A 54902-nucleotide genomic window follows, 5' to 3' on the forward strand; every position below is an offset into this window, starting at 1 on the left:
CACCGGGCTCGTGATGGAGCCCGGTGCGCCCGGTGCGCTGTGCGCTGTGGTTCGGCGTGCTCGCTTAACGCAGCGGTACGGCCACCGCGTTGTACGTCGTCTCCGGCGTCGGGGTCGTCGTGAAGCGGGCGTTGACCAGGTACAGGCGGTTGCCGAGGCGCGCCGCCGTCGTGGGTACGTCGAAGCGCGGGTCGGTGATGCTGCGTCGCAGCGTCGCGGTGGTGGCGCGCGAGTCGAGGTCGAACACGGTGATGAGGTTGAGGCGGTTCTGCACCACGTACAGCGTGTTGCCCACGCGCAGCAGCCCGTCGCCGTTGATGACGTTCTCCGCGCCCTTGAGGGTGATGGTCGTGGCGTGCCCGGTCTTCGGGTCAACCCGGAACAGCTTGCCGATCGGGCTGTTGACGACGATCAGAGCGCGGCCGTCGGGGGTCGTCTCGATGCCGTTGGCACTGATGCCGGTGGGTGCCTGCTCCCACTCGCCGCCCAGCGGGACACTCCGCAGATCCTCCTTCTTCCCCCGCCGCCTGCCGCCGCGCGGGACGGTGTAGAGGACGGGGGCGTTCGAGTTGGTGAACCAGGCCCGGTCGCCGTACAGGATCACGTCGTTGACGAAGCCGGCCGTCGTCGGCTGATAGGTGGCGGTGAGCCGGTTCGTACGGGTGTCGAGGACCCGGATGGAACCGCTCACGCCGCCCGAGATGTAGAGCAGCCCGTCGCGGTCGAGCTTCAGACCGGTGGTGGCCCCGCCGGTCGCGCCCTCCAGGACGGTCCGGCCCTCGCCGGTGCGCAGGTCGGCGCGGCGGATCGAACCGTCCGCGAGGGAGCCCATGTAGGCGTACGGTCCGCTGCCGATGGCGATGCCCTCGGGGCGGAAGCCGTTGGGCAGCGGGAAGTCGGTGGGCCAGTCACGGCCGGGGCTGCCGGGGCGGGTGGTGCGGTCGGGGCGGGTATTCGCCGTGGCCGTACCGGCACCGAGCGCGAACGTGGCGGCCACGGCGCCGCCGAGCACGGCACGGCGGGAGGGGCTGAAGGGGCGGGAAGAGTCGGGGGGTGTCAGAGACATGGCGTCGAGCCTCCGGGGCTTCGGGGGTGCCTGGGGACAGGGACAACTCCGGTGCGCTATGCGCACGTAACGCGCCGCACCCGCCACCGAGTTCCCGGTGCGGATACGGCACCCGCCCGGCTGTAGCCTCGGCGGCATGTCAGCGAATGATCGGGAGACCAGGTCCGGCGGGATGGGCGAGTCGGGCGAGTCGGGCGAGGTGACGGGGTGGCTGTCGCGGAACTCCGTCCCCCTGAGCGGCGGCCTGACCGCCGGCGCGCCCACCGCCGACCTCCAGCCGCTCAAGGAGGTCCTCGACGGCGTACGGATCGTGGGGCTCGGCGAGTCCACCCACGGCACGCATGAGTTCTTCCGGCTCAAGCACCGGCTGCTGGAGTATCTGGTGACCGAGCTGGGCTTCACGACGCTGGCCATGGAGGCGAGCGCGTCGGCCGGTCCGGCCGTCGACGCGTACGTACGGAGCGGTGTCGGCGACCCCGCGCAGGTGCTGACCGGGCTGGGATTCTGGACCTGGCGGACCGAAGAGGTCCTGGACATGATCGAGTGGATGCGCGCGTACAACGACGGGCGCCCGGCGAACGAGCAGGTCCGTTTCGCCGGCATCGACCCACAGCGCTCCGGGGATTCGCTGGCGGTGCTCGAAGCGTTCCTCACCAGCGTGGCGCCGGACCGGCTGCCCGCTCTGCACTCCACGCTCGGCATCCTCGCCAACGCGTATCCGGGGTCGCGCCCGGACCCCAGGCAGGGGTTGATGCACGAGGCGGAGAAACTGCTGGAGTACGTACGCGGGTACGAGAACATCCCGGCCGGGGCCGTGGCGGTGCGGCACGCCCGGATCCTGGTCCGCGCCGCCGATCTGGTGACACGCAGCGGGCAGCACCCGGACCCGGAGCGGACGGTCTCCGCGGCGCGCGACCGGTACATGGCGGAGGCGGTCGAGGAGATCCTGGACGGCGACCCGGCGGCCAAGGTGGTGCTCTGGGGCCACAACAGCCATATCGCGAAGGGCCGTACGGCCGACGACGCGGTCCCGCCGCCTCTCGGCCGGCACCTGCGCGAGCGGTACGGGGACGCGTACTACGCCCTCGGTCTCCTCTTCGGCGAGGGCTCCTTCCGCGCCCACCGCATCTGGCCGGGCCCCTGGAGCGGTGTCGGCGGCCTGACGGGCCGTATCGCCGAGGGCAACCCCATCGGCCCGGCCCCCGCCACCACGGTGGAGGCCCAACTCGCCACCGCCACCCCGGCGGACCACCTGCTGGACCTGCGCCCCGCCGGAGCGGACGACGCGCCCCGGGCGGTACGGGAGTGGGTCGCCGCCCCGCACACGACGCGGTCGTTCGGCGCGCTGGTGCCGCGCTGGTTCTACCGCCGCGACGTCACCCCGGTCCGGCTGTCGGAGGAGTACGACGGCCTGGCGTACGTCGCGGTCTCGTCGGACTCCCGCCCGATCGCACCGTACCGGCCCGTAAGGCCGTAGAACCGTACAACCCTCCACCCCCCTTCGGGGGTCATGAGTTGCATGCCTTCTCCGCAGACCCTCCGCAGCCGTGGTGTGACCGCCACCTTCCACGGGGACACCGTCGTCATCGAGCGCGCCGAGGAACGTGCCACGATCCCGCTGAGGGTCATCCGGTCCGTACGAGCCGCGGAGGGCCGTTCCCGCACGGTCGAGATCACGCTCGCCGACAGCGCCGTGCACACGATCGCGGCCAACAACTCGACGGCCGCCACCGCTTTCGTCACGGCCGTCGGCGCCGCGCTACCGCCGACTCCCGACGAGCGCGGCAGTGCCCTTGTGCGGACGGAGCCCCTGGCCGCCACGCCCCGGCTGTTCTCCAGCCGCCTCACCCTTGCCCTGTTCACGGCGACCGTCGTGGCCTACCTCGCGTACCTCGGGTACATCGCCGTCGTCCACACCCCCTGGGCGATCTTCAGCGCGGTCGTCGGCCTGCTGCCGCTGGGGCTGGGCCTTGTGACCGCCGGTCTGACCGTCCGCCATCTGTACATCAAGGCGGTACTGCGCCGACGCGGAGTGATCGTCCAGGCGGTCGACACGGGCATGTCGGGCAAGAAGTCGGTGTACACGTTTACGGACGCCGAGGGCAACGCACACGAGTACCGCAGCGGCCTCCACGCGGACACCATCGAAGTCGCCTACGACCCGAGGAACCCGGAGCGCAAGGCGTCGGTGACCCCACTGCTCCTGGAGGTCCCCCGCGTACTCCTGATGGTCCTCCTCGCCGGGGGCTTCACCCTGCTCGGCGCGATCTCCGTCCTCAGCCCGGTGCTCCCGTAACCCGGCGTAACCCGGCGCGACCCGGCCCGAGGCTCAAGTCCCGCGCTCCAAGCCGTTCTTAGTAAGGAAGCGGGAGGAGGTCCTCCCTACCTACCCCGCCGCGGCCTCAACTGAGCCGCATACCAGGGGTGATGACTTTTCGTGACCGGCTTGCCACGCGGCGTGTCGACGGTCTAGCGTTCCGAATAGCGAACATAGGACGGCCCCCGTCAGGTGCTGGAACACCTGCGAGGGCCTAACCGACAGATCGACCACTTCTTAAGGAATCCCGATCCAATGGCTGGTCCTCAGCTTAGTGCTGCCGCGCACACAGCGCACATGACACCGCCCACGACTCACCCGTCGGCGAACCCCGGCTACGGCAAACGTTCGACCCCCGGCCAACAGCCCGCCGCCGTCGGCGACTTCGCGCATCTGCCGGACCGTGAGGCGGGGATCGCGCTCTACCTCGACCGGCTGCCGGACGGCGCGGACATCTCGGTCAAGACGCTGGCGACGATCCTCCCGTACGGCCAGTGCGCGCTCCGCACCGCGCTCCAATGCCTCCGCCGCACCGGCCATCTGCGGATCGGCCGGGAGCATGTGCGGGGCTCCGGGAGCGCGCGGTGGGTGACGCGTACGTGGTTCTCCCGTACGCCCCGCGACGACGCGTGGTGGGCGGCCTTCGTGTCGGGCGACGTACCGTCGTTATCGGCGGCGCCCACCCCGCGCCAGACGCGCTCACGCGCGTACATCCTGCTGGCGGCCCTGAGACACACCGCGCCCGCACTCGCGCTCTCCGCGATCGACTGCGCGGCGCTGGAGCCGCTGGCGGCGGAGTGGTTCGCGCGGGAGGCGACGGAACGGGACATGCTGCACGCCCTGACATCGGGCCTGCCACCCACGATCCACAGCCCGTCGGCCTTCACCCGCGCCCGCCTGACCGCCAAACTCCCGCCGGAACCGATCCGCGTCCCGAAACCGGCGCTGCGAATCATCGAATGCGCGAAGTGCGGCGCGCCGGGCCGCCCGGAGACGCTCGCCTCGGGCGAATGCGCGATCTGCCGCGGCGAACCGGCCCCCGCTCGCGCCCGGCCGGGGACCCCCCTGCCACCCCAGAGAGTCCGCGCCCGGGCCGCCGAGGCCCGCGCGGCAGCATCACGCCCACCGGAGAGGACTCACGTATGACCGTTCAGCCCACGCGTGCCAGAAGCAGGGCACGATGTAAGGGAGGAGGCGACGCCATGACCCCCAGCACCGCTCAACACGCCCAGATGTCCGTCGCGGAGTTCGAGCAGATCGCTCACCACACCCCCGAGACGGTGACGCTCGAATTCATCAATGGAAAGTTGGAGGTCAAGCACGTGCCGGACGGGGCTCACGACGAGATCATCATGTGGGTCGCCGACCAGTGCATGCAGTCCAGGCCGGAACTACGGCTGTACCGCGAACGCGGGCTCAAGGTCGAGACGTACCGCAGAGGACGAGCCCGTCCGGATGGAACGCTCGCGCCGCGCGGCCACTTCGCCGACCACGGCGAGTGGTCCGACCCGGACGGCGTGCTCATGGTCGCCGACGTGACCTCGTACGACGGTGACACCGACAGCCGCGACCGCAAGGAGAAGCGCGACGGCTACGCGGCGGCCGGCATCCCCGTCTATCTCCTCGTGGACCGCGACTCCAACGAGTTGGTCGTCTACACCGAGCCTCACAACGGCGCTTACAAGGCCCGTATGTCGCACGCCTACGGCGCCACCATCACGCTCCCCGAGCCCGTCTCCCTCACGCTGGAGACCGAAGAGCTCAAGAACTACTCCACCTGAACGCCCCGAGGGCGGCACCCCCTCTCGGGAGTGCCGCCCTCGGTTCGTACACGTGCGCAGTTACGAGCTACGCCATGAACCGCCGATCCGTCAGGATCAGAAGTCCATGTCACCGCCCGGCATGCCGCCCGGAGCGCCGCCGGCGCCGGCCTTTTCCGGCTTGTCGGCGATGACGGCCTCGGTGGTGAGGAACAGCGCCGCGATGGACGCCGCGTTCTGCAGCGCGGAACGCGTGACCTTCGCGGGGTCGATGATGCCCTCGGCGATCATGTCCACGTACTCGCCGGTCGCGGCGTTGAGGCCGTGACCGATCGGCAGGTTGCGGACCTTCTCGACGATGACGCCACCCTCGAGACCACCGTTGACGGCGATCTGCTTGAGCGGAGCCTCCAGCGCGAGCTTGACGATGTTCGCACCCGTCGCCTCGTCGCCTTCGAGCTCGAGCTTCTCGAACACCGAGCCGGCCTGGAGCAGAGCCACGCCACCACCGGCGACGATGCCCTCCTCGACGGCGGCCTTGGCGTTGCGCACCGCGTCCTCGATGCGGTGCTTGCGCTCCTTGAGCTCGACCTCGGTCGCGGCGCCGGCCTTGATGACGGCCACGCCGCCGGCCAGCTTCGCGAGGCGCTCCTGGAGCTTCTCGCGGTCGTAGTCCGAGTCCGAGTTCTCGATCTCGGCGCGGATCTGGCTCACGCGACCGGCGACCTGCTCGCTGTCACCGGCACCGTCGACGATGGTGGTCTCGTCCTTGGTGATGACGACCTTGCGGGCACGGCCCAGCAGGTCGAGACCGGCGTTCTCCAGCTTGAGGCCGACCTCCTCGGAGATGACCGTGCCGCCCGTGAGGATGGCGATGTCGTTCAGCATCGCCTTGCGGCGGTCACCGAAGCCCGGGGCCTTGACGGCGACGGACTTGAAGGTGCCCTTGATCTTGTTGACGACGAGCGTGGACAGCGCCTCGCCCTCGACGTCCTCGGCGATGATCAGCAGCGGCTTGCCCGACTGGATGACCTTCTCCAGGAGCGGCAGAACGTCCTTGACGCTGCCGATCTTGGAGTTGACGATCAGGATGTACGGGTCGTCGAGCGACGCCTCCATACGCTCCATGTCGGTGGCGAAGTACGCCGAGATGTAGCCCTTGTCGAAGCGCATGCCCTCGGTGAGCTCAAGCTCGAGACCGAAGGTCTGCGACTCCTCGACGGTGATGACGCCTTCCTTGCCGACCTTGTCCATCGCCTCGGCGATGAGCTCGCCGATCTGGGTGTCGGCGGCGGAGATGGAGGCCGTCGAAGCGATCTGCTCCTTGGTCTCCACATCCTTGGCCTGCTCAAGGAGCGCACCGGAGACGGCCTCGATGGCCTTCTCGATACCGCGCTTGAGGGCCATCGGGTTGGCGCCGGCGGCCACGTTGCGCAGGCCCTCGCGGACCAGGGCCTGGGCCAGGACGGTCGCGGTGGTCGTACCGTCACCGGCGACGTCATCCGTCTTCTTGGCGACTTCCTTGACCAGCTCGGCGCCGATCTTCTCGTACGGGTCCTCGAGCTCGATCTCCTTGGCGATGGAAACACCATCGTTGGTGATCGTGGGGGCGCCCCACTTCTTCTCGAGGACGACGTTTCGGCCCTTGGGGCCAAGGGTGACCTTGACGGCGTCGGCGAGCTGGTTCATCCCGCGCTCGAGACCGCGCCGTGCCTCCTCGTCGAACGCGATGATCTTGGCCATGTGAAGTGGTCCTCCCGGACAGGGGGTGGATTCTCCGGACCGTGTCGGCGCCCGCGACGGACGGCCTGAGAGCCTTGCGGTTCCTTGCCCCACAGGCTCCCGGGCCTCGCTGACCCGGTCCATAAGTTGTCACTCTCACTAGCAGAGTGCTAACGCCAATGATTAGCACTCGACCCCCGAGAGTGCAAGCGACTCCCGAGTGACCACAGCCCCTCCCGAGCCCCTCCCACAGCCGCGCGCGCACGCGTGAGGGGCCCGTACCCCTTGCCGGGATACGGGCCCCTCATGCGTGAGTGCGTCGTTGGCCGATCGCGCCGGAATCAGACGGCGAGCTTGACCATGTCCGCCTGCGGACCCTTCTGGCCCTGCGAGATCTCGAACTCAACTCGCTGACCTTCTTCAAGGGTGCGGTAGCCGTCCATCTGGATCGCGCTGTAGTGGACGAAAACATCCGCACCACCGTCGACCGCGATGAAGCCGTAGCCCTTCTCCGCGTTGAACCACTTGACGGTGCCCTGAGCCATGCCTAACTCCCCTATTACTGGCCCCTGCGCGGGACCGCACTTCGCGCCGGAACGCGTCGACCGCGGCTGAATGTATCTGCCCAACTGCCCTCTGCAACAGGTCAATCGGACGAGAATTCTGGGCATGGCGGAACACGCAAAGAGGTGAATTGCCGGGCTACCAGGGCAAGTCGGGCCGGGCAAAGCGCAAGGAACCGCGCAAACAGCGTCCACACTTCGACCGCATCTTGTCGCGAACTCATATGCGCGGGGCACAGTCGCGGCGGGGTCGGCGGCGGGGCTACCCCAACTGTACCGCGTTCAACCTCATGGAATTGCCCCCTCCGCTTCTCTTGCGGAGGGGGCAACACCGTTCACCGTGCGTGCTGTTCAGCCGCCGGCGACCGCCGGGATGATCGAGATGCCGGCGCCGTCCGGCGTGGCCGTCTCCAGGCCCTGCTCGAAGCGGACGTCGTCGTCGTTCACGTACACGTTGACGAAGCGCCGCAGCTTGCCGTCGTCGTCCAGGACGCGGGCGGCGATGCCCGGGTGGCTCGCCTCCAGGGACGCGATGACCTGGGAGAGGGTCGCACCCTCCGCCGGGACCTCGGCCTTCCCGCCGGTGTACGTACGGAGGATGGTGGGGATGCGGACGTTCACGCTCATCGGTTTCTGCCTTCCGGGAAGTAGCGGGTTGGTGAGAGGCTCAACGCGCCAGACCCGCCGCACGGAACGCGTCGAGGCTCGGCGGAATCGTCGCGGTCGCCTGCGACGTCGCGGCCACCGCGTCCAGCGTCTTGAGCCCGTCACCGGTGTTCAGCACGACCGTCGTGAGCGCCGGGTCGAGCAGACCCGCCTCGATGAGCTTGCGCGTCACACCCACGGTCACCCCGCCCGCCGTCTCGGCGAAGATCCCCTCGGTCCGCGCGAGCAGCTTGATCGCGTCCACGATCTGCTCGTCGTTCACGTCCTCCACGGCGCCGCCCGTGCGGCGGGCGATGTCCAGGACGTACGGGCCGTCGGCCGGGTTGCCGATCGCCAGCGACTTGGCGATCGTGTCCGGCTTCTGCGGCCGTACGACATCGTGGCCGGCCTTGAAGGCGACCGACACCGGCGAACAGCCCTCGGCCTGCGCGCCGAAGATCTTGTACGGCTTGTCCTCGACCAGGCCGAGGGCGATCAGCTCCTTGAGCCCCTTGTCGATCTTCGTCAGCTGCGAGCCCGACGCGACCGGGATGACGAGCTGGTCGGGCAGCTCCCAGCCGAGCTGCTCGCAGATCTCGTACGCGAGGGTCTTGGAGCCCTCCCCGTAGTACGGGCGGAGGTTGACGTTGACGAAGCCCCAGCCCTCGCCCAGCGGGTCGCCGATCAGCTCGGAGCAGAAGCGGTTGACGTCGTCGTAGTTGCCCTCGATACCGACGAGTTCGCCGCCGTAGATCGCGGCCATGACGACCTTGCCCTGCTCCAGGTCGTGCGGGATGAAGACACAGGAGCGGAAGCCGGCGCGCGCCGCGGCGGCGCCGACGGCGCCCGCGAGGTTGCCGGTGGAGGAGCAGGAGAGCGTGGTGAAGCCGAAGGCACGGGCCGCCTCGACGGCGATGGCGACGACGCGGTCCTTGAAGGAGTGCGTCGGGTTGCCGGAGTCGTCCTTCACGTACAGGCCGCCGGTGACGCCCAGCTCACGGGCGAGGTTGTCGGCCTTGACGAGCTTGGTGAAGCCGGGGTTGATGTTCGGCTTCGACGCCACGTCGGCGGGGACGGGCAGCAGCGGGGCGTAGCGCCAGATGTTGTCGGGACCGGCGGCGATGCGCTTCTTCAGCTCGTCCGGGCCGTCGGTCGGCAGGTCGTAGGCCACTTCGAGCGGGCCGAAACAGCTCTGACAGGCGAAGATCGGGCCGAGTTCGAAGCGTTCCCCGCATTCGCGGCACGAGAGGGCGGCGGCGGGTCCGAGATCCACGGGGGCGTCAGTGGTGCCGGAGGCGGCGTCGGAAGTGTTGTGAACAGTCTGCACAGCCATGAAGGCGAGGCCCTTTCCTCATCTTCCTCGCGACGCATCTCGCCGCAAGACGGAATTGGCACCTTCCCCACCGTGACCTCGCGGTCGGCGGGAGGGTTGCCGGGGCTTCAACGGGCCGTTCCCTCTGCCCCTCTGGATGAGCGGTATTCGATTGTCAGCGTGACGACCCCCGACATGCGACGGTCATCCGCGTTGTTCAAGACTGTAACCGAACCCCTGGACGGTTGAGGCCTTCGTCCGATCCGCGAGATGGAGATCACGTGCTGCAAGAGGTGGAGCGCTGGCTGGCCCGGCGGTCCTGGTCGGCGGCGGACCGGCCGGTCGACCGGCTGATCGCCGCCAAGCAGGGTGCGCAGGTCAGCGTGGTGCTCCCGGCCCTGAACGAGGAGGCCACGGTCGGCCGGATCGTCTCCGTGATCCGCCGCGAACTGATGGCGGGCCCGGCGCCGCTCGTCGACGAGCTGGTGGTGATCGACTCGGGCTCGACCGACCGTACGGGGGAGGTCGCGGCGGCCGCCGGGGCGCGCGTGGTGCACCGGGACGACATCCTGCCGAGGCTGCCGGCGGTGCCGGGCAAGGGCGAGGTGCTGTGGCGCTCGCTGCTGGTGACGAGCGGCGACATCGTCTGTTTCGTGGACGCGGACCTGAAGGACTTCTCGGCGGATTTCGTGTCGGGGATCGTGGGGCCGCTGCTCACCGAGCCGGACGTGCAGTTCGTGAAGGCGATGTACGACCGCCCGCTCGGCGACGAGCCGGGGCAGGGCGGCCGGGTGACGGAGCTGGTGGCGCGTCCGCTGCTGAATCTGCACTGGCCGCTGCTGGCGGGGTTCGTGCAGCCGCTGGGCGGCGAGTACGCGGTACGGCGCTCGCTGCTGGAGCGGCTGCCGTTCCCCGTGGGGTACGGGGTGGAGTTGGGCCTGCTGGTGGACGCGCTGCACACGGTGGGGCTGGACGCGCTGGGCCAGGTCGACGTCGGGGTGCGCAGACACCGCCACCAGGACGGCCAGGCGCTGGGGCGGATGGCGGCGGCGATCTACCGGACGGCGCAGCTGCGGCTGTCGCGGGGGCATCTGGTGCGGCCGGTGCTGACGCAGTTCGAGCGGGGCGAGGGGGGCTTCGAGCCGCGTACGCACGCGGTGGACACGGAGGAGCGGCCGCCGATGCGGGAGATCACGGAGTACGAGGCGCGGCGGGCGGCGTGAGGGATGTGCCGGCGCGGATTCACGGGGCCGGGCCGGTGGCCGGGCCGGTGGCGGCCGGTGCCCGCGTGGCGCGATCGACCCATTTGAACGATTTGCATATATTGCCCCTTATGGCGATGACTGCACTGGCGAGCACGGTCCTGGCGGGTCCCGGCGGCGCGGCCGAGCAGCTCTGGCTGCTGGGCGGCATGGCGCTCGCCCTCGTCGGCGCGGGGGTGGTGGCGGTGGCGGCGGCCCGTGGCCGGGGGCGTGGCTGATCCACGCCGACCGGAACCGTACGTTTGAGCGTTTCCGCGACGGGCTAGGTTTCGGCACATGGTCTCCGAGCACGCCGCCCAGGTCCTTGTCGCTTCCAATCGCGGCCCCGTCTCGTACACGCTCGGCGAGGACGGCACGCTGACCTCCGGGCGCGGCGGCGGCGGTCTCGTCTCCGGCCTCTCGGCCATCGGACCCGACACCGACGCCGTGTGGGTGTGCGCGGCCCTCGGCGACGGCGACCGCGAGGCCGTACGGCGCACCGACGGCCGGCTCGACACCGCCGACACGGGCGGGCAGCGGGTCAGGATGCTCGACATCCCGCCGAAGGTCTACGCGGACGCGTACAACGGCGTCGCGAACTCCACGCTCTGGTTCGTCCACCATCTGCTCTACCAGACCCCGCTGGAGCCGGCCTTCGGCACGGAGTTCCGGGAGCAGTGGGCGTCGTACGAGACGTACAACCGCGCTTTCGCGGAGGCCCTGGCCGACGAGGCGGGCGACGGCGCGGCCGTACTGATCCAGGACTACCACCTGGCCCTGGTGCCGGGCATGCTCCGGGCGCTCCGCCCCGATCTGCGCATCGGGCTCTTCTGGCACACGCCGTGGGCCCCGGTCGACTACTACCGGCTGCTGCCCGACGACATCGGGCGCCAGCTCCTGCGCGGCATCCTCGGCGCCGACCGCGCCGCGTTCCACACCCACCGCTGGGCGGACGCCTTCACCGCCTGCTGTACGGAACTGCTGGGCGGCACCGGCAAGACGCGGATCGGCGTGCACGGCCTCGGCGCCGACGCGGACTTCCTGCGGGAGCGGGCGAACCGGCCCGACGTGGACGAGCGGCTGGCCGAGCTGCGGGAGCAGATCGGCACGCACGACGGGGCGCCACGCAAGGCGATCGTGCGGGTGGACCGCACGGAGCTGTCGAAGAACATCGTGCGCGGGATGCTCGCGTACCGGCAGTTGCTGACCGACCGGCCGGAGTGGCGCGAGCGGGTCACGCATGTGGCGTTCGCCTACCCGTCCCGGCAGGACCTCGCGGTCTACCGCGCGTACACGGCGCGGGTGCAGGAGGTGGCCGACGAGATCAACTCCGAGTTCGGCACGCCCGGTTGGACGCCTGTGATGCTGCACGTCAAGGACGACTTCGCCCGCTCGCTCGCCTCGTACCGCCTCGCGGACGTCGCGCTGGTCAACCCGATCCGCGACGGCATGAACCTGGTCGCGAAGGAGATCCCGGTCCTCTCGGAGAACGGCTGCGCGCTGGTGCTGTCGCGCGAGGCGGGCGCGTACGAGGAGCTGGGCGAGGACGCGCTGGTGGTGAACCCGTACGACGTGACGGCCACGGCGGCGGCCCTGCACGAGGCCCTGACGATGGACACCGACGACCGTGCGGCCCGTACGAAACGCCTGGCCGCCGCCGCGACGGCGCTGCCGCCGCAGCGGTGGTTCCTGGACCAGCTGGACGCGCTGCGGAACGTCTGAGGGCCCACGGCTCACCAGTCGACGGGCCGGTAGTCCTTGAGCAGTACGCCGTGGACCGGGCTGCCCGCCTGGCCCTGCACGATCGGGTGGTAGACGCGGGCCGCGCCGTCCACGACGTCCAGCGGCGGGCGCCAGCCGGTGGCGGCGTGGCGCTCCCTGGCGGGCAGGGGTTTCTCGTCGGTGACCCAGCCGGTGTCGACGCTGCACGCGTGGATGCCCCGCGTCGCCAGGTCGGCGGCACTGGTGCGGGTGAGCATGTTGAGAGCGGCCTTGGCCATGTTGGTGTGCGGGTGGTCGCTCGTCTTCCTACGGACGGTGAACTGCCCCTCCACGGCTGACACGTTGAGCAGATACCGCCGTGGGTGCGGTGACGCCGTGAGCAGCGGCAGCAGCCGGTCGGCGAGCAGGAACGGGGCCACCGCGTTGACGAGTTGGACCTCCAGCATCTCGGCCGGGTCGATGTCACCGAGCCGGGCGGTCCAGGAGTTCTCGGCGGCGGTCTCGGTGAGCAGCCCGGCCTCGTCGGCGGTCGGCAGTACGGCGGTGGCCGAGGTACTCGTACGGGGGACGAGCCCGGCGGTCCAGGACCGGGCCGCCAACTCGCCGTTCCCCGTGCCCGGCACGGCGAAGTCGGGCGCCGTCCAGACGGCGGGCAGCGCGGCACGCGCCGGTGCGCCCTCGGCGGCGGCCAGGGCGGAGTAGGCGCGCGGCGAACGGCGCAGCGTCTGGGCCGCGTTGTTGATCAGGATGTCCAACGGCCGTGCCTCGGCCAGCAGATGGTCGGTGAAGGCCAGCACCTGCCGGGGATCGCGCAGGTCGAGCGCGGCGACCCGCAGCCGGCCCCACCAGTCGGCGGCGTCGGGGGCCGCCGCGAAGCGCCGTACCGCGTCCTGGGGGAAGCGCGTGGTCACCGTGAGGTCGGCGCCGTCGCGCAGCAGCATCAGTGCCAGCTGGTACCCGATCTTGACGCGCCCGCCGGTCAGCAGCGCGCGGTGCCCGGTCAGGTCGGTGCGGGCGCCGCGCCGGACGAGGTTGTCGCGGGCGCAGTCGGGGCAGAGCCGGTGGTAGAAGTGGTGGATCCGCCGGTAGAGGTCCTTGCAGACGTAACAGCGCTGCGGATGGTTCAGCTCGCCGGCGCTTCCGTCGCGCTGGTTGTCCGCCAGGGGAGATTCGGCAGGCAGTGGCGCGTCCATCGTCCGGTCCGGCGCGCCCATGACGGTGCCGGCCTGGATCGCGGCGTCCGCCGCCGCGCGGGCTCCGCGCGTGGCGGCCCGGCGCTTGCGCCGCCCGTCCCGGAAGAGCCCGCTCGCCGCCCGCTCCAGCCGCTCGCGCCGGGGATCCTCGATCGACAGCTCCCGCGCCTCGCACAGCAGCTCCAGCGTCGCCCGTATCCGCTCGTCCATCCGGTCGTCGTCCATCGAACCCTCGCCCCCGCTCACACCGAACGACCATGATGCGGGAGCCGAACGCCCGGTGTCGCCCGCGTTTCCGGGCGGCGACGGTTCTCAGAGGCGGTCCGCCACCGACGCGAGGAAGCCGATGAGCGCCGCCGGGCCCGGCAGCACCAGGTCGGCCTTCTCGGCGAGTTCGGGGACCTCTCCCGTGCCGCTGCACAGCAGCAGGCCCGGATGGCCCTTCGCGCGCAGGGAGTTGACCGCAGCGAAGGCCGGGAGGTCGCCCAGGTCGTCGCCGCCGTACACGACCGTCTCGGCGCCGATCTCGCGGACGTAACTCTCCAGGGCGACACCCTTGTCCATGCCCGGCGGGCGCAACTCCAGGACGAGGCGGCCCGGTTCGAGCATCAGACCGTGGCGCTCCGCCAGGTCGGTGAGGGGGGCGCGCAGGGCGTCGAAGGCGCCCTGGGGGTCCGTGGCGCGGCGGGTGTGGACGGCGACCGCCTGGCCCTTCTCCTCGATCCAGGTACCGCGCCAGGCCTCGAACCGTTCGAGGAGTCCGGGGAGTTCGGCGCGGGCGGCCGCGACGCCGGGGTGCGGGGCCGGGGTGCGTACGGTGCCGCTGACCGCATCCCAGCGTTCGGCGCCGTAGTGGCCCAGCACGACGAGGTGTTCCAGGCCGGGTACGCCGGCGAAGCCGCCGTACCGCACCGCGACACCCGCCGGGCGGCCGGTGATCACCGCGACGGACGCGACGTGCGGGGCGAGGGCGACGAGTGCGGGGACCGCGCCGGGGTGCGCGCGGGCCTGTTCGGGGTCGGGGACGATCTCGGCGAGCGTGCCGTCGAAGTCGAGCGCGACAACGGCTTTCCCGGGCCGGGCGAGAAGCGCGGCCAGGCCGTCGGCGCCGGCGGAGGTGACGGGGGTCGGCAGGGGGTTCGGGTGGCTGCCCATGCTCCGACCCTATCCGCGTGAGCCCCCTGAGGGGCGTGAACTCCCCGCTCAGCGGCGGGCGCGGCGGGAGTCCCTGATCCGGCGCAGACGGTTGACCGTCACCGGGTCGTGGGCCAGGGCCAGGGAGTCGTCGATGAGCGCGCCCAGCAGTTGGTAGTAGCGGGTCGGCGAGATGCCGAGCTGCTCGCGTATGACGCGCTCCTTGGCGCCGGGGCCCGGCCATGAACGCCGTTCCACGGCGAGGACGGCGCGGTCCCGCTCGGTCAGTTCCGACCGTCCGGCGGGACCGCGCTCCTCGTGCGCCTCGTGCGCACCCTGCTCCTCGTGCGACGTGCCTTCGGGTGCGGTCATAGGACTGACACGCTACTCGGCGTTCTCCGCCGTCGTCGCGTCCCGGCCGATCCGCGCCAGGATCTCCGACGGCACCGCGCCGGGCTGCACCGTCTTGCCGATGTTCTTCTTGATGTCGTCGCTGACACCCGCCCACGACGTCTTGCCGAAGGGATACAGCTCGGCGGTCGGCAGCGCCTCCAGGAACTGGCGCAGCTCCTTGTGCTCGTCGTCCGCCACCATCGTCTCGGAGGCGCTGTAGGTGACCGGCAGGAGGTCGTACTGCCCGACGAAGTCCATGACGTTCTTGTCCTCGAAGGTGAAGTCGAGGAACTTGCCCGCCTGTTCGCGGTGGCCGGGCTGCTTGAAGGCCATGATCCAGTCGGCGACGCCCATCGTCGCCTTGGACTTGCCGTTGATGCCGGGCAGCGGCACCATCCCCAGCTCGATGCCGGCCTTCTCGGCCTCCTGCATCATCGTCGGGTGCCCGTTGAGCATGCCGACGTCGCCGCTCGTGAACGCCTTGAAGGCGTCGGCGCGGTCCAGTTCACCGGGCGGTACGGGGCCGGTGAGGCCCTTGCCGACCAGCTCCTTCTGGAGCCATTGGAAGGTCTGGATGTTCGTGTCCGAGTCGACCGCGTACGAGCCGTCGACCGCGTCCGTGTAGCCGCCGCCACCGCTGAGCATCCACATCATGGTCTCGGCCTGCGCCTCCTCGGCGCCGAGCGGGAGGGCGAACGGGGTCGGTACGTCCTGCTCCTTGAGCGCCTCGGCGTCCGACTTGATGTCGTCCCAGTCCTTCGGCGCGTCGAGACCGGCCGCCGCGAAGAGGCCCTTGTTGTAGAACAGCAGCCGCGTGCTGGCGACGAACGGCATTCCGTACTGGGTCTGGTCGACCTTTCCGGCGTCGGCGAAGCGGGAGAGGAAGTTCGCCTGCGTGGGGATGGAGAGCAGCTCGTCCGCGCTGTACAGCTCTTCCTTCTTCACGTAGTCGGCGTAGGCGCCGATCTGCGCGATGTCGGGCGCCTTGCCGTCCCTGACCATCTTCGCCACGTCGGCGTCGACGGTCTTCCAGGAACGGACGTCGACGTCGACCTTGATGCCCGGATTCTTGGACTCGAACTCCTTGGCCAGGCTGTTCCAGTACTTCTCCGAGCTGTTGGCGGCACTGTTGCCGTAGTCCGCCGCGACGACTTTCAGGGTGACGTCACCTGATCCGCTGGAGCTGCCGCAGCCGCTCAGCGCCATCGTCATGCCCAATGCGGCTATCGCCGCGGTATGCCCCAGGAAGCGCTGCTGCACAGCTCTTTTCCCACCCTTGTGTTCGCTCGGCCGTCTCTACGGCGTTTTCCGTCCCAGTCGGTTCCCGGTCGGCACCCGTCGGTCCCCCCACGACGTCCTGCGTGGACGATCTGCGATTTTCCACCATGAGCTGTCGGCGGTCTACAGCGGCCCCGTATCGCTTCGGCAACTTCCCGTTACCCAGAGGTTTGACGAAGGCTTTGTATGGTCTGGCAACAATCCCGCACAGTGGACTAGACCTTTCTTGGGTTTTCACGCGAGAATGCGCCTGTGAGACACGTCATCGCCCTGGATGTGGGCGGCACCGGAATGAAGGCCGCCCTGGTCGGGACGGACGGCGCGCTGCTGTACGAAGCGCGGCGCGCCACCGGCAGGGAGCGTGGCCCCGACGCGATCGTCGAGACCGTCCTCGACTTCGCGGCGGATCTGCGCGCGTACGGCGTCGAGCACCTCGGCGAGAGCGCGGTCGCCGCCGGAGTGGCGGTGCCGGGCATCATCGACGCCGAGCGCGGAATCGTGCTGTACGCGACGAACCTCGGCTGGCACGACCTGCCGCTGCGGGATCTGCTGGCCGCCCGGCTGGGCGGCGTACCGGTCGCGCTCGGGCACGACGTACGCAGCGGCGGGCTCGCCGAGGGGCGGATCGGCGCGGGCAAGGGCTCGGACCGGTTCTTCTTCGTACCGCTGGGCACCGGCATCGCGGGCGCCATCGGCATCAACGGCGCCATAGAGGCGGGCGCGCACGGCTGGGCGGGCGAGATCGGCCATGTGGTCGTCCGGCCCGACGGACCCGTGTGCAACTGCGGGCAGAACGGCTGTATGGAGACGCTCGGGTCGGCGGCGGCCGTGACCCGGGCGTGGGCGGCGGCGAGCGGCGATCCCGAGGCGGACGCGGCCGACTGCGCGAAGGCCGTCGCGTCGGGCGACCCGAGGGCCGAGGCGGTCTGGGCGGACGCGGTCGACGCGATCGCCGCCGGGCTCGTCACCGCGCTCACGCTGCTCGACCCCCGAAGGCTGATCATCGGTGGCGGTCTCGCCGAGGCCGGGGAAACGTTGTTCACACCCCTGAGGGCCGCGGTCGAGGAGCGGATCACGTTCCAGAAGCTGCCCGAGATCGTCCCGGCGGCCCTCGGGGACACCGCCGGATGCCTGGGCGCGGGGCTGCTCGCCTGGGATCTTCTCTCCACGGAGGTATCCGCCTGATGGCCGCACGCGCCGAAAGTACGGTTCTCACCGGTGCCCGGGTGGTGCTGCCGACCGGGGTGGTGGAGAACGGCCGGGTGAGGGTCGAGACAGGCCGGATCGCCTCCGTAGGTGCCGCCGTGAGTACCTCCGTAGGAGGAGAGGCGGCCGAGCCCGGCTCCGACACCGGCTCCCACACCGACACTCTCGACCTGACCGGCCACTGGCTGGTGCCCGGCTTCGTGGACATGCACAACCACGGCGGCGGCGGCGCGTCCTTCACCTCGGGCAGCGCGGACGAGGTCCTCAAGGGCGTCCGTACGCACCAGGAGCACGGCACCACCACGCTCGTCGCCTCCACGGTCACCGGCGAGATGGACTTCCTCGCCCAGCGCGCCGGATTCCTCTCCGAGTTGGTCGAGCAGGGCGACCTGGCCGGCATCCACTTCGAGGGCCCGTTCATCTCGCCGTGCCGCAAGGGCGCCCACAGCGAGGTGCTGCTGCGCGACCCGGACCCGGCCGAGGTGCGCAAGCTCCTCGACGCGGCCCGTGGCACGGCGCGGATGGTGACCCTCGCCACCGAACTGCCGGGCGGCATCGACTCCGTACGACTGCTGGTCGAGCACGGCGTGATCGCCGCGATCGGGCACACCGACGCGACGTACGAGCAGACCGTCGAGGCCATCGACGCGGGCGCGACCGTCGCGACGCACCTGTTCAACGCGATGCCGCCGCTCGGCCACCGCGCACCGGGGCCGATCGCCGCGCTGCTGGAGGACGAGCGGGTCACCGTCGAGCTGATCAACGACGGCACGCATCTGCATCCGGCGGCGCTGGAACTGGCGTTCCACCGCGCGGGCGCGGACCGGGTCGCCTTCATCACGGACGCGATGGACGCGGCCGGTTTCGGCGACGGCGTCTACCAACTCGGCCCGCTGGAGGTCGAGGTCAAGGACGGCGTCGCACGGCTCGCGGTGGGCGGCTCGATCGCCGGCTCCACGCTCACCCTGGACACCGCCTTCCAACGCGCGGCGACGATCGACCGCCTCCCGGTGACCGACATCGTGCGCGCGATCTCCGCGAATCCGGCGAAGCTGCTGGGCGTGTACGACCGGGTGGGCTCCCTGGAGCCGGGCAAGGACGCGGACCTGGTGATCCTGGACGCGGACTTCGCGGTGACCGGCGTCCTGCGCCGGGGCGAATGGGTGATCAGGCCCCAACTGGGCTGAGGGGTCGGCGGGTTGCGCGGGCGGTGACGCGGCCGACGCCGAACGACCGCGGGGCGCGACCGCGGGGCGGCTGCGGGGCGGCCAGGTGGGCAGCCACGTGGCTGCCGGTGGGCGGCCGGGGCCACGCCCTAGGCCGCCCGCTTCCCGTTTGGCATGATCAGGGCCGGTACGGAGCGGGCGGCGTGGGCCCGCTCCCCGGCGGACGGCCCCGAGGGAGGCGGCACGGCGCATGATTCTCACCGTCACTCTCAACACCGCCCTCGACATCACCTATCGCACCGCCGCCCTGACCCCGCACGCCACCAACCGCGTCGCCGAGGTCTCCGAGCGGCCCGGGGGCAAGGGCGTCAACGTCGCCCGGGTGCTGGCCGCGCTCGGGCACGAGACCGTGGTGACCGGGTTCGCCGGCGGGCGCACCGGGGACGCGTTGCGCGAGCTGCTCGCCGCCGAGCGGCCGGCCGACGCGCTCGTGTCCGTCGCCGGTACCACCCGCCGCACCATCGCCGTCGTGGACGAGGCGACCGGCGACACGACGCAGCTGAACGAGCCCGGCCCGACCGTCACGGCCGCCGAATGGGCCGCGTTCCTTGCCTCCTACGAAGGACTCGTCGCACGCGCGGACGCCGTGGCGCTGTGCGGCAGCCTGCCGCCCGGCATCCATGTGGGCGCGTACGCCGAACTCGTACGCCTCGCGCGGGCCGCAGGCCTGCCCGTCCTGCTCGACACCAGCGGCGAACCGCTGCGCCGGGGCATCGCCGCCCGGCCCGACCTCGTGAAGCCCAACGCCGACGAACTCGCGCAGCTCACCGGCTCACGCGAGCCGCTGCGCGCGACCCGGGACGCGCGCAGGCGCGGCGGGCGCGCCGTGATCGCCTCGCTCGGCGCCGCCGGGATGCTCGCCGCGACCCCGGACGGGTCGTGGCGGGCGGCCCCGCCGAAGGCCGTACGGGGCAATCCGACGGGCGCGGGCGACTCGGCGGTGGCCGGGCTGCTGTCGGGGCTCGTGGAGCGGCTGCCGTGGCCCGAGAGGCTCGCGAGGGCGGTCGCGCTGGCCACGGCGACGGTCCTGGCGCCCGCGGCGGGCGAGTTCGACCACGAGGCGTACGCGGAGCTGCTGCCGCAGGTCGCCGTGACGGAACAGTCCAGCAGTTGAAGCAGTCGGAACAGTTCGAGCAGTTCGAGCAGTTCAAGCCGTTGGAACAGTCGGAACAGGGGTCACATGCCACTCGTCACCACCGGTGAACTCGTCTCGGCGGCAAGGGCCGGAGGACACGGCATCGCCGCCTTCAACGTCATCACCCTGGAGCACGCCGAAGCGATCGCCACCGGCGCCGAACAGGCGGGCCGCCCCGCGATCCTCCAGATCTCCGAGAACGCCGTGAAGTTCCACGGCGGCCGGCTCACGGCCATCGCCGCCGCCACCGCCGCCGTCGCACGCGCGTCCGACGCCCCGCTCTCGCTCCACCTCGACCACGTCGAATCGGCCGACCTGCTGCGCGCCGCCGACGGCGAGGGCTTCAGCTCGGTGATGTTCGACGCGTCGAAACTGACCTACGACGCGAACGTCGCCGCCACCGCAGACGCCGTCGCCTGGGGCCACGCGCGCGGCATCTGGATCGAGGCCGAGCTCGGCAAGGTCGGCGGCAAGGACGGCGAACCGCCCCTCGGCGCCCACGCCCCCGGCGTCCGTACGGACCCGGCCGAGGCCGTCGCGTACGTACGCGACACCGGCGTCGACGCGCTGGCCGTCGCCGTCGGCTCCTCACACGCGATGACCGACCGCACCGCCGCACTGGACCACGAACTGATCGGCGCGCTGCGCCGGGCCGTCCCCGTCCCGCTGGTGCTGCACGGCTCCTCCGGCGTCCCCGACGCGGAGATCCGGCAGGCCGTCGCGGCGGGCATGGTCAAGATCAACGTCGGTACGGCCCTGAACACGGCCTTCACCGGCGCCGCCCGCGCCTACCTGGCGGCGGACCCGAAGACGGTCGACCCCCGGAAATACCTCGTCCCGGCTCGCGAGGCGATGGCCGGGACGGTGGCGGCGTTCCTGAAGGTGATCAGCGGCTGAGGGAACGCCCAGGTACGCGAGGGGAGGGGGCGGGGAAGGGACAGGAAGGGGCGGGAAAGGGCGGTCAGCCCTTCGCCTTGCCCTTCTCCAGCGACACCTGGTCGAGAATGGCCTCGCACTGGTCGCCCGTCTCGCACGACAGCTTCAGCGTATTGCTGCCCTTGCTGAGGTTGACGTAGGCGAAGGTGGTGGTCCAGCCCTTCTCCCAGTCGCCCTCTTTCGCCTGGGCGAAGTTCGCCATGTTCACCGATCGCGGCGTCTCACCGTTGATCGTGAGCGACGTCTTGGCGTCCTTGCCCGGTACGCCGTAGGTGATGAACAGCGTGTACTCGCCGGCCTCCGGCAGGTCGACCGACCAACTCGCGGACCCACCGGGCCCGTTGAACATCACGTACGCGCCGTCCGCGCCCTTCGCGCCCTTGATGTCCTTCGCCAGCACCGCCGGCGCCCCGAGCTGGAGCGTCGCCGCGTCCTGCTTCGGGAGTTCGGCCGGCTTGTCGGCGCCGGGGTCCTTCTCGGTGTCCTCGCTCGGGGCCACCGACTCGCCCGTGGTGGGGCCGTCCGTCGGGCCGCCGTCCGCGTTCTTGGTGTCGTCGCCGTTGGTGAGCAGCGCGGCAGTGATTCCGATCACGACGACCGCCACGACGGCGACAGCGCCGATCAGCAGGCCCTTCGTGTTGGGTCCGCCGCCGTTGCCACGACCGCCGCCGCCCCGCTGGGCGGGAACCGTACGGGTGGTGGCACCGCCGGCCTCGGGGGCCGCGTAGTGCGCGTCGGGGGACTGACCGTAGGGGGCCTGGCCGTGCGGCGCCTGCTGGCCGTACTGCTGCTGGCCTCCGTACTGAGGCTGCTGCCCGTAGGGCTGCTGCTGCGGGACCTGGCCGTACTGACGCTCGCCGACGGTCCTGACCTGGTTGTACGACGTTCTCGGCACACCGGGCTGGGAAGCTGGACCTGGGTAGCCGTAGCCGCCGCGCCGGGCCTGCGCACCGTTCGCGGCCGTCTGTCCGTCCTCGTACAGATAGCCGAACGGATCGTCGTCCTCGGGCGTACTCGCGCCGTTGTTCCCGGCCGTCATCCCTGGGTCACTCCTTACCATCTCGCCAGCGTCGCCGACCGGCCGAGCCTACCTCGATTGGGCAAGCATACGGACGGGCCTTGACTGGAGTGGGCGGTTGCCCCATCCCCCGATGAACATCGGAGGACGTCGGTGGACATCGGTGAGCCGCCGTACAGAGAGATAGGACACGGCGGGCCCGGCTGCCCCGGCACAGCGACGTTATCCCGCCCGGCGCTGGACCGTTTTCCGCGAACGCTTCTCGATGTACATCCGCTGGTCCGCGGACTTGAGCACTTCCTCGACCGTCATGCCGCAACTCGCCCAGCCGATACCGAAGCTGGCGCCCACGCGGACCGCCCTGCCGTCCACCCTGATCGGCGGGATGATCGCGTTCCGCAGCCGAACCGCCAGGTCAGCGGCGTCCGTCGCGCCGAGGCCGTCGGCCAGGACGACGAATTCGTCACCACCGAGGCGCGCGACGGTGTCGCCGTCCCGCACACCGGTGTTGAGCCTGCGGGCGACTTCGATGAGGACGGCGTCGCCGGTGTTATGGCCGAAACGGTCATTGATCGACTTGAAACCGTCGAGGTCGCAGAAGAGGACCGCGAGGCCCTTGCTCCCGTCGTCGGGGTCGGCGCCCGGCGCGACGGTGTGCACGTGGTGGTCGAGGGGCGCGACGGCGGAGGACGGGTCGAAGCCGTCTCCGTGGAAGGCGCGCTCGCCGGTGGGGTCGCCGTACGCGTCGTAGGACTCGTACGACTCATAAGGAGACTCGTACGGCTCATAGGGCTCGTACGGCCCGTAGCCGGAGCCGGGGGAACTGGGCACGGGCGCGTACGCGGCGCCGCTGGTCCCGTTGTAGCCGGGCCCCTGGCCGTACGGGACGACGCCGCCGTAACCGCCTTCGTCGTAGGTGCCGTTGCCGACACCGCCGTTGCCCGTGCCGCCGTTGCCCACGCCGGAGCCGTACTCGCCCTCGTATCCGCCGAAGGCCTTGTCCACGGCCTGTACCGCCGTCTCGCGCACCGATATCGCGCCCGGGCGCTCGCAGAGGCGGGCGCTGAGGCGGGCGCGCAGCTCGGCGCTGTTGGGCAGGCCGGTCAGGGAGTCGTGCGAGGCGCGGTGCGCGAGCTGGAGCTCGTTGCGCTTGCGCTCCTCGATGTCCTCGACGTGGGTGAGGAGGAAGCGGGGGCCGTCGGTGGTGTCCGCGACGACGGAGTTGCGCAGCGACACCCACACATAGGTGTTGTCCCGCCGCGCCAGCCGCAGTTCGGCGCGGCCGCCCTCGGCCGAGGTGCGCAGCAGTGTGCCGATGTCCTCGGGGTGGACGAGGTCGGAGAAGGAGTAGCGGCGGATCGCGGAGGCGGACCGGCCGAGCAGCCGACACAGCGCGTCGTTGGTACGCAGCAGCCTGCCGTGCTGGTCCCCGCCCATCTCGGCGATGGCCATCCCGCTGGGCGCGTACTCGAACGCCTGCCGGAAGGACTCCTCACTGGCCCGCAGTGCCTGCTGTTCACGCTCCAGCCGGACCAGCGCGCGCTGCATGTTTGCTCTGAGGCGGGCGTTGCTTATCGCAATGGCGGCCTGGGAGGCGTACATCTGGAGCGCCTCACGCCCCCAGGGGCCCGGACGGCGCCCGCCGCGCGGTCGGTCGACGGATATGACCCCGAGAAGCTCCCGGCCGCCCCCAGGGGCGTACATGGGGGCGTAGAGGCGGTCCTGGGGGTGCCACTCGTCCTCGAAGCGCGGATCGGGGCCCTCGGTGTACCACTGCGGGACGTCGTCCTCCAGCAGGATCCAGCCCTCGGTGTGGGGTATGTACCGCAGCTCACCCCAGGTCTCGCCCATGCTGAGCCGGCGTTCCCAGGAGGCACGCGCGCCGACGCGTCCGGTGATCAGCGCTTCGGCGGCGGCGTTGCCCGAAAAGGCGGCGACGACCAGGTCACCGTCGGGCTGTACGAGATTCACGCAGGCCAGCTCGTAGCTGAGCCCTTTGACTATGCCGTCGGCAACTGTCTGCAGGGTGTCGGCCAGGCTGCGCGCGGTGTTGAGCTCGCCGACAACGTCATGCAGCTGCCGCAGGGTCGCAAGGCGGACGTACGGCTCCGACTCGGTCTCCATCGTTCGCTCTCCCCGAGACCTCGACAGCAACTCCAGAATTCTTATCGGCTCGCTTGATGCGGTATCCCGGCCACTGAATCACAGCGAGCTGTGCACTCGGTACACAGGGTCAACAATTCCTGGGCCCTGTGAGCCAAGTCACATGAGGGGAGGGCGGGTTGGGTGGGGGCGTGGGAGCGCTCCAGGGCTTTCATGAACGCAAATATCGAGGTCGGAGTCGTACGGCCGGGGGCGCGTGACGGGGCGCACTGACAGCGCACGCTACGGCGCACGGGGTGCCGCGAGGCCACTCGGACTCGGCCGGACAGCACTGGACCTAGGTCCCGGCTGGTCCTGTGGCCCGATGCGGGCGCGCCACCGCCGCGGCTAGCGTGGACGCCGTGCTGCAGAAGACAACCGCCCCGCAGACCGAGGCCGTCCCTCCCGAGGCCGTCCCCCATCCTGAGGGAGTGAGTAACGACGAATTCCGTGCCGCGCTCTCCCGGCTGGCCGCCGGGGTGGTGCTGGTCACCGCGTACGACCCGGACGACGGCCCGAAGGGCGCGGACGCGGGGATGACGGCCACCTCCTTCATGTCGGTGTCCCTGGACCCACCTCTGGTGGTGGTGAGCCTGCGCACCGGATCCCGGATGGACGACCTGCTGGACGAGCAGCCGATGTGGGCGGCGTCGATGCTCTCCGAGAACCAGGTGCAGATCGCCGGGCGCTTCTCCATGAAGGGCCGGATCAGCGACCGGCTGCTCTTCGAGGACGTGTCGTACCGGCGCGGCGAGGTGAGCGGGGCGCCGCTGATCGACGGCGCGCTGACGGTGCTGGAGTGCCGTACGGAGCAGCGGATCGTGACCGGCGACCACACGCTGGTCGTGGGGCGGGTGCTGACGGCGGCGGTACCGGGGGGATCGGGGGACGTGGGGCCGCTGGCGTACTTCCGGGGGAAGTACCGGCAGTTGGGGCAGAGCTGAGGGGCTGGAGCTGGGCTGAGGGGCTGGAGCTGGGCGGCCGGTCCGAGCCGGCAGCGCCGTGTCGGACTACGACCAGTCCCGGCCGTTGCGCCCGCGCTTGGTCTCCGCGCGCTGCTTCTTCTGCCGCAGCCTGCGCTCGTTGATGCCCCGCGGGATCTTCGTGGCCCGGCGCGGCCGCGGCGGCGGAGCCGTCGCCTCGGCGAGGAGCGAGGCCATCCGGACCAGGGCCGTCTCGCGGTTGCGCCACTGCGAACGGTGTTCGGACGACCGTACGGTCACGACACCGCCCACCAGCCGGCTCCCGAGCCGCTCCAGCGCCCGCTCCTTCCACACCTCGGGCAGCGCCTCCGTCTTACCGAGGTCGAAGAGCAGCTCCACCTGCGAGTCACTGGTGTTGACGTGCTGCCCGCCCGGTCCCGACGAGCGCGAGAAACGCCACATGAGCTCGGCCTCCGGAAGGAAGACGGAGCCGCGGATGACGTGCGGGGACCCGGACATGTGTTCATCGTCCCGTGTCCGCACAGACAAATCAAAGGCGTTAAGGAACCTCTGGGTCCTCTCGCTGCGTTATGCCGGGTGACGGTAGCTTCGGAAGCCGATAGAAGCCCGCACAGAGTCGTAGCAACGAAAGGGACCATCCCCATGGCTGTAAGCCTGTCCAAGGGCGGCAACGTCTCGCTCACCAAGGAGGCGCCGGGCCTGACAGCTGTCACGGTCGGCCTCGGCTGGGACGTCCGCTCCACCACCGGCACGGACTTCGACCTCGACGCCTCGGCGATCGCGGTCAACGCGGGTGGAAAGGTTGTCTCCGACAGCCACTTCATCTTCTTCAACAACAAGTCGACGCCGGACCAGACCATCGTCCACACCGGTGACAACCGCACCGGCGAGGGCGCCGGCGACGACGAGGCGATCAACGTCAACCTGGCGGGCCTGCCCGCCGACGTCGACAAGATCGTCTTCCCCGTCTCGATCTACGACGCCGAGACCCGCAGCCAGAACTTCGGCCAGGTCCGCAACGCGTACATCCGCATCGTGAACCAGGCCGGTGGCACCGAGATCGCGCGCTACGACCTGAGCGAGGACGCCGCCACCGAGACCGCGATGGTCTTCGGCGAGCTGTACCGCAACGGCGCCGAGTGGAAGTTCCGCGCGGTCGGCCAGGGTTACGCCTCGGGCCTCGTGGGCATCGCCACGGACTTCGGCGTCAACCTCTGAGTCACTGACTCTCCGGGTCACTGACCGAGCGAGTGCGAGGGGCCTCCGGCTGCGGCCGGGGGCCTTTGGCGTGTGCGGGGGCCTTGAGGTCTCCTACGCGTCGGGCGGCGGCGGCTTCTCGGAGCCGTACAGCCAGGCATCCCAGAGCGCCGTCAAATCGCGGTCCGTCCGCCGCTGCGCGAAGGCGGTGAAGTCGGCCGTGGACGCGTTGCCGTGCCGGTGCGCCCGCGTCCAGCCGCGTACGAGCGCGAAGAACGCGTCGTCGCCGACCGCCAGCCGGAGCTGATGGAGCACCATGGCACCGCGCCCGTACACCGGCCGCGCGGAGATGTCGGCGGCGGTGGGCGGTTCGGCCGGCGGAAAGGCCCAGTTCTCGTCGTCCGCGTACGCCCGGTCGAAGGCGCGCGACGCCGGGACGCCGTCCATGGCCTCGGCCCAGAGCCACTCCGCGTACTCGGCGAAGCCCTCGCTCAGCCATATGTCCCGCCAGGACTTGGGGGTCACGGAGTTGCCGAACCACTGGTGGGCCAGCTCGTGGACGAGGATCCCGATGCCGCTGGGGCCGGGCAGGAAGGGCCTGTTCTGGGTCTCCAGGTTGTAGTCCGCGTCGCCGGGCCGCCCGATGATCACGCCGGTGGAGGAGAAGGGATACGGGCCGAAGGTCTTCTCGCCCCACTTCATGATCGCGGGGATCCGCGCGATCAGCCCGGCACTGCCGGCGGCCACGGTCGGATCGACGGCGGTGTGGACGGGGATGCCGCCCGTGGAGCGCGTGGGGCCCGTGGAGCGCGTGGGGCTCGTCGAGTCCGTGGCGTCCTGAGAGATCTTGGTCCGGTACGGGCCGACAGCGACCGTCGCGAGATAGCTGGCCATCGGTTCGGCGCAGTGCCAGCCGAAGGCGGTCCGGCCGCCGACCGTCCGCTCGCTCGTCAACTCACCGTTGGAGATCGCCTGTTGGCCCTTCGGGACGGTGATCCGGATGTCGTACGCCGCCTTGTCGCTCGGATGGTGATTGCCGGGGAACCAGGCCATCGAACCCCTCGGCTGGCCCAGCGCGACGGACCGCTTCCCCGATCTGAGCCAGCCCTCCCTCGTCCTGTCGGCGTCGGTCAGGGTCCGGGGGACGCCCGAGTAACGGACGACCGTACGGAAGGTGGCCCCGCGCCCGATGTCCGCGCGCGGGCGCACCGTCAGCTCCGTATCGGCGCGCCGTACACCGGCCCGCGCGCCGTCGACAGTGACCCGGCCGACGGTCAGACCGGCGAGGTCCAGGTTGAACGCGCTGAGCCGCTGTGTGGCGCGGGCGGTGATCGCGGCGGTGGCGTCGAGACGGCCGGTGGCGGGGTCGTAGTCGAGAGTCAGGCCGTAGTGCGTGACGTCGTAGCCGCCGTTGCCGAGGTGCGGGAAGTACGGGTCACCGACACCGGCGGCGCCCGGGGTACCGGGGGCACCGTCCGGCTGGTCCTGGTCGGCGCAGCCCGCGAGGCCGCCGAGGCCACCGAGACCGCCGAGGATCAGGATCAGGAGGACGGCGGTGAAGGACGCAGCCGTGCTACGAGGCGGGCTCTGGTGCGGGTTCCGGTGCTGGTGCACGCGGTGATCGTAGGCCGCGTCCGGCCCACTCCCCGGCGGGCGGAAACTCGTCCGCGCGGCGCCGTGACACCATCAGGCGCGTGCTTGACATCGGCTACTCCCTCTCCCGTCGCTTTCCCGATCCCCCGCAGACCGACTACCGCCTCGCCGACGTCCGGACCCTGCGGCACGATCTGTTCTGCGGCGACGTGTACCTCGCCGACACCAAGGCCGACCGCGAGGTGTCCACAGGCTGGGGATGGGTGCCGGTGCTGGACTTCGCCTGGGCGCTGTGCGACATCGTGGAGCAGGTCGACCGCGACCCGCGCGGCAACCGGTCGGCCAACAGGCAGTACGCCGAGCTGGACTTCACCGAGTCGACGGACCGCATGCTCTTCGAGCGGCGCTTCGGCTGGGTGGACGTGACCGCCGACTGGATGCCGGCCGACGAGGCCCCGCTCACCTTCGGCCACCGGCTGCTGCGCCGCGAGTCACGCGACTTCCTGCACGACCTGCTGGCCGATCTCGGGGACATGCACGAGGGCCTGATGGACAACCCGATGATCTGGGATCTCCAGTCCCGCTTCCCCCGTGTCTGAACACTCGTCCCCGTACAGCCGCAACCCGTCCGACCTGCTACGACGTGAGCCGACATCGCCTCACGTGAGATGAGATGAGCGAATCCTCACGCCCCTGTCGGAAGTTTTCGGATTGGCAGGAGTACATCCGTGGGAGCCGGGCAGACGCACTTCTGCCGGGACGCCACCAGGAACCAGACGCCAGGTTCACCCCCCACATGGCTGAGCCCCCGGAGCACATTGAAGGCCCCGACCCACCCCCCACGGTCGGGGTCTTCCGCTTGTCCGGCTCCCCCGTTCCCCCCGGACAAGACTTACGCCGTGTCCTCCACCCGTACGCCGATCTGCGCCGCGAACGCGGGCGCCAGATCGAGCAGTTGCGCCGTACTGATCACCGCCCCCGCCAGCCGGTCGATCCCGCGCGCGATGCCCAGCTCGGCGACGGTCCGCAGGTCGACGTCCTTCATCCGTACGCCACTGAGATCCGCGTCCTTCAGGACACAGTCCCGGAACTCGACGCGCTCCAACTCCGCTCCCCCGAAGTCCGGTTCGGCGAGGACGCAGCCCTCGAACACCACGTCCTTCAGCTTCGCCCCCCGCAGATTCAGATAGTCGATCTTGCCGCCCCGGATCAGCACCCGCTCGAACACCGCGCCATGCAGCTGCACCCCGCCCAGCCGCGCGTCCACCACCTCGACATCGCGCAGCGACGCGCCCCCGAGATCCGTCCCCACCCCCCGGATGCCCTCAAGAACGCAGTCGATGAAGCGGGCCCGGCCCAGATCCGTCCGGTCGAGCCCGCACTCGCGCAGCGCACAGTCGATGAACCGGGCCCCCGGGCCCTCCTGGTCCGCCAGATCCAGTCCGGCGAACTCCTGCCCGTCGTACTCCCCGTCGGGCTCCAACTCCCCCTCGTACGGCACCAGCGGCGGCAGCCGCACCTCCGGCCGCCGTGCCGCCACACTCCTGCGGGCCGTCCCCGACTTGCCCGAACTGCCCGACTTGCCTGTCGTTGTCCTGCGAACCATTCCCCCATCGTGACGCACACCACTGACAACGCCCCCGAATCCCGGCGCCCCGATGTCACAAACCGCTCCCCCGATCAGTCAATTACTTGAACACCTCTGCACATGGAGACCGTGAACGAGCCACGTGAACGAGCCAGACGAGCGAAACGAGTGAAGGGGTAACAGCCATGGACCACATCACCGTCGTCGGCGGCGGCTTCGCCGGACTCACCGCGGCCATCTCGGCGGCCGAGTCGGGCGCCAGGGTGACCGTCTTCGAGGCCCACCACACCTTCGGCGGGCGGGCCCGTACCTCCGAAGGGCCGTACCGCGCCAACGAAGGTCCGCACGTCTTCTACCATCGCGGCCCGCACTGGGCCTGGCTCCGGCAGCGCGATCTCCTCGGCGCGATGGCGCGCGTCCCCGCCGTCGAAGCCGCCCGACTGCGCTTCCACCGTGACGGCGCCCTCCGTAAGGCCCCGCCCTTCGGGCTGCTCAAGGCGAGCCGCAGCAGGGCCGAACGGGCGCCCGTGGACGTCGACTTCCACACCTGGGCCACCGAGCGGCACGGGCACGACGCGGCCGTCGCCGCCGCCCGTTACTCCGCCGTCGCCCTCTTCCACCACGACCCCGGCTCGCTCTCCGCCGCGTTCGTCCAGGAACGGCTCCGGCGCGCCGCCACCGTCCCGCCGGAGGCCCACATCGCGATCGGCGGCTGGAACCAGGTCATCGAGCGGATGCTCGCGCGGGCCTGGAATCTGGGCGTACGAGTGGAGACCGTCGCCCGCGTCGACACCCTCCCCGAGGACGGGCCGGTGATCGTCGCGACGTCGCTCGACGCGGCCCGGCCGCTGCTCGGCGACGACAGCCTGAGGTGGGAGAGCGGGCGCACCGCGCTGCTGGACCTCGGGCTGACCACGCGCAGGGGCGACCCCTTCGTCATCTGCGATCTCGACGCGCCGGGCTGGCTGGAGCGGTTCACCGCCGTGGACCCCTCACTCGCGCCGGCCGGGGAGCAGCTGCTCCAGGGCCAGTTCCCGGTCGGTCCCGGCGAGTCCGGGACCGTGGGCATCGCGCGCGCGGAAGCCCTGCTCGACCTGGGCTTCCCCGACTGGCGCGAACGGGCGGTGTGGCGGCGCCAGTCGCTCGCCGCCGGCCGTACGGGAGCGGTCGACCGGCCGGGCACCACGTGGCGCGACCGGCCGCGCATCGACCGGGGCGACGGCGTCTATCTCGTGGGCGACCAGGTCGCCGCGCCGGGCGTGCTGTCCGAGGTGTCGTTCAACAGCGCCATGGAGGCCGCCTCGCTCGCCGTGCGGCGGATCGACGCCGTACGGCTCCGAAAGTCCGCTTGACCTCAAGTCCGCTTGAGGTCGGAGGCTGGCTTCCGTACGCCACACCGGGACGCGGCGCACCGGCCGCAACGGGACGCGACGCACCCGGACACCACGAGGGAGCCAGCCATGCACGCCATCCGCCTCCACGCCTTCGGGCCCGCCGAGAACCTGGTCCACGAGCGGACCGACGACCCCGTCCCCGGCCCCGGCCAGGTCCGGATCGCCGTCGCCGCGGCCGGGGTCCACCTCCTCGACACCGCCCTGCGCGAGGGCATGACGGGGCCGTACCCCGCGCCCGCCGAACTGCCCACCATCCCCGGCCGTGAGGTGGCGGGCACGGTCGACGCGCTCGGCGATGCCACCGACCCGAGCTGGCTCGGCAAGCGGGTCGTCACCCATCTGGGCATGGTCCCCGGCGGTTACGCGGAACTCGCCGTCGCCGACGCCGCCCGGCTCCACGAGATCCCCGACAACCTCGACGCCGCCGAAGCCGTCGCCATGATCGGCACCGGCCGCACCACCATGGGCATCCTCCAGTTCACCACCCTCGGTCCCGAGGACGTCGCGATCGTCCCCGCCGCCGCGGGCGGCATCGGCACCCTCCTCGTCCAGTACGCGAAGAACGTCGGCGCCACCGTCATCGGTCTCGCGGGCGGCCCCGCCAAGGTCGCGCGCGTCACCGAGAACGGCGCCGACCTCGCCGTCGACTACACGCTGCCCGACTGGCCCGCGACGGTGCGCGCCCACCTCGCGGGGCGCCCCGCCACCGTCGTCTTCGACTCCGTCGGCGGCGACACCGGCCGCGCCGCCGTGGACCTCCTCGGCAAGGGCGGGAAGCACATCGTCTTCGGCTGGTCCGGCGAGGGAATCCACGACGGGGAGCCGCTGAGCTACACGGAGGAGGAGCAGGCGGCGCGCGGTATCACCTCCGAGGGTGTCCTCGGCCCCGTGATGCTCCAGAAGGCGGGCGGCGACGTGCGCGCGCTGGAGGACCGCGCCCTGTCCGAGGCCGCGGCGGGCCGCCTCCGCCCCGCCGTACAGCGCTTCCCGCTCGCCGACGCGGCCGGCGCGCACCGCGCGATGGAGACGCGCGGCACGATGGGCAAGGTGGTGCTGGAGCCGCCGCGGGTCTGACGTCCGACCGGATCAGGCCGGTCCGGGATCAGGCCGGTGACGGGCCGGGAGCCGCCAGCCGCCCCGCCAACCGGTCGAGTCCACCCCTGATCAACTGCCCGTACCCGTCGTCGCCCAGCGTCCCCACCGCGTCGAGCCCGCGTGCCAGATGCTCACGAGCGAGGTCCAACTCGCCGAGCCGCCGGTACACATCGCCCAGGTTGAGGTGCAGGGACGGGTAGAACGCGGCCACCGGGCTCGCCACCCCCGCGCGCCGGGCCCGCTCGCCGAGACCAGGTCCGCCGCCTCCAACGCCCGCAGGTCCCAGACCAGTTCCTCCCGTGGCTCGTCCTGGACATCGGCCATGGAGTGGGCCAGCGCGCATATGTGGAACGGGTCGCCGTCCGCGCCCAGCCGGTCCCAGACACCGGCGAACACCTGCCGGGCGGCGTCCCGTTCGCCGCGCTGCCCCAGCTCCATGCCACGGCCTATCTCGGCCATCACCGGATCAGGGACCGGATCGGGCACGGGATCGGGGACCGGATCGGGCTGTCGGCTCGTCTCGGACGCGGTCTCGGACATGCGGGTCCCCCAGGAAAGTCGGCGTCAGCTGCACTCGTCACCGAGCGTAGGGGCACCCACTGACAATCCCGCCGACGATCCCCACCCCGGGCCTCAGGCGCCCCAGGTCTCAGACGCCCCCGCCCCGACCCCCACCGCCCAGCTTCGCCAACTCCCCGTCCGTCAGCCGGAAGACCGTCCACTCGTCCTGCGGCCGTGCCCCGAGCGCCCGGTAGAACTCGATCGACGGCTCGTTCCAGTTGAGCACCGACCACTCCAGCCGCTCGTACCCGCGCTCCACGCAGATCCGCGCCAGTTCCGTCAGCAGTGCCTTCCCGTGCCCGCCGCCGCGCAGCTCCGGACGGACGTACAGGTCCTCCAGGTAGATGCCGTGCACCCCGCGCCACGTCGAGAAGTTCAGGAACCACAGCGCGAACCCCGCCACCGCGCCCTCGTCCGTCTCCGCGATGTGCGCGTACGCGGCGGGCCGCTCCCCGAACAGCGCCTCACGCAACTGCTCCTCGGTCGCCCGCGCCTCGTCCGGGGCCTTCTCGTATGCCGCCAGTTCCCGGACCATCGTGTGGATCACCGGAACGTCAGCGGCCGTCGCCTTACGAATCATGACCGCAGCCTGCCTTTTCTCCGGCTACCGCGCCAGCAGCGCCCGTCCCACAGCCGCAGACACGGGCGCCGCCACCCGCTCCCCCTCGCTAATGCCCCAGAGGCAGTTCTGCAGCACCCGCCCCAGCGTCCACGCCCGCGCGCGCCCCCGGTCCAGCCCCATGACCTCCGTCATCAGGTCGAACCTCCAAAGGATGTCGCCCTCGTCGAACCGGTTGACGAGAGCGGGCAGCAGCTCGAACCCCGGATCCCCCGCCAGCGGCTTCGGATCGATCGCCAGCCACGGCTCACGGACCTCGCCCCCGGGGCCGGGCAGGGGCGCCAGCACGTTCTCGAAGTGCAGATCCCAATGCAGCAGCCGGTGACCAGGCTCGCCGACCACCTCACGTACGGCAGCCGCGCAGTCCAGGAGCAGCCGCCGCTCCCCGCCGTCGGCGAGCGACCGCGCCGCCACCGGCGTCTCGTCGAGCATCGCCCCCGCGATCTCCCCCAGTCCGCGCAGACCGGCCGGCGCGGGCCGCGCCGTCAACCGGGCCAGCAGCCCCGCGATGACCGCCACCCCGTCCCGTACGGCGACACCGCTCAGGTCCCGCGCCGCGTCCAGGCGCTCCAGCAGCAGCGTGCCCGACTCCTCCTCGTACTCCAGCAGCCGCACCGCGCCGTCGCCGTCCCACAGCCGCAGCGCCACCGGCTCACCGGCCGTCTCCGCGTCGAGATTCTGCAGCTTCAGCACCGCGGGCGTACCGTCCGCCCGCTCCACCGGCAGGACCAGCGCGCACATGCCGTGCATCGCCGGGCCCGTACGCCGCAGCTCCCACCTCTTAAGGAAGTCGGCCGCACGCGCCGGGAGGGCGGCGACGAACGCGCACCCCTGTGTCCTCGCCAACTCCGCCGGGATCTCCATGCCGCCAAGCCTACGAGCGCTCCCCGGCCCCTCCCCGTGCCGCCGGGAATGTCGATCCCGCCGAACGGCCCGCCCCCGTGGGTGAATCACCCCATGCGCCGCCATCTCCGCAAGGCCGCCCACACGACGTGGGTCTGGATCAGGACCGCCCCCGGCACCTACCTCTGGCTCGCGGCCCTCCTCGTCACCGGCGCCTCCTGGACCGACGGCGGCGGGCCGCTCCCGTACGCCGTCCTCTACACCGTCTTCCACGCCCCCGCCGAACACTGGCTCGGCACCCGGCGCTGGCTCGCCACGGCGGCCGCCGCACTTGTCGGCGCCACGCTCAGCAGCGAAGGCGCCCTCAGCTGGGCCGTCCACCAGGGCCACGCGCACGAAGCCGCCGGCGACTCCCTCGCCATCGGCGTCAGCTACGCGCTCGCGGGCGTCGTCGCCGTCCTCACCTACCGGATCGCGCCGCCCTGGCGCCTTCCGTACGGAGGAGCCGTCGTCATCCTTTACGGCGTCCCGCTCATCGCGGGCCCCGACTTCACCGACATCGGCCACTTCACCGCCGTCCTCATCGGTCTCGCCTGCTATCCCCTCACCCGGGGCCGCACCCGTACTCCGGACCTGGACACAAGTGCGAAGCGAGGTGTACGAACACCCTCATGAGCAGCAGCACCGTCAACGGCGGCATCTCGTTCTGGTACGCCCAGGACGGCATACCGGCGCCCCGCGAACCCCTCCCCGGCGACGCCGCGGCCGACGTCTGCATCGTCGGCGGCGGCTTCACCGGCCTGTGGACGGCCTACTACCTGAAGAAGGCCGCGCCCTTCCTCAACATCACCGTCCTGGAAGGCAAGTTCTGCGGGTACGGCGCCTCCGGACGCAACGGCGGCTGGCTGTACAACGGCATCGCCGGCCGCGACACGTACGCCCTCAAGCACGGCCACGACGCCGCCGTCCGCCTCCAGAAGGCCATGAACGACACCGTGGCCGAAGTCGTACGCGTCGCCGCCGACGAGACGATCGACGCCGACATCCACCAGGGCGGCGTCCTCGAAGTCGCCTACACGCCCGCGCAGCTCGCCCGGCTCAAGGACTTCCACACCACCGAGATCGCCTTCGGCGAGAGGGACCGCGTCCTGCGCGGCGCACGCGAGACCGCGGAGCGCGTACGGGTCACGGGAGCCGTCGGCTCCACCTGGACCCCGCACGGCGCCCGGCTGCACCCCGTCAAACTCCTCAAGGGCCTCGCCGCGGCCGTCGAGGCACTCGGCGTCACCATCCACGAATCGACGCCCGTCACCGAGATCAAGCCCAAACACGCGATCACCCCGTACGGCACGGTCCGCGCGCCCTACGTCCTGCGCTGCACCGAGGGCTTCACCGCCGCCCTCAAGGGCCAGCGCCGCACCTGGCTCCCCATGAACTCCTCGATGATTGCCACCGAACCGCTGTCCGCCAGGATCTGGGACACCATCGGCTGGGAAGGCCGCGAAGCCCTCGGCGACATGGCGCACGCCTACATGTACGCCCAGCGCACCGCAGACGACCGCATCGCCATCGGCGGCCGGGGCGTCCCGTACCGCTACGGCTCCCGCACCGACAACGACGGCCGCACCCAGCCCGCCACCATCGCCGCGCTGCGCGACATTCTGGTCCGCTTCTTCCCCACCACGGCGGGCGTCCGCATCGACCACGCCTGGTCGGGCGTCCTCGGCGTCCCGCGCGACTGGTGCGCCACGGTCACCCTCGACCGCGCCACCGGCCTCGGCTGGGCGGGCGGCTACGTCGGCTCGGGCGTCGCCACGACGAACCTGGCGGCCCGCACCCTGCGCGACCTGATCCAACAGGACTCCGGCCAGGCCGGCCCCACGGATCTCACCACGCTGCCCTGGGTCAACCACAAGGTCCGCAAGTGGGAACCGGAACCCCTGCGCTGGCTGGGAGTCCACACCCTCTACGCGGCCTACCGCACGGCGGACCGCCAGGAAGCCACGTCCCCCACCCTCACGACCCCCCGCCTGGCCCGCACGGCCAACCGCGTCTCCGGCCGCAATTCACCCCACCCCCCCCCCCCCGCCCCTTTTGGGTGCTTCCGCGTCGGGGTACCCCTATCATACCGAAGGCGCCGGGCGCCATCGCGGACCTGGCCCTTCCCGGAGCCCCCTGTCGGATTCGAACCGACGACCTACGCACTACAAGGGCCTGCAAGATCATCCCGGTTGATGCCGCATGGTGCCGCCAAATCTCGTTTCCGCTGATCAGAGAGGTGCAGCCGCGATCGGGCTGACACCTGGTCCACCTCGTGCCATCCCGTCCGCTCACGCATGCAGCGCCGTCTGATCAGGACTCACCGCAACCGAAGGCCGAAGTGCGGCCGACTCCGGTAGCCCCTGGTAACGACGGACTAGGGCGTGTCCTGTAGGTCGGCACGCAGCCATAACACGATGGCGGCGATGATGATTTCTGAGCGGTAGTAGGTGACGCGTTTGGCGTAGCGGGTGGCGATCGCGCGGAACCCTCCGCTGGGCCCAGTGGGTTCTGGCGGACGAGCCCTTCCTCCTCGGGGAACTCCCCGTCGCCTGGCAGGTCTCCGCCCGTGCGGACACCGGCAGCCCGCTCGCCGCGTGGTCGGCCTGCTTCACCCTCGACATCCCCGGCGAGGTCTTGGGCGACTTCTTCCTCGCCTTCAACAACCGCGACCGGCCCACGGTCGAGTCCGCCGGCTCCAAGCTGGTCCTCGACGCGGTCACGGCGCACGGCTGGCAGCGTGACGTCGGCCGGCCTGGCGCTGCGGCGATGGATCCGATGTTCACCACCCGCCTCACTCTCGGCGAGGTGCCGCCACTCATCCAGGACGGCGATCCGCGTGCCCTGACCGTCGCTCCCAACGAGGCGGGCCCGGCCGGGTGGCAGGCGCGGGCCGAACCCGCCCTTTCCGCTGCCCTGAAGGCTGGGTGCCGCTTCCGCAACGGCCTTTGAGAGCTACGGCCCCTCGGTGAGGGCCTGCTCCCAGCGTCGTGGCAGGGCAGTGGCGTTACGCCGGGAGGCGTCGGTGATGACGGTGCAGCGGACCGTGTCGGGGGTGCGGGTGAAAGAGAGGTAGACCGGCCGGTGAGGGTTGGTGGTCAGGAACATCGAGGCGGCATCAAGGCGTGCGCCGAAGCAGGTGAAGGAATCCGGGATGCTGACACTGCTGACCGCCAGGGGGTACGGGCGCGACCCCACGAGCGTACGCAGAAGGCGGGAGCTGGGGCGGATGGGGCGAGGGAGGCTGAGCACGAGGCGGTTGGCATCGCGTACGCGGTCGCGGCGTATGGCGGCTGTCTGGTCGTGCACTGCGGCCAGTGCGGCGGGGAGTGTGGTGGCGGTTGTGGGGAGGACGAGGCGGACGGCGCCCACACGGTTGCCGGGCGTGTGGCGTTCGTGCGGTTGGCGTGTGGAGAGGGCCATCAGCAAGGACGGGGGCGACGGGGCCGCCGGGGGGAGGAGGGAACGCAGGGCAAGGGCGAGGGCGGCGAGGCAGACGTCGTTGACGGTGCAGTGGTGGGCGTCGGCGAGGGCGCGCAGGCGGGTGAGAGGGATGTCCCGGTAGTCCCAGTGGGGGCCGGCGGTGCCCCGGAGTGCGGTGCGCAGTGCCGGTTGAGCGGGGCCGGCACGCAGGAGGGGAGCGGCCAGGCGCAGTAAGGCGGCGAGAACTCTGGTGGCACGCGGGCGTTGGGCAGGGTGGGCCGGCGGCCCGTCGCCGGGGATGTCGGAGAGCAGGGCGAGGGCGGTGTGTGCGGTGCCGACACCGTCCTGGTGGCCGTGGTGGATACGCAGGGCGACGCGGAATCGGTCGGGGGTGCTCGGCTGCGTAAGCAGGTGGAGGTCCCACGGGGGATGGGGGGCTGGGGGCAGCGGCCGGGCAAGGAGCGCTTCGCAGGTGTCCGCGAGGGTGTCTGGGGCGGTCGGCAGGGAGTGGTGGAGATGGGTATCGCGGCAGGGAGAGGTGCCGGCAGGAGTCCACGCACGATCTCGCGGGGCGGGGGGTGCACAGTTGAGGGCCGGGATTCCGCCGACTCGCTCAAGGACGCGCTGTTCCAAGCCTTCCCGAGTGGGAGGCGAGCCAATGAAATCCAGGAAGAATCCGGTGACCGGGGGCGGGTCAGACATCTGCATGAAGGACCGGTCCAGGGTCGTAATGGTGCCCATGCAGAGTCTAACGATGCGGGGAAGGACCGGTCACGTCACTGAGGAACAGAGATCTTCTGCGGGATTTGCGCATCAGGAGTTTGCGTCGGCGGGGTAGCTGCCACCATGAGTTCTTGCCTGCCTACAGTCTTGAATTCGTAAGCCGCGCCGACAATACCTCTCACGTTCTCTTGATCGAGCGTGCGATCAACCCTTGCAAAGTAGCGGGCAAAACCCCGGCTCATGCGAACGAATAGCCTTTCGTGGCGGCTGAGGTCGCTTTCCCTTTTATTCGGATCAAGGTGAATTGGGATATCGCGAAATTCGTTGAGAACGGAGAACATTTCACCGAAGGTCAGCTGCTGCCCCGAGGTGAGGTGGTAGGCCGTCAGCCCATCCTGCTGTTGTCTGATGATTCGCTCGATGATGTCCGCGCATTCGTCGATGAAAATGGGGTGAATGAAGGCTTCGGGATTGCCGGTCAGGACGAGTTCTCGGGGCACCGCCGCATGATTCAACTTCCGAGTGAGTGCGCCTTCGAAGTGTTGGCTGAATTCGCAGAACCCCCTGATCGAGTGGGTCGGTGATCCGTCCGAGGGCAGCTTTCCATCACAGACCGTTCCGCACCGCAGAATGTCAACGGGCTTGTGCGTGCGCGCATGCCACCAGCGGACGTACTGCTCCGCGAGGAACTTGGAACGTTCGTACGTGTTGGTGAATCCCCCATCAATCAACTCGTCTTCAAAGATGTCCCCTGTGCGCTGTCCGGATACATAGGAGCTGGAGCAGTAGGTCAGACGGCTGTCAGCATCCTGTGCGAATTTGCACATCTGAACGGCTGACTGCACATTGTCTCTGTCGAGCTCGGAAGTGGATCCGACGAAATCCAGATTGGCTGCGAAGTGCAGTACGTGATCCGTGGCATCGGCGATCCGGTCGTAATCGCGAAGGGAGAGGTCGAGGTGCGGCTTGTAGTACGAAGCCTTGACGAACTCCAGACGATTCACATCTTCTGCTGTCACGGAATGACCTGCCGCCGCAAGGCCCCTGCTAACTCGACCGGCAGTGTCTTCCGAAGCGCTTCGGCCGATGATGATTACCGGTACGCAGGTATTTTCAAGGATTCGCTTAAGGACGCTGGCCCCTACGTACCCGGTGGCACCGGTAATGGCATAGGTCATCGAAGTTGAACCTTTCAAGGAGAGTGTCCATCCGGGTGGCTTCACGAGATGGATGACAGCGAAGGCAGGGCTGGATATCTGCGGCAGGATGCAGCCCCAGCGGGAATGATGGACTACGCGTGAGGGTTCCACAAATGCGCAGGCCCGCCCCTGTTGCTCACCACCAAACTTACAGGGGACGGCGACGATTTCCAATCGACGAAACAATTCGCCGTTCGATTTTGTCGGGCCAAATGATAATACTCAGAAATTGGCTTCCTGGAAGCAGGTGAAGTGCTCTCATGCGGCCGACCCGCGACCGTAACCACCGCGCCCCAGGCGCTCCGCCCGCCCCCGCCGCCGAGCCTGTGCCGACGAGGTTCATCGGCGAGTCCTACGCCGCCAACTGTCGAAGATGACGGCCGCTGCCTGAGAGTCTGGGACGCCGCAACCGCCCAAGCGGGCGCCCCTGCCCGCCAACTGAAACGCTCAGCCACACCGAGTTGGCCCTTTGGCGGCTGAGCTGGTCCTACTGAGTGCCATTGTTGGCCCCGCCCCGGCTCCACCTCCATGAACGGTGCTGTCTCGGATGGCAGGGAGTAGTGGTCCACCTGCTGGGGCGTACCGGTGGTGAGGTACTGGGCGGAAGCGCGTCGACCGCCCTCTTCGCGGGTGGTTTGCCACTCGGAAGATCATCTGGCCGTGTTGGCGCCCCTAGCTTGTGACGTGCCGCGGCCCGGGGAGGTGGCGGTATCGCACAGGAGGGGCATCTGTATGTTCAAGAGCAAGAGGACCCGCGTCATCGTCTGGACCAGTGCCGCGCTCGGTGTCGCGGCGACGGCGGTGGGGGGTGTCGCGCTGGCCGCTGCGGGAGGCGTGACCGCTCCCTACGCCCAGGCGTCCGGGGTGATCAACGCGGACGGAAGCATCGTGCGGTCCAAGGGCATCAGCTCGGTGTCCCTCGGGGCCGCCGCAGGCCGGTTCTGCGTGAAGTTCAGCGACCCACGCCTGGACGTCAACGAGATCACTCCGGTCGCCACACTGACCACCGGCGGGTACCCCGGCTTCATCTACGTCCACCCCGGAGCGACCAGCGAGTGCGGCAGCGCCACGGACACTCTCCTGATCGTCACCGCCAACGACCAGCAGGGCGGGGCGTACAAGCAGTTCTCCCTCCTCGTCCCCTAACTCCCTGACCCGCCTTGGTAGCACGACGGTGCGGCCAAGGCGGGTGCCACCCGCTGCCCGGTCGAACAAGAGAAGCTCACCGCGCTGAGCGAATAGCGCGCCCGCCGTCACGCACAGGGGCCGGAGCCACTGCCCGTGGCCTCGGCCCCTAGGTGGCATGCAAGGTCAGTCGATACAACTCCGCGGCGTGAGAAGGACGAAGAAGCCTCGCGGGCGCTGCGAGGGGATTCGACCGCCGGCCAACAACGACGCTCAGCCGGGCCAACTCGAGTGTCCAAGGGCCAACTCAGCCGCTCAGCCACAGGTCGCGATACGGCTGCTCGACCACAGCGGCCCGTTGAGGCCGGGTTGTCATCGCGCTCCTGTGGCCCGGGCCGCGGATCGGGAGCCTGGAGCTGCGGAGCGGGTGGCGGTGCGGGTGGCGGTGCGGCCGACCGTACGCAGCGTCCCGTCGGCGGTGTGCCTTCCCAGGACCAGGAGCTGCGGCCTTGCCAGGCTTCCGGTGACCGCTCCGATCACGGCTTCGGTCGTATCGCGTCGTCTCAGCTTGGTCCAGCCGGGCTTTCCTTGTGAGTAGCGCGAGTTGAGGGGCTTGATCACCACGCCTTGTGCACAGGCGGTCAGTGACCGTAAACCTTCCCACCATGATCGTGAGTAGGTGGCAGGTCCGGTCGACCGCTGGTGCCGACACGATCAGGAGTCCCCCGCCGACACCAGTTGGCGGGGGACTCCGTGTGATGCGGCATGAGTCGGGGGCGCTGGGATCGCCGAGTCCCACGGGGCCGGCGCGCTACTCGTGGTTCTTGGACGGCGAGATGGGTATCGCCACCAGATCTGGCGCCGCCGTCGTAGGGCGACTGTCAGAGCTGTGAGTAGTGCCGACTGCCTTCCGCGTCACCCGGATGAGTGCCCTGGCAGGTCATGCCGGCGGCTTCATGAAGCCGACCGTGAACTCCAGGCAGAAGGCTTCCTCGTCGGCCCCGGTGTAGCCGTCGAGCCGGATCTTGAACTTGGCCGGCGGGGTCTCCTTCGCGAGCTTCCGGGACAGCTCCAGGGTGAACGGGCCGGTCTTCGTGGGCACCGTGGCGCCCCACTCCGCCAGCAGTTCCGACAGCAGCTGCCGCTTCTGAACGAGCTTGATCAGTCCGAGCTTCACGGTGACGTCGACATAGGTTTCGGCATCAGGAACCGCACTGAGCTGCCCGGTGACCTTGATCAGCAGGTCCTTCGCCAGCTCCGGCGGGTCCGGGTTCACCGCGATGCTGTCGATACGGAAGACATCGTCCGGAGTTCCCCGGTCCTCGTAGTCCCAGCGAGCCATGTGCACATCCTTGGAATGAGGCCACCGCATACCGGTGGCGGATCTGCCCGCGATCGCCGATCACTTCCCAGAGGTACCGACGGACCTCGGAGGGTTCATCCGATCAGGCATTGTCCGCCCCTCGATGTTTGAACCAGCGATCCGAACCTGGGACAGACCCTGACGACATACGCCGATGGCCGGGCGACGGCCTGCCCCAACCACCGCGACACCAGGGCGATCGCACCAACCGGCCCAGTCCCAAGGTCCACGGAGCCCACGGAGCCCACGGATGAGCTGTGGGCCATGTTCGGCCGAGAAGTCGCCATAGGCCCAGCCCTGCCAGGAGAGCGTACGCAGGACCTTCGCAATCCCAACGTCGAGCGGACAACGGACAGATCAGAACCCTGTCCACAAGATGCCTTGTGTACATTCGGCCACTGACTTCATGCATAGCGCCATGACCGTGAACGCGTGGAGGGTGCTGGCCACGGTAGAGGAGTTCGACCTACCGCCGGACGGAGTTGCCTTCGATGTACGGCTGCTGACCGAGGGGTCGGACAGAGTGGCTGCGCGAGGTGGGCCTGGACGCAGGGACGCCGTTCCTCATCTCGCCGATGTTCGAGTACGACGTCGTCCTGAACCGGTTCTTCCAGTCGCCAGGGATGCGGATGCGCGCGGCGAACACCTCCTCGCCCTGACCACCGACCACCAGCACGGCCTGCGCGGGCCCGCCGCGCACGAGGCCGTCGCCCGCCTCACCGGCTTCCACCACCGCACCGGCTTCGCCGGGTCCGTCGTCACCGACCCGGCCCGCCTGCGCCGCGTCCTGGCCCGCCACGACCCCGAGGTCTACCCCGGCACCTACGTCATCTGCGTGTTCAACCCCGCCAAGGCGTTGTGCCGCCGCACCGGACGGATCGCGCGCACTCCCGCGCCACTCGGCTGCAAGCCGCTGGAGTGCAGGAACGTGGCGCTGACCGCCGACAACACCCGCGCCCTCGCCGGCGAGGCCGAGCGCCTCGACGCCCGGCTCCACACTCGCCCTGTCCTGCCGCCCCTCCTCCAAGCCGACCTGGAACGGCGCCGGAGGCGATCGACACCTTCCTCGCCGGGACCGCCGCGGCCTGCGAGTGAGCGCCCACCGCCGGCCACTGCCCGGACGCGCCGCCGCCGACGCCATCACCGCAGATACCGGCCGCCACCCAGCGACTCAGCCTGGACAACGACCGGCTGCGAACGGCGCTGCACGAAGCACGCTTCGTCACATCACTGCCCCGGCGGCCACGCTGACCGGCGCCGGACCAACAGGGTCGTTCGACCGGCTGCGCGTCAGCCACCTCAGCGAGATGTTCACCGCCATCACCGACGCCAACGCCGACATCCTGAAGCAGAACGCCCAACGGCGGGCGGCGGTCGAGGAACTGGCGACCGTGCCGTGGAAGGGCGTGGTGAACCGGGCGCGCCGCAAGGGAATGAAGACGGCGATCGACGCGATGCCGGGCTTCCGCCGCATCACCGGGCCGTCCACGCGCCAGCACATCAAGGCCACGCTCCGCGCCGCCCTGAACGACGCGATCGGCCAGCAGATCATCACGTTCAACCCGGCCGCGCATGTGGAGATCGACCCCGCCCGCAAGCCGAAGGCCCTGGTGTGGACGGACGAACGGGTCGCCCGGTGGCAGCAAACCGGCGAGAAGCCCTCCCCCGTCATGGTCCGGACACCCGAACAGACCGGCGCCTTCCCCGACTTCGTCGCCGCAGACCGGCTCTACGCCGTGTGGCACCTCATCGCCTTCCGCGGCCTCCGCCGCGGCGAAGCATGCGGCCAGCCCTGGTCGGAGACCAACCTCGACCGGCACACCCTCACCGTCTCGGGCCAGCTCGTCCAAGACGCCACCGCAAGCAACAGAAGGCCGACCGCGCGGAATGGGGATCAGCCTGGATCGAGACCGGCCTCCTCTTCACCCAGGAGGACGGCTCCTGGCTTCACCCCGGCAAGGTGACCGACCTCTTCGAACGACTCATCGCGGCCTCCGGCCTCCCCCCGATCCGGCTGCACGACCTCCGCCACGGCGCCGCCACCCTCATGCTCGCCGCCGAAGCCACCGCCAAGCTGGTCCCCCTCCAACGCAAGTCCGACGCCGAGGAAGCCTCCCGCAAGGAGGGGAGAGCCCGGAAGAAGCCCGGGAAGTAGGCCCCGACGGCCCTCCGCTCACGCATCGCTCACGCAAGCCCTCGCCCGGCACCGCAACCGCCGGTTGCGTCACACCCCGTACACCAGAAAACCCCAGGTCACGACCTACATGACCTGGGGTTCTTCGGAGCCCCCTGTCGGATTCGAACCGACGACCTACGCATTACAAGGTCTATCAGGGGACTAGCTAGACCAGCGGAAACACCCTCACAGGCCGTGTGACCAGCGGAAACGTAGCTCACTGCTACCCACTGTTACTCGGCCTTTCCCGTTGCCGTGTGTACGCGATGCGTACTGGAACGGGGCGGCTCCGGGGGTGTTGACGCACCGCCCGGAGCCTGCGGCCGGACCCTTCTCTACAAGGAGTCCGCACCATGAGCGCCACCGTACCGCCACGTCCCGACCCCCTGGAGTCCGCTCTCCGCTCCGCGTTCAACCAGGGCGAGCCGGACATGCCCGAGTGCATCCTGTGCGGCAGTCAGGCCGGACCCTTCCGACCGACTGAGGACCGCTGGCCGTCCGGCGCGCAGAAGTTCGTCTGCTCCGCCGACTGCCAGCACGCCGAGACCGCCCCTGATACGCCCGTTGATACGCCCGTTGATACGCCCGTTGATACGCCTGATGCGCCGCAGGTCAGGACCGTAACGGTCCGCCTGCTCGACACCCCCGGAGCCTCGCTCACGGTCCCCTGCCCGGAGTGGTGCACCACCGACCACACCGATGATGCGGACCGAGGAACGTTCGCCGAAGACTTCGCGCACCGTGGCGAAGAGACCTCGCTCGACATCGACGGCGCCGGCCTGGTTGTCACCGAGCTGACGCAGTACCCGTTCAGCCGGGACATGCGCCTGCCGACGATGACGATGTGGCCGGTCCTGGACTTCGCTTCGAACGGTGAGACGTACCTCGACGGGGCGGGGCTCCGCTCCGTGGCCGCCCGGCTTCGGGAGCACGCGGCGACCCTGGGCGTTCAGGCCGCCGCGCTCGACCGCCTGCGGGGTGAAGGGGCATGAGCACTCCCCCGCTGCCCGGCAAGGGCCTGTCCGTCCGTGTGGATGACCCGTTGCATGACGACCTGGCCACGCTGATGCGCACCGGTATGACGGCCTCGGACGCCGTGAAATACGCGGTCGCCCTGACCGCCGGTCTGTACCGCGACATCTGGTCGGTCGGCCTCTGTCCGGACGGAACGAACCCGCAGATCATTGCCGTGAAGGTCCGACTCGCTGACCAGCGTGTGACACCCGCAGGTGACCGTATGACGAGCAGGGAGACCCGGCGATGACGCACCTTCACCTCGTCCACGGATGCCCGTCCTGGTGCACGGTCGATGACCACTCAACCGCCCCGGCCGATGACCGCGTACACCTCGGTAAGACGCACGAACTGCGCCTCCCGGACGGCCGCCTGGTGCTCGACGCCACGCTGTCTCAGGAGCCGGACCGAACGCGCCCGTCCCTCGTCGTCAGTGGGTCGCTCGACATGTTCGGGCTGGACGTGATGGAGCTGGACGTGGCCGAGGCGCACGCCCTCGTCGGTCAGCTCCAGTCGTTCCTCCACAAGGTGCAGCACACCCTCAATCCGCTGAAGGGCAAGCAGCCCCCGGCGAAGAAGCTCAACCCCGGCAAGGCGGCCCGCGCGGCGTGGCGTGAGACCCGCATGTACCTCGCCGAGCGCGACGGCTGGCAGTGCTTCTACTGCCGCTCGGAGTTCGACACCCTGCGGGGGGTGAGCGTTGACCACTACGTCCCCAAGAGCCTGTGGCCGTGCAACCTGCCCGCGAATCTGGTGCTCGCGTGCGCCCCCTGCAACTCGCTGAAGGACGACGCGTTGCCGCGGATCTTCGCGGCCCTCTTCATCCGGGCCATGACCGGTGTGGAGGTCGAGCGGGCGGCGTGACGTAGACGAACCGAGCCCCCGCCGATGCTGTCCGGCGGGGGCTCGATCATGGGGCCCCTCTACCTCGGTAGAGGGGATTGGTAGAGGCTCCGACCTCGGCGGTAGAGGGGGTAGAGGGGGTGAGCGGCCACCTGCACCCCGGCCGGCCCGTCGGGGGGACTGATGCCGGCCGGGGTGCGGTCCCCTTGTCCGTGGCGCGCCGTCGCGCTCACGGGCAAGGGAGTCTTCTACTTACTTGCGGTCCTTCGGGGTGCGCGGCCACGTCGCGCCGTGGGCGCCGACGTACGGGTTGGAATGGTCGCCCTGGTGAAGCGGGTCAAGGTGGGTGCACCGTACCGCCGTCTTGGGCATGAGCGACCAGCACAGGAGCTTGAGACCGAACGTCGTGCTGCCGGGGGCCAGCATCGTCACCGCCGTGCCTCCCGCGCTTCACGCACCAAATCCGCGGCCGTCGGGCAGTACGCCCCGTCCTCGCGGACCTGGCACGCCGTACATGTGGTCTCGTGCTCGATCACGGCCATCAGCCCCGGATCGGGGGAGGGCTCCGCGGCGCCGCTGATGCGCTGCCGGTACGGGGCGGCGCCGCTTCCGCGCTCCCGCCACTCCCACGTGGTGCCGTCGCTAGAATCCGTCATTGGCGTCGCTCCTCAGCCTTCGCGTCGTCCACACCCCGGACCGGTCGCACGGTCGCGGGGGTCTTCTCTGTCGACGGTACCGACAACTGCGTCCCTCTGCACCCCACCGCGTCCCAGCGCGGTGGGGCGCGCCCCCAAGGTGCTGGACGCAGGGGGCCGCGCAACCGTGACTCGTATGAGCGGACTCCCGCAGTACGAGTACGTGAAGCTGGCCGATCTCATCGCCGCCGACATCACGTCGGGCAAGCTCCCCGCCGGCGCGGCCCTGCCTGGCGAACGCGCCATGACGGAGATCTACGGCGTGAGCATCGGCACGGTCCGGCGCGCGGTGCAGGAGCTGCGGGACCGCGGGCTGGTCGCCACACTGCCCGCCAAAGGCACCTACGTGCTGGACTCCCCTCCCCCGCCCGTGTAGACACCCCACTCTCCGGGTGGAGAACGCAGGTCAGAGCGCCCACTCTCCGGGTGGAGAGTGGGGTGGAGAGCGCACGCAGAACCCCTCTCGGCTTCGGCCGAGAGGGGTTGGGTGTCTGGGGCACTCATCGCGAGGGAGGCGCGACAAGACGCCTGGAAAGGCGTTCTGAGGCCGTTTCAGGGCTCTGGCCTGTCTGCCTCCCTGCCTCCCTGTGATCGTTGTTTCCGCTGATCAAGGGCGGTTTGGGGGGTGAGGGAGGGAGGCAGGGAGTTCTCCCTGCCTCCCTCGCGCCTCCCTACTCGGACGCCTTCCTGTTCAGCGACGTTTCAACAGAAGCTCTCGCTGCCGCAGAACGTGCTGAGCGCCGCCGGCCGCGCCGCGCCGCATACCCTGCGCCCGGCTGCGGGACGACTGCAACGACCGGCGCTCAACCACCCGAGAGCGCACCCACGCGGCGCGCTCCTCGGAGTACTGCGTTCCCGCAGGCAGCCCCCACTCCGCAGGGAACACCCCCATGCCGCGCGCCGAGTTGGCCGCTTCCTCTGCGCCGGACATCAGGCCACCTCCTTCGCACGGCTTTCTGCCGCAGCGGGGCCACGAATCGCACCTACCGCCGCGGCCACCCTTGACCCTTCCTCCGAAGCGTCGATGTACTGCAAATTCACGTAGCGGCCGGGCCTCTTGTGGGTGCGCTCGAACTGGGCGGCCGCGTGCACGCGCGCCTCCCGCCGTTCGGAGAGCGCCTCTCCCGGCGACTTCTTCCGCCACGACTTCGCATGCCTCGCGTCCACCTCGGCTCCCGCAGCTTCCGCGGCAGCCGCCCGGGCCGCCTCCCACTCCCGACAGGCCGCCTTCACACCGGCTTCCCACACGGCGTGCTCCCAAGCCCTACGCGCGGAACCGTTGACGAGAGCGCGGGCATCGTTCACCGAGACCGCCGGCCTGCCCGCCCAGTCCTCCCTCACCATGAGATCCAGCTCGACGCACTCGTCGCGCACCTTGTCCGCCTTGCGCCCCGTGGCCGCGGCGATCTCCTGCAACGTCACAAGTACTTCACTCACGTCTGCTCCTCCTTGATGGCCGTTCGCTGTTCCACCAACGCGCCGAGTAGTAGCCGCCGCGCCATCCGCTCCCGCTCCGCAGCACTGCTGCACCGACGCCCGCAGTACCGCCGGGGGCGCCCGCGCCCGGCTTGAGGCGGGAGCGTCCGCCCACACTGCGCACATGCGGAAGAATTCATCACACGATGAATTTACACCCTTCCGTGGCTGAAGTCAGGCATGCATCAAGAACGCGAGGGGCCCCCACGAAGCGGCGCGTTCTCGCAGGTCACAGGGCATACCAAGATCATCCGCTCAGATTTTGCCCGGGGACAGAAAAATAAAAGCTGGGCGAGGGGCTGAGAAGACGATCACCCCAAAAACGGAGGCGGGTCCGAGCGCGCCGTTACGGTCGGGCGGTGCCGCATGCGACGTGCGACGTCTTGGGTCAAAGCTGTGCCGACAAAGGGACTTTGCCCGGCTCACCCGGCTCACCCCGGCTCACAGTGTTCTGACCTGCGGTTTCACTGAGCCGGGCAATCGGGCGTGCCCGGCTCATGCCCGGCTCACCGTCGAACAGTGAGCCGGGGTGAGCCGGGTAGCCCGGCTCACTCACAGCGTTGTGACCTGCGGTGTTGCCGGGTGAGCCGGGTGAGCCGGGCGAATCGCTATTGTCGGTGGAGCTTTTGACTCCGATGCCCTCGTACACGGGCACCTGCTTGCCGCCGATCCGCGGCTTGGTCCGGCGGATGCGGGGCTCGACGGACAGCAGATCGCGGCCGAACAGTGCCTTGGTCCCGGACCGCACGCCCTGTCCCTCGGCCCAGTCCTTCCACGCGTCCCACAGGACGTCGACCGGTGCCGAGCAGGCCGCGCCGGTCTCGCACTGGTCCCGTACGAACGCGGACATGGGTGACGCGGTGTCCTGCATCGTGGTGATGGAGTCGGCCCCGCTCGTCGGCTGGATGATCCGGCCGTTGCGATCGAGCCGGGCAAGTCCCACGAGTGCCCAGTTCAGGATGCCGGGAAGTTCAGCGGCCAGCTTGTCCGTGAGTCCGGTGTCCTCCTTGCCGAGCCAGCTCACGGCCATGTTGAGGACGATGAACCGGCGGGCGATCACCCCGGAGGAGTCACCGAAGTTGGGCAGTTGGTTGGACAGGACCATCAGCCGTGCGGGGATCTTGCCGGTCCACGGCTCCCGGTACTTCCGATCCACGTCGATGGTGTCTTCACCGGAGATGGTCAGCAGGCGCTCAACGACCTGGTGACCGTCCCGGCCGCCAAGACGCGCGTCGGAGATGACCGCCAGGGGCTTGCCGAGCAGCGGTGAGAGACCGAAGTTCGTCGCAAGGCCGGCCAGCGTGGGCCCGGCGACGTTGCCCTTGCCCACCAGCATCCCGAGGACCCGCGCGATGGTGCCCTTGCCGGACCGGGTCGGCCCGACGACGAGGAGGATCTTCTGCTGATCGGTGCGCCCGGACAGGACGTATCCGAACCACTCCTGTACGGCGGTGACGGCCTCGGGGTCGTTGGGCCACGCCTTGCGCAGGAACGCCAGCCAGTTCGGGCACTCGGCGCCGGGCACGTAGTCGAACGGCACGGAGACGAGGTTGAAGTAGTCCGGGGTGAGCGGGCGCAGCTCCTTCGTGATGACGTCCAACAGGCCGTTCGTACAGGCGACGATCGGCGTGCGCTGATGGGTGCCGTCCGTCCACGCCGGGGCGTCCACGGTCGGCGACAGGATGCGGATTGCCGACATGGCTTCCATCAGGTCCGCGATCTTCTTCTTGGTGGGCGCCCAGTCCTTCACCTCGATGCCGCCCCTGGGCGTCTCGAACTCGAACGTGGCGTGCTCCAGCTCCTTGTACGCCACCGAGCGCACCTCGGACGCGTCCAGCTCGCGCCAGTGGGTGCCCTGCCACTCCATCCACTGTCCGCGCCAGTGCAGGAGCGTGGGGCGGCCCTCGTCGGTCCAGGACGGCAGCAGGACGCGGGCCACGGCCATGGGGTTGCTGGGCGGTGGTGTCGTCATGCAGGCGCTCCCGTGCTGTTGTACGCGGATCGGATGGTGTCGGCTGCCTCGCGCTCACCGAGGCCCGCCTGGACGGCCGCTGACAGGAGTTCGTCCCGCGCGTCCTGTCCTCTCTCGGCGGCCCGGCACGCGGCCCAGAACAACCGGTTGTTCCTCGCGCCCTGCGGGCTGTTGAGAACGAACGCGACCAGGCCGCGCGTGTCGGACGGGCCAGCGGGCGCCGCGTTGCGCCAGCGCTCCCGACCGGGCGCGAACGTCGGCTTGGTGACCAGCGCGTCAAGGAGCCAGGCCGGCGCCATCACGGGCGGCTGCTCGGGGTCGTCCACGACGTACCGGACACCCGAGGCGTGCAGCGCGCCAGGGCCGATGACGTAGGCGTTGCCCGCCCGTACGTCTCCGTCGAACTTGCCCTGTAGCTCACCGAGTCCGTTGCCGAGGCGCAGCGCGGCGGGCACCCACAGATAGTCGTGGTACCCCTTGGCGGTCATGACGCGCATGGTGCGCGGCCAGCGACGGCCGTAGGCGCCTGCTACATCCTCGATAGCCCCGCGCCGGTCGCTGTCGACCACCACGAGCCGTGTCCCTTCGGGACCCGAGCAGGCGCCTACGGCCACGGCGGGGTTCCGCAGGCCGCGACTGAACGTCTCGTGCACCCTCCGTTCGTCCAGGGTGTACGCCCTGGTGAACGCTGCGGCGGGGTGCTTCCCGCGGGACCCGTCGCACGTCTTGTGCAGACCGGTGCAGCGGCGCGTGAGCGGGTGGTCGGCGGGGAAGACGGGGAACCCGCGCCGGATAAGCCACAGCGCCCCGTCCAAAGGCGTGCGGATGTGCACCTCTCTGCCGTCAGCGGCCTGCGCTACGGTGTGCGGAGACCCGGCGTCCTGCTGGTCTCCTACGTTCGCCCCCGTTGCTGCGGGGGCGTTCGTGCTTTCCGGGGCGTTCATGCCGCCGCTCCGCTCTGGCGGGAGAGCCAGGCTTCGACGTCTGCGGGCCGGTAGCGCACATGGCGCCCGACGCGGTGCGCCTTCGGGCCAGTGCCCGTGTGGTTCCAGCGGTACACGGTCTTGACCGGCACGTCGAGGTACTCGGCCAGGGCGGTCGGGGAGTACAAGCGTTCCTTCATAACTCACTCGCGTTCCGTGAGAGCACTTCAGCAGGCAACAGTTACCCGCCGGACCTCATCCTGCCCCACCGTTGCGCGTTCCACAAGCGACCGCTAGTGTGCTCTCATGGAACAAGGCGAAGCGTGGAACCCCACAGCATCGGTGGCGCACCGCGTAAGGGAAGTCCGCAAACGACGCGGCATGACCGCTCAAGATCTTGCCGACAAGCTCGCTGAGCATGGCGTCCCGTGGGAACGGAGCACCGTAGCGAAACTGGAGAACGGCAACCGCCAGAACCTCACGCTCACGGAGTGGCTGGCCCTGTCGGTCGTGCTCAACGTCGCGCCGGTCCACCTGCTCGTACCCCCGTACCCGTCCCCGCAGTGGGATAGGCCGGCGGGGGAACGTAACGACCCGAACGACGAGGCCCCATTTCAGGTGACGCCTGAGTTGGCCACTCCGCTCTATCGCGTCCGGCGGTTCGTCCGGGGCAGCACCCCCCTGCCCGGCGGTGACCGGCGGGGCTTCTACTCGGAGATTCCGCCCCAGGAGTTCGACCCGCTCGTACAAGAGGAGGTGCCCGATGGCCCGAGTCTGGATTGAGGACCGCGCCAACCACGCCGCGTACCAGCGGGCGTTGGAGACCTGGCAGGCCGCGAAAAAGGCCGGCAGCAAGCGCCAGCCCCCAGGCCGGTGGCGGGTCCGCTGGTACGGGCCAGACGGCAAGGGGAAGGCGCTCACGTTCCGGAAACTGCCGCAGGCCGAGGCCGAGGTGACCGCCCTCACCGGGAAGCTGGACAAGGGCTCGTACCGGGACCCGCAGTCGGCGAAGGCCCTGTTCTCCGTCGTGGGCGCCGAGTGGCTGGGCTCGCTGCGGAAGCAGGGGCGGACCACGAAGCACGACTACGAAGAGATCTTCAACCTGTACGTCCTCGTGAAGTGGGGGGACTGGCAGGTCGGTTCGATTCAGTGGCAGGACGTTTCGGACTGGGTGGACGAGCTGTGCAAGAAGCCCGGGAAGCGCGGAAAGATCCTCGGCCCGGCCCGAATCACCAAGATCTACCGGGTGTTCGGCATGGTCATGAAGCGCGCCGTACAGTCCGGGCGGATCGCGGCCAGCCCGGCGCACGAACACGAGCTGCCGCGCGCGGCCGAGGACGACGAACACGTCTACCTCACCCATGAGCAGATGGAGCGACTGGCCGACGCCGCGGGCGAGTACCGGCGCCTGGTACTCGTCCTCGGGTACTGCGGCATCCGGTGGGCCGAGGCGTCCGCGATCAAGGTGGGCCGGATCAACATCGACACCCGTCGCATCCGGATCGTCCAGAACTACACGGACGTGAAGGGCGTGTTGGCGCTCGGGCCGGTGAAGAATCACGAGAAGCGGTCCGTGCCGCTCCCCCGCTCGTTCGCCGAGGAGCTGCGCGACCTGAGCAAGGGCCGGAAGAAGGACGCGCTCGTCTTCACCGCGCCCGCTGGTGGTCCCCTGCGGTACGCGAACTTCCGGGGCCGGTGCTTCGACAAGGCCGTCCAGGCGGCCGGTCTTGGGGACCTGGGCATCACCCCGCACAAGCTGCGCCACACTGCGGCCTCACTCGCCATCGCGGCCGGCGCGGACGTGAAGGTCGTCCAGCTCATGCTCGGCCACAAGTCGGCGGCGATGACCCTCGACATCTACGGGCACCTCTGGCCGGATCGGCTGGACGAGGTGGCGGACGCGCTCGACATGAAGCGCGAGCGGCTGCTGCTCCGGTCCCGGGTCGCGGCCGCGGTCCTGCGCCTCGCCCTCACCCGGGGCGGCGTGCCCAGCGCACGGCGCGCGCCGGATGCGGAACTGGCCGGGGCGGGGCACCCGTAGCCATGCGTACAGAATGCGTACTGCCCGCCCGGGGGCCTCCCGGAACGGGCAGTGATGAAAGGGCCTGTGACCAGGCTTTCCGCTCTTGAGCCCCCTGTCGGATTCGAACCGACGACCTACGCATTACAAGTGCGTTGCTCTGGCCAACTGAGCTAAGGAGGCGTGCGGGAAAACTATAACCGGCACGGATCACAGGTCAGCCGGGAATTTCATCGTGGTTCACCTACTGACAGATCTTGAAACGCGGGGTAGCGTCACCTCAAGTTCATCCAGGTGGACTAGACCCATCCTCCGCCCTCCGCGGAGGAGCCACTCCTTTACTCGGATCGTCCGGCACGTTCCTGCCGGTGAGGGGACCACATCACCATGGCCACTGTCTCGTTCGACAAGGCGACCCGTGTTTACCCGGGTTCCACCAAGCCCGCCGTCGACCAGCTCGAGCTCGACGTCGCGGACGGCGAGTTCCTCGTACTGGTCGGGCCTTCCGGCTGCGGCAAGTCGACCTCCCTGCGCATGCTCGCGGGTCTTGAGGACGTCAACGGCGGGTCCATCCGCATCGGTGACCGCGACGTCACGCACCTGCCGCCCAAGGACCGGGACATCGCGATGGTGTTCCAGAACTACGCGCTCTACCCGCACATGTCGGTCGCCGACAACATGGGCTTCGCGCTGAAGATCGCGGGCATCAACAAGGCCGACATCCGTAAGAAGGTCGAAGAGGCCGCGAAGATCCTCGACCTCAGCGAGTACCTGGACCGCAAGCCGAAGGCGCTCTCCGGTGGTCAGCGCCAGCGTGTGGCCATGGGTCGCGCCATCGTGCGTGAGCCGCAGGTGTTCCTCATGGACGAGCCGCTGTCGAACCTCGACGCCAAGCTCCGTGTGTCGACGCGTACGCAGATCGCCTCGCTCCAGCGCCGTCTCGGCATCACGACGGTGTACGTCACGCACGACCAGGTCGAGGCCATGACCATGGGCGACCGCGTCGCCGTCCTCAAGGACGGCCTGCTGCAGCAGGTGGACTCGCCGCGCAACATGTACGACCGGCCCGCCAACCTCTTCGTCGCCGGCTTCATCGGCTCCCCGGCCATGAACCTGGTCGAGGTCCCGATCACCGACGGTGGCGTGAAGTTCGGCAACAGCGTCGTCCCGATCTCCCGTGAGGCGCTCTCCGCCGCGGCCGACCGTGGCGACAGCACCGTCGTCGTCGGTGTCCGCCCGGAGCACTTCGACATCGTCGAGCAGGGCGGCGAGGCCGCGAAGTCGCTGTCGAAGGACTCCGACGACGCGCCGGCCGGTCTGGCCGTCACCGTCAACGTCGTCGAGGAGCTGGGCGCCGACGGTTACGTCTACGGCGACGCGCAGGTCGGCGGCGAGCACAAGGACCTGGTGGTCCGCGTCAACGGCCGCGCCGTTCCCGACAAGGGCGCCAAGCTGCACGTCGTACCGCGTCCGGGCGAGACGCACGTCTTCGCCTCGTCGACGGGCGAGCGCCTCAGCGACTGATCCGAAGCTGACCTGAAGAACGTACTAACGGCCCCGCACTTCGGTGCGGGGCCGTTTGCTTGCGTCGCTCAACCGGCCAAATACCCCGGCATACCGGCCATTTCGAATCGTGTACGTCAACACCCGATTCGAAAAGACCTGTCGAACCATCCCTCGCCCGAGTGACTAAATGTCGCCAAATCATCACTGACCGCTACGCTCGCCTGCGTGACCCACACAGCCCGCCGAATCGGCCGAAGTCTCGCATTCGTACTGCCCGTCGTCCTCGTACTCTCCGGAACCCTGGCGGTCGCGACCGTCCCGTGGGCGGCGAAGAACTCCGACGCGCAGATCCTCACCGCCTCCTCGGACAAGGCGTCCGTACGCGCCAAGTCCCGCGCCCCGCAGGACGTTCTCCGCGACAAGCTGCTCGTGGAACTCCAGGAGAAGGACCCGGGCATCGCCCTGACCCACCTCCAGCGCCAGATCGAGGAACGCCCCTCGCTCGCCAAGCACTGCATGTCCCTGGCCCGCGCGCTCGGCCGCGCCGCTGTCGCGCAGTACG

At 69.9% G+C, this 54902-nt stretch carries 53 protein-coding genes, 1 tRNA gene, 3 pseudogenes and 1 riboswitch (1 of these 58 running past the window's edge); of the genes and pseudogenes, 29 read left to right on the forward strand and 28 right to left on the reverse strand.

The features are described from left to right. Positions 1 to 64: 64 nt before the first annotated feature. Positions 65 to 1066, reverse strand: coding sequence for a superoxide dismutase (locus ACFT9I_RS05990; RefSeq protein ID WP_382561260.1), 1002 nt, complete (start codon positions 1064 to 1066; stop codon positions 65 to 67). A 136-nt stretch (positions 1067 to 1202) separates the two neighbouring features. Here ACFT9I_RS05990 and ACFT9I_RS05995 point away from each other — a divergent pair, with 136 nt between their 5' ends. The 4 genes from ACFT9I_RS05995 to ACFT9I_RS06010 all read left to right on the forward strand — a co-directional run bounded on the left by ACFT9I_RS05995 (position 1203) and on the right by ACFT9I_RS06010 (position 5164). Then, positions 1203 to 2543, forward strand: a complete 1341-nt coding sequence (locus ACFT9I_RS05995) for an erythromycin esterase family protein (RefSeq protein ID WP_382561261.1) — start codon at positions 1203 to 1205, stop codon at positions 2541 to 2543. Between the two features lie 42 nt (positions 2544 to 2585). Beyond that, on the forward strand, positions 2586 to 3362 hold the full coding sequence (locus ACFT9I_RS06000) for a hypothetical protein (RefSeq protein WP_382561263.1): 777 nt from the start codon (positions 2586 to 2588) through the stop codon (positions 3360 to 3362). Positions 3363 to 3680: 318 nt separating this feature from the next. After that, a complete protein-coding gene (locus tag ACFT9I_RS06005; protein WP_382561265.1) occupies positions 3681 to 4529 on the forward strand; it encodes a hypothetical protein in 849 nt (282 codons plus the stop codon). Between the two features lie 56 nt (positions 4530 to 4585). Continuing rightward, complete coding sequence (locus ACFT9I_RS06010; RefSeq protein WP_382561267.1) at positions 4586 to 5164, forward strand: Uma2 family endonuclease; 579 nt, start codon at positions 4586 to 4588, stop codon at positions 5162 to 5164. A 96-nt stretch (positions 5165 to 5260) separates the two neighbouring features. Here ACFT9I_RS06010 and groL read toward each other — a convergent pair whose 3' ends face one another. The 4 genes from groL to thrC form a co-directional block, all read right to left on the reverse strand. Beyond that, positions 5261 to 6886 (reverse strand): chaperonin GroEL, encoded by a 1626-nt coding sequence (groL, locus tag ACFT9I_RS06015; protein WP_354606887.1) that lies wholly within the window; start codon positions 6884 to 6886, stop codon positions 5261 to 5263. 320 nt (positions 6887 to 7206) lie between these two features. Continuing rightward, entirely contained in the window at positions 7207 to 7410 is a 204-nt protein-coding gene (locus ACFT9I_RS06020) for a cold-shock protein (RefSeq protein WP_005315736.1), read from the reverse strand. Between the two features lie 369 nt (positions 7411 to 7779). Next, the gene (locus ACFT9I_RS06025) at positions 7780 to 8055 is read right to left on the reverse strand and encodes a ubiquitin-like small modifier protein 1 (RefSeq protein WP_382561269.1); all 276 of its coding nucleotides are present in this window, start codon (positions 8053 to 8055) and stop codon (positions 7780 to 7782) included. Positions 8056 to 8095: 40 nt separating this feature from the next. Further along, positions 8096 to 9406, reverse strand: a complete 1311-nt coding sequence (gene thrC / locus ACFT9I_RS06030; RefSeq protein ID WP_382561271.1) for a threonine synthase — start codon at positions 9404 to 9406, stop codon at positions 8096 to 8098. A gap of 15 nt (positions 9407 to 9421) precedes the next feature. Further along, positions 9422 to 9549, reverse strand: a riboswitch (SAM riboswitch). Between the two features lie 117 nt (positions 9550 to 9666). Between thrC and ACFT9I_RS06035 the strand changes: the two genes are divergently transcribed. From ACFT9I_RS06035 to ACFT9I_RS06045, 3 genes are all read left to right on the forward strand, one after another. After that, entirely contained in the window at positions 9667 to 10608 is a 942-nt protein-coding gene (locus ACFT9I_RS06035; RefSeq protein ID WP_382561272.1) for a glucosyl-3-phosphoglycerate synthase, read from the forward strand. A gap of 110 nt (positions 10609 to 10718) precedes the next feature. Further along, a complete protein-coding gene (locus ACFT9I_RS06040) occupies positions 10719 to 10865 on the forward strand; it encodes a hypothetical protein (RefSeq protein ID WP_382561274.1) in 147 nt (48 codons plus the stop codon). 58 nt (positions 10866 to 10923) lie between these two features. Next, positions 10924 to 12348, forward strand: a complete 1425-nt coding sequence (locus ACFT9I_RS06045; protein ID WP_382561276.1) for a trehalose-6-phosphate synthase — start codon at positions 10924 to 10926, stop codon at positions 12346 to 12348. Between the two features lie 11 nt (positions 12349 to 12359). On the opposite strand, the gene ACFT9I_RS06050 is transcribed toward ACFT9I_RS06045, so the two are convergent. The 4 genes from ACFT9I_RS06050 to ACFT9I_RS06065 form a co-directional block, all read right to left on the reverse strand. Beyond that, positions 12360 to 13766, reverse strand: a complete 1407-nt coding sequence (locus ACFT9I_RS06050) for an SDR family oxidoreductase (protein WP_382561628.1) — start codon at positions 13764 to 13766, stop codon at positions 12360 to 12362. Positions 13767 to 13853: 87 nt separating this feature from the next. Then, positions 13854 to 14696 (reverse strand): trehalose-phosphatase, encoded by an 843-nt coding sequence (gene otsB, locus ACFT9I_RS06055; RefSeq protein WP_382561277.1) that lies wholly within the window; start codon positions 14694 to 14696, stop codon positions 13854 to 13856. Positions 14697 to 14744: 48 nt separating this feature from the next. Then, complete coding sequence (locus tag ACFT9I_RS06060; RefSeq protein ID WP_382561279.1) at positions 14745 to 15047, reverse strand: DUF3263 domain-containing protein; 303 nt, start codon at positions 15045 to 15047, stop codon at positions 14745 to 14747. Between the two features lie 12 nt (positions 15048 to 15059). Continuing rightward, positions 15060 to 16280 (reverse strand): extracellular solute-binding protein, encoded by a 1221-nt coding sequence (locus tag ACFT9I_RS06065; RefSeq protein WP_382561630.1) that lies wholly within the window; start codon positions 16278 to 16280, stop codon positions 15060 to 15062. Between the two features lie 318 nt (positions 16281 to 16598). On the opposite strand from ACFT9I_RS06065, the gene ACFT9I_RS06070 reads away from it, so the two are divergent. The 4 genes from ACFT9I_RS06070 (at position 16599) to ACFT9I_RS06085 (ending at position 20810) form a co-directional block, all read left to right on the forward strand. Beyond that, positions 16599 to 17531 (forward strand): ROK family protein, encoded by a 933-nt coding sequence (locus ACFT9I_RS06070; RefSeq protein ID WP_382561281.1) that lies wholly within the window; start codon positions 16599 to 16601, stop codon positions 17529 to 17531. Further along, positions 17531 to 18739: an N-acetylglucosamine-6-phosphate deacetylase gene (nagA, locus tag ACFT9I_RS06075; RefSeq protein ID WP_382561283.1), complete on the forward strand. Its 1209-nt coding sequence runs from the start codon at positions 17531 to 17533 to the stop codon at positions 18737 to 18739. The genes ACFT9I_RS06070 and nagA overlap by 1 nt, the downstream gene beginning before the upstream one ends. 229 nt (positions 18740 to 18968) lie before the next feature. Further along, positions 18969 to 19892, forward strand: coding sequence for a 1-phosphofructokinase family hexose kinase (locus ACFT9I_RS06080; protein WP_382561284.1), 924 nt, complete (start codon positions 18969 to 18971; stop codon positions 19890 to 19892). 66 nt (positions 19893 to 19958) lie between these two features. Continuing rightward, entirely contained in the window at positions 19959 to 20810 is an 852-nt protein-coding gene (locus tag ACFT9I_RS06085; protein ID WP_382561286.1) for a ketose-bisphosphate aldolase, read from the forward strand. Positions 20811 to 20874: 64 nt separating this feature from the next. Here the strand turns inward: ACFT9I_RS06085 and ACFT9I_RS06090 are convergent, their stop codons facing one another. Then, positions 20875 to 21888 carry a carbohydrate-binding protein gene (locus ACFT9I_RS06090; RefSeq protein ID WP_382561288.1) on the reverse strand — a complete coding sequence of 338 codons (1014 nt, stop codon included), beginning with the start codon at positions 21886 to 21888 and terminating at the stop codon, positions 20875 to 20877. A gap of 201 nt (positions 21889 to 22089) precedes the next feature. Next, a complete protein-coding gene (cdgB, locus tag ACFT9I_RS06095) occupies positions 22090 to 23991 on the reverse strand; it encodes a diguanylate cyclase CdgB (protein WP_382561290.1) in 1902 nt (633 codons plus the stop codon). 383 nt (positions 23992 to 24374) lie between these two features. Here cdgB and ACFT9I_RS06100 point away from each other — a divergent pair, with 383 nt between their 5' ends. Further along, the gene (locus ACFT9I_RS06100; RefSeq protein ID WP_382561632.1) at positions 24375 to 24953 is read left to right on the forward strand and encodes a flavin reductase family protein; all 579 of its coding nucleotides are present in this window, start codon (positions 24375 to 24377) and stop codon (positions 24951 to 24953) included. Positions 24954 to 25019: 66 nt separating this feature from the next. On the opposite strand, the gene arfB is transcribed toward ACFT9I_RS06100, so the two are convergent. Then, on the reverse strand, positions 25020 to 25451 hold the full coding sequence (gene arfB / locus ACFT9I_RS06105; RefSeq protein WP_382561292.1) for an alternative ribosome rescue aminoacyl-tRNA hydrolase ArfB: 432 nt from the start codon (positions 25449 to 25451) through the stop codon (positions 25020 to 25022). A 144-nt stretch (positions 25452 to 25595) separates the two neighbouring features. On the opposite strand from arfB, the gene ACFT9I_RS06110 reads away from it, so the two are divergent. Continuing rightward, on the forward strand, positions 25596 to 26171 hold the full coding sequence (locus ACFT9I_RS06110) for a TerD family protein (RefSeq protein WP_354606872.1): 576 nt from the start codon (positions 25596 to 25598) through the stop codon (positions 26169 to 26171). Between the two features lie 93 nt (positions 26172 to 26264). On the opposite strand, the gene ACFT9I_RS06115 is transcribed toward ACFT9I_RS06110, so the two are convergent. Continuing rightward, positions 26265 to 27764, reverse strand: coding sequence for a M1 family metallopeptidase (locus tag ACFT9I_RS06115; RefSeq protein WP_382561294.1), 1500 nt, complete (start codon positions 27762 to 27764; stop codon positions 26265 to 26267). Positions 27765 to 27844: 80 nt separating this feature from the next. On the opposite strand from ACFT9I_RS06115, the gene ACFT9I_RS06120 reads away from it, so the two are divergent. Then, positions 27845 to 28342 (forward strand): hypothetical protein, encoded by a 498-nt coding sequence (locus tag ACFT9I_RS06120; RefSeq protein WP_382561296.1) that lies wholly within the window; start codon positions 27845 to 27847, stop codon positions 28340 to 28342. A gap of 293 nt (positions 28343 to 28635) precedes the next feature. On the opposite strand, the gene ACFT9I_RS06125 is transcribed toward ACFT9I_RS06120, so the two are convergent. Further along, entirely contained in the window at positions 28636 to 29349 is a 714-nt protein-coding gene (locus ACFT9I_RS06125; RefSeq protein ID WP_382561298.1) for a pentapeptide repeat-containing protein, read from the reverse strand. Between the two features lie 167 nt (positions 29350 to 29516). Here ACFT9I_RS06125 and ACFT9I_RS06130 point away from each other — a divergent pair, with 167 nt between their 5' ends. Continuing rightward, positions 29517 to 30683 carry an NAD(P)-binding protein gene (locus ACFT9I_RS06130; protein ID WP_382561300.1) on the forward strand — a complete coding sequence of 389 codons (1167 nt, stop codon included), beginning with the start codon at positions 29517 to 29519 and terminating at the stop codon, positions 30681 to 30683. 108 nt (positions 30684 to 30791) lie between these two features. Beyond that, positions 30792 to 31799 (forward strand): zinc-binding dehydrogenase, encoded by a 1008-nt coding sequence (locus ACFT9I_RS06135; protein ID WP_382561302.1) that lies wholly within the window; start codon positions 30792 to 30794, stop codon positions 31797 to 31799. Positions 31800 to 31889: 90 nt separating this feature from the next. Here the strand turns inward: ACFT9I_RS06135 and ACFT9I_RS06140 are convergent, their stop codons facing one another. The 3 genes from ACFT9I_RS06140 to ACFT9I_RS06150 all read right to left on the reverse strand — a co-directional run bounded on the left by ACFT9I_RS06140 (position 31890) and on the right by ACFT9I_RS06150 (position 33864). Continuing rightward, positions 31890 to 32360 carry a hypothetical protein gene (locus ACFT9I_RS06140; protein WP_382561304.1) on the reverse strand — a complete coding sequence of 157 codons (471 nt, stop codon included), beginning with the start codon at positions 32358 to 32360 and terminating at the stop codon, positions 31890 to 31892. Positions 32361 to 32469: 109 nt separating this feature from the next. Beyond that, a complete protein-coding gene (locus tag ACFT9I_RS06145; protein WP_382561306.1) occupies positions 32470 to 32961 on the reverse strand; it encodes a GNAT family N-acetyltransferase in 492 nt (163 codons plus the stop codon). 24 nt (positions 32962 to 32985) lie between these two features. Next, entirely contained in the window at positions 32986 to 33864 is an 879-nt protein-coding gene (locus ACFT9I_RS06150; RefSeq protein WP_382561308.1) for an aminoglycoside phosphotransferase family protein, read from the reverse strand. 93 nt (positions 33865 to 33957) lie between these two features. On the opposite strand from ACFT9I_RS06150, the gene ACFT9I_RS06155 reads away from it, so the two are divergent. From ACFT9I_RS06155 to ACFT9I_RS06165, 3 genes and pseudogenes are all read left to right on the forward strand, one after another. Next, a complete protein-coding gene (locus ACFT9I_RS06155) occupies positions 33958 to 34518 on the forward strand; it encodes a rhomboid-like protein (protein WP_382561310.1) in 561 nt (186 codons plus the stop codon). Beyond that, positions 34515 to 35909 (forward strand): annotated as a pseudogene (locus ACFT9I_RS06160) (NAD(P)/FAD-dependent oxidoreductase); the annotation flags it as partial. The gene ACFT9I_RS06155 and the pseudogene ACFT9I_RS06160, both read left to right, overlap by 4 nt. A gap of 451 nt (positions 35910 to 36360) precedes the next feature. After that, positions 36361 to 36795 (forward strand): annotated as a pseudogene (locus ACFT9I_RS06165) (DUF317 domain-containing protein); the annotation flags it as partial. Between the two features lie 42 nt (positions 36796 to 36837). Here ACFT9I_RS06165 and ACFT9I_RS06170 read toward each other — a convergent pair. After that, positions 36838 to 37938: a wax ester/triacylglycerol synthase domain-containing protein gene (locus tag ACFT9I_RS06170; RefSeq protein WP_382561312.1), complete on the reverse strand. Its 1101-nt coding sequence runs from the start codon at positions 37936 to 37938 to the stop codon at positions 36838 to 36840. Between the two features lie 143 nt (positions 37939 to 38081). After that, the gene (locus tag ACFT9I_RS06175) at positions 38082 to 39206 is read right to left on the reverse strand and encodes an SDR family oxidoreductase (protein WP_382561314.1); all 1125 of its coding nucleotides are present in this window, start codon (positions 39204 to 39206) and stop codon (positions 38082 to 38084) included. A 753-nt stretch (positions 39207 to 39959) separates the two neighbouring features. On the opposite strand from ACFT9I_RS06175, the gene ACFT9I_RS06180 reads away from it, so the two are divergent. Beyond that, on the forward strand, positions 39960 to 40373 hold the full coding sequence (locus ACFT9I_RS06180) for a hypothetical protein (RefSeq protein WP_382561316.1): 414 nt from the start codon (positions 39960 to 39962) through the stop codon (positions 40371 to 40373). A gap of 919 nt (positions 40374 to 41292) precedes the next feature. On the opposite strand, the gene ACFT9I_RS06185 is transcribed toward ACFT9I_RS06180, so the two are convergent. Together ACFT9I_RS06185 and ACFT9I_RS06190 are read right to left on the reverse strand one after the other, a co-directional pair. Further along, the gene (locus tag ACFT9I_RS06185) at positions 41293 to 41694 is read right to left on the reverse strand and encodes an ML domain-containing protein (protein WP_382561318.1); all 402 of its coding nucleotides are present in this window, start codon (positions 41692 to 41694) and stop codon (positions 41293 to 41295) included. A 487-nt stretch (positions 41695 to 42181) separates the two neighbouring features. Then, complete coding sequence (locus ACFT9I_RS06190; protein WP_382561320.1) at positions 42182 to 42712, reverse strand: hypothetical protein; 531 nt, start codon at positions 42710 to 42712, stop codon at positions 42182 to 42184. A gap of 280 nt (positions 42713 to 42992) precedes the next feature. Here ACFT9I_RS06190 and xerC point away from each other — a divergent pair. From xerC to ACFT9I_RS06210, 4 genes and pseudogenes are all read left to right on the forward strand, one after another. Then, positions 42993 to 43870 (forward strand): annotated as a pseudogene (gene xerC, locus ACFT9I_RS06195) (tyrosine recombinase XerC); the annotation flags it as partial. Positions 43871 to 44244: 374 nt separating this feature from the next. Further along, entirely contained in the window at positions 44245 to 44883 is a 639-nt protein-coding gene (locus ACFT9I_RS06200) for a DUF6907 domain-containing protein (RefSeq protein ID WP_382561322.1), read from the forward strand. After that, on the forward strand, positions 44880 to 45155 hold the full coding sequence (locus ACFT9I_RS06205; RefSeq protein ID WP_382561324.1) for a hypothetical protein: 276 nt from the start codon (positions 44880 to 44882) through the stop codon (positions 45153 to 45155). The genes ACFT9I_RS06200 and ACFT9I_RS06205 overlap by 4 nt, the downstream gene beginning before the upstream one ends. Next, positions 45152 to 45769, forward strand: a complete 618-nt coding sequence (locus tag ACFT9I_RS06210; RefSeq protein WP_382561326.1) for an HNH endonuclease — start codon at positions 45152 to 45154, stop codon at positions 45767 to 45769. The genes ACFT9I_RS06205 and ACFT9I_RS06210 overlap by 4 nt, the downstream gene beginning before the upstream one ends. A 231-nt stretch (positions 45770 to 46000) precedes the next feature. Here ACFT9I_RS06210 and ACFT9I_RS06215 read toward each other — a convergent pair whose 3' ends face one another. Further along, positions 46001 to 46180 (reverse strand): hypothetical protein, encoded by a 180-nt coding sequence (locus ACFT9I_RS06215; RefSeq protein ID WP_382561328.1) that lies wholly within the window; start codon positions 46178 to 46180, stop codon positions 46001 to 46003. Further along, entirely contained in the window at positions 46177 to 46404 is a 228-nt protein-coding gene (locus ACFT9I_RS06220; RefSeq protein ID WP_382561329.1) for a hypothetical protein, read from the reverse strand. Before ACFT9I_RS06220 ends, ACFT9I_RS06215 begins: the two co-directional genes overlap by 4 nt. A gap of 175 nt (positions 46405 to 46579) precedes the next feature. On the opposite strand from ACFT9I_RS06220, the gene ACFT9I_RS06225 reads away from it, so the two are divergent. Then, positions 46580 to 46819: a GntR family transcriptional regulator gene (locus tag ACFT9I_RS06225; protein ID WP_382561331.1), complete on the forward strand. Its 240-nt coding sequence runs from the start codon at positions 46580 to 46582 to the stop codon at positions 46817 to 46819. 554 nt (positions 46820 to 47373) lie between these two features. On the opposite strand, the gene ACFT9I_RS06230 is transcribed toward ACFT9I_RS06225, so the two are convergent. The 4 genes from ACFT9I_RS06230 to ACFT9I_RS06245 form a co-directional block, all read right to left on the reverse strand. After that, the gene (locus tag ACFT9I_RS06230; RefSeq protein ID WP_382561333.1) at positions 47374 to 47865 is read right to left on the reverse strand and encodes a hypothetical protein; all 492 of its coding nucleotides are present in this window, start codon (positions 47863 to 47865) and stop codon (positions 47374 to 47376) included. A gap of 442 nt (positions 47866 to 48307) precedes the next feature. Then, positions 48308 to 49891, reverse strand: coding sequence for a phage/plasmid primase, P4 family (locus ACFT9I_RS06235; RefSeq protein ID WP_382561335.1), 1584 nt, complete (start codon positions 49889 to 49891; stop codon positions 48308 to 48310). After that, the gene (locus tag ACFT9I_RS06240; protein ID WP_382561336.1) at positions 49888 to 50835 is read right to left on the reverse strand and encodes a bifunctional DNA primase/polymerase; all 948 of its coding nucleotides are present in this window, start codon (positions 50833 to 50835) and stop codon (positions 49888 to 49890) included. The genes ACFT9I_RS06235 and ACFT9I_RS06240 overlap by 4 nt, the downstream gene beginning before the upstream one ends. Next, on the reverse strand, positions 50832 to 51014 hold the full coding sequence (locus ACFT9I_RS06245) for a helix-turn-helix transcriptional regulator (RefSeq protein WP_382561338.1): 183 nt from the start codon (positions 51012 to 51014) through the stop codon (positions 50832 to 50834). The genes ACFT9I_RS06240 and ACFT9I_RS06245 overlap by 4 nt, the downstream gene beginning before the upstream one ends. 106 nt (positions 51015 to 51120) lie before the next feature. Between ACFT9I_RS06245 and ACFT9I_RS06250 the strand changes: the two genes are divergently transcribed. Together ACFT9I_RS06250 and ACFT9I_RS06255 are read left to right on the forward strand one after the other, a co-directional pair. Then, positions 51121 to 51597 (forward strand): helix-turn-helix transcriptional regulator, encoded by a 477-nt coding sequence (locus ACFT9I_RS06250; RefSeq protein WP_382561340.1) that lies wholly within the window; start codon positions 51121 to 51123, stop codon positions 51595 to 51597. After that, positions 51578 to 52855, forward strand: coding sequence for a tyrosine-type recombinase/integrase (locus ACFT9I_RS06255; RefSeq protein ID WP_382561341.1), 1278 nt, complete (start codon positions 51578 to 51580; stop codon positions 52853 to 52855). The genes ACFT9I_RS06250 and ACFT9I_RS06255 overlap by 20 nt, the downstream gene beginning before the upstream one ends. An 88-nt stretch (positions 52856 to 52943) precedes the next feature. On the opposite strand, the gene ACFT9I_RS06260 is transcribed toward ACFT9I_RS06255, so the two are convergent. Then, a tRNA-Thr gene (locus ACFT9I_RS06260) sits at positions 52944 to 53017 on the reverse strand. Positions 53018 to 53221: 204 nt separating this feature from the next. Here ACFT9I_RS06260 and ACFT9I_RS06265 point away from each other — a divergent pair. Both ACFT9I_RS06265 and ACFT9I_RS06270 read left to right on the forward strand, forming a co-directional pair. After that, entirely contained in the window at positions 53222 to 54358 is a 1137-nt protein-coding gene (locus tag ACFT9I_RS06265) for an ABC transporter ATP-binding protein (RefSeq protein WP_382561343.1), read from the forward strand. 207 nt (positions 54359 to 54565) lie between these two features. Next, positions 54566 to 54902, forward strand: partial view of a hypothetical protein gene (locus ACFT9I_RS06270; RefSeq protein ID WP_382561345.1) — the 5' portion only. Its footprint extends 86 nt past the window's final position; the window shows 337 of its 423 coding nt (coding positions 1-337); its start codon is at positions 54566 to 54568; the stop codon falls past the right edge of the window.

Origin of the sequence: Streptomyces sp. NPDC057137, from assembly GCF_042670825.1 — a bacterium.
Classification (GTDB): domain Bacteria; phylum Actinomycetota; class Actinomycetes; order Streptomycetales; family Streptomycetaceae; genus Streptomyces.

Excerpts from the sequence above, each read along its gene's own strand:
- ACFT9I_RS05990 (WP_382561260.1), bottom strand. The coding sequence starts at position 1,066 with ATGTCTCTGACACCCCCCGACTCTTCCCGCCCCTTCAGCCCCTCCCGC.
- ACFT9I_RS05995 (WP_382561261.1), top strand. The coding sequence starts at position 1,203 with ATGTCAGCGAATGATCGGGAGACCAGGTCCGGCGGGATGGGCGAGTCG.
- ACFT9I_RS06000 (WP_382561263.1), top strand. The coding sequence starts at position 2,586 with ATGCCTTCTCCGCAGACCCTCCGCAGCCGTGGTGTGACCGCCACCTTC.
- ACFT9I_RS06005 (WP_382561265.1), top strand. The coding sequence starts at position 3,681 with ATGACACCGCCCACGACTCACCCGTCGGCGAACCCCGGCTACGGCAAA.
- ACFT9I_RS06010 (WP_382561267.1), top strand. The coding sequence starts at position 4,586 with ATGACCCCCAGCACCGCTCAACACGCCCAGATGTCCGTCGCGGAGTTC.
- groL (WP_354606887.1), bottom strand. The coding sequence starts at position 6,886 with ATGGCCAAGATCATCGCGTTCGACGAGGAGGCACGGCGCGGTCTCGAG.
- ACFT9I_RS06020 (WP_005315736.1), bottom strand. The coding sequence starts at position 7,410 with ATGGCTCAGGGCACCGTCAAGTGGTTCAACGCGGAGAAGGGCTACGGC.
- ACFT9I_RS06025 (WP_382561269.1), bottom strand. The coding sequence starts at position 8,055 with ATGAGCGTGAACGTCCGCATCCCCACCATCCTCCGTACGTACACCGGC.
- thrC (WP_382561271.1), bottom strand. The coding sequence starts at position 9,406 with ATGGCTGTGCAGACTGTTCACAACACTTCCGACGCCGCCTCCGGCACC.
- ACFT9I_RS06040 (WP_382561274.1), top strand. The coding sequence starts at position 10,719 with ATGGCGATGACTGCACTGGCGAGCACGGTCCTGGCGGGTCCCGGCGGC.
- ACFT9I_RS06045 (WP_382561276.1), top strand. The coding sequence starts at position 10,924 with ATGGTCTCCGAGCACGCCGCCCAGGTCCTTGTCGCTTCCAATCGCGGC.
- ACFT9I_RS06050 (WP_382561628.1), bottom strand. The coding sequence starts at position 13,766 with ATGGACGACGACCGGATGGACGAGCGGATACGGGCGACGCTGGAGCTG.
- otsB (WP_382561277.1), bottom strand. The coding sequence starts at position 14,696 with ATGGGCAGCCACCCGAACCCCCTGCCGACCCCCGTCACCTCCGCCGGC.
- ACFT9I_RS06060 (WP_382561279.1), bottom strand. The coding sequence starts at position 15,047 with ATGACCGCACCCGAAGGCACGTCGCACGAGGAGCAGGGTGCGCACGAG.
- ACFT9I_RS06065 (WP_382561630.1), bottom strand. The coding sequence starts at position 16,280 with ATGACGATGGCGCTGAGCGGCTGCGGCAGCTCCAGCGGATCAGGTGAC.
- nagA (WP_382561283.1), top strand. The coding sequence starts at position 17,531 with ATGGCCGCACGCGCCGAAAGTACGGTTCTCACCGGTGCCCGGGTGGTG.
- ACFT9I_RS06080 (WP_382561284.1), top strand. The coding sequence starts at position 18,969 with ATGATTCTCACCGTCACTCTCAACACCGCCCTCGACATCACCTATCGC.
- ACFT9I_RS06085 (WP_382561286.1), top strand. The coding sequence starts at position 19,959 with ATGCCACTCGTCACCACCGGTGAACTCGTCTCGGCGGCAAGGGCCGGA.
- ACFT9I_RS06090 (WP_382561288.1), bottom strand. The coding sequence starts at position 21,888 with ATGACGGCCGGGAACAACGGCGCGAGTACGCCCGAGGACGACGATCCG.
- cdgB (WP_382561290.1), bottom strand. The coding sequence starts at position 23,991 with ATGGAGACCGAGTCGGAGCCGTACGTCCGCCTTGCGACCCTGCGGCAG.
- arfB (WP_382561292.1), bottom strand. The coding sequence starts at position 25,451 with ATGTCCGGGTCCCCGCACGTCATCCGCGGCTCCGTCTTCCTTCCGGAG.
- ACFT9I_RS06110 (WP_354606872.1), top strand. The coding sequence starts at position 25,596 with ATGGCTGTAAGCCTGTCCAAGGGCGGCAACGTCTCGCTCACCAAGGAG.
- ACFT9I_RS06125 (WP_382561298.1), bottom strand. The coding sequence starts at position 29,349 with ATGGTTCGCAGGACAACGACAGGCAAGTCGGGCAGTTCGGGCAAGTCG.
- ACFT9I_RS06130 (WP_382561300.1), top strand. The coding sequence starts at position 29,517 with ATGGACCACATCACCGTCGTCGGCGGCGGCTTCGCCGGACTCACCGCG.
- ACFT9I_RS06135 (WP_382561302.1), top strand. The coding sequence starts at position 30,792 with ATGCACGCCATCCGCCTCCACGCCTTCGGGCCCGCCGAGAACCTGGTC.
- ACFT9I_RS06140 (WP_382561304.1), bottom strand. The coding sequence starts at position 32,360 with ATGTCCGAGACCGCGTCCGAGACGAGCCGACAGCCCGATCCGGTCCCC.
- ACFT9I_RS06145 (WP_382561306.1), bottom strand. The coding sequence starts at position 32,961 with ATGATTCGTAAGGCGACGGCCGCTGACGTTCCGGTGATCCACACGATG.
- ACFT9I_RS06150 (WP_382561308.1), bottom strand. The coding sequence starts at position 33,864 with ATGGAGATCCCGGCGGAGTTGGCGAGGACACAGGGGTGCGCGTTCGTC.
- ACFT9I_RS06155 (WP_382561310.1), top strand. The coding sequence starts at position 33,958 with ATGCGCCGCCATCTCCGCAAGGCCGCCCACACGACGTGGGTCTGGATC.
- ACFT9I_RS06175 (WP_382561314.1), bottom strand. The coding sequence starts at position 39,206 with ATGACCTATGCCATTACCGGTGCCACCGGGTACGTAGGGGCCAGCGTC.
- ACFT9I_RS06180 (WP_382561316.1), top strand. The coding sequence starts at position 39,960 with ATGTTCAAGAGCAAGAGGACCCGCGTCATCGTCTGGACCAGTGCCGCG.
- ACFT9I_RS06185 (WP_382561318.1), bottom strand. The coding sequence starts at position 41,694 with ATGGCTCGCTGGGACTACGAGGACCGGGGAACTCCGGACGATGTCTTC.
- ACFT9I_RS06200 (WP_382561322.1), top strand. The coding sequence starts at position 44,245 with ATGAGCGCCACCGTACCGCCACGTCCCGACCCCCTGGAGTCCGCTCTC.
- ACFT9I_RS06205 (WP_382561324.1), top strand. The coding sequence starts at position 44,880 with ATGAGCACTCCCCCGCTGCCCGGCAAGGGCCTGTCCGTCCGTGTGGAT.
- ACFT9I_RS06210 (WP_382561326.1), top strand. The coding sequence starts at position 45,152 with ATGACGCACCTTCACCTCGTCCACGGATGCCCGTCCTGGTGCACGGTC.
- ACFT9I_RS06220 (WP_382561329.1), bottom strand. The coding sequence starts at position 46,404 with ATGACGGATTCTAGCGACGGCACCACGTGGGAGTGGCGGGAGCGCGGA.
- ACFT9I_RS06225 (WP_382561331.1), top strand. The coding sequence starts at position 46,580 with ATGAGCGGACTCCCGCAGTACGAGTACGTGAAGCTGGCCGATCTCATC.
- ACFT9I_RS06235 (WP_382561335.1), bottom strand. The coding sequence starts at position 49,891 with ATGACGACACCACCGCCCAGCAACCCCATGGCCGTGGCCCGCGTCCTG.
- ACFT9I_RS06240 (WP_382561336.1), bottom strand. The coding sequence starts at position 50,835 with ATGAACGCCCCGGAAAGCACGAACGCCCCCGCAGCAACGGGGGCGAAC.
- ACFT9I_RS06245 (WP_382561338.1), bottom strand. The coding sequence starts at position 51,014 with ATGAAGGAACGCTTGTACTCCCCGACCGCCCTGGCCGAGTACCTCGAC.
- ACFT9I_RS06250 (WP_382561340.1), top strand. The coding sequence starts at position 51,121 with ATGGAACAAGGCGAAGCGTGGAACCCCACAGCATCGGTGGCGCACCGC.
- ACFT9I_RS06255 (WP_382561341.1), top strand. The coding sequence starts at position 51,578 with ATGGCCCGAGTCTGGATTGAGGACCGCGCCAACCACGCCGCGTACCAG.
- ACFT9I_RS06265 (WP_382561343.1), top strand. The coding sequence starts at position 53,222 with ATGGCCACTGTCTCGTTCGACAAGGCGACCCGTGTTTACCCGGGTTCC.